42 protein-coding genes and 7 pseudogenes (2 of these 49 cut by a window edge) are annotated in these 57,671 nt (G+C 58.8%); 22 read left to right on the top strand and 27 right to left on the bottom strand.

Features of this window, described 5'->3' with window-relative positions; translation table 11 throughout:
* On the bottom strand, window positions 1-703 hold the 5' portion of the coding sequence (locus AC1DNW_RS15930; protein WP_113296542.1) for a fatty acid desaturase family protein. The gene continues 323 nt to the left of window position 1, outside the view; the window shows 703 of its 1,026 coding nt (coding positions 1-703); it begins with the start codon at window positions 701-703; its stop codon lies off the left edge, out of view.
* The gene (locus tag AC1DNW_RS15925) at window positions 700-900 is read right to left on the bottom strand and encodes a DUF4167 domain-containing protein (protein WP_477853504.1); all 201 of its coding nucleotides are present in this window, start codon (window positions 898-900) and stop codon (window positions 700-702) included. Before AC1DNW_RS15925 ends, AC1DNW_RS15930 begins: the two co-directional genes overlap by 4 nt.
* A 397-nt stretch (window positions 901-1,297) precedes the next feature.
* Between AC1DNW_RS15925 and AC1DNW_RS15920 the strand changes: the two genes are divergently transcribed.
* Together AC1DNW_RS15920 and AC1DNW_RS15915 are read left to right on the top strand one after the other, a co-directional pair.
* Window positions 1,298-2,218 (top strand): MYG1 family protein, encoded by a 921-nt coding sequence (locus tag AC1DNW_RS15920; protein WP_477853503.1) that lies wholly within the window; start codon window positions 1,298-1,300, stop codon window positions 2,216-2,218.
* A 74-nt stretch (window positions 2,219-2,292) separates the two neighbouring features.
* Window positions 2,293-2,892, top strand: a complete 600-nt coding sequence (locus AC1DNW_RS15915; protein WP_477853501.1) for a DUF309 domain-containing protein — start codon at window positions 2,293-2,295, stop codon at window positions 2,890-2,892.
* 114 nt (window positions 2,893-3,006) lie between these two features.
* On the opposite strand, the gene AC1DNW_RS15910 is transcribed toward AC1DNW_RS15915, so the two are convergent.
* From AC1DNW_RS15910 to AC1DNW_RS15885, 6 genes are all read right to left on the bottom strand, one after another.
* On the bottom strand, window positions 3,007-3,384 hold the full coding sequence (locus AC1DNW_RS15910) for a hypothetical protein (protein WP_113307563.1): 378 nt from the start codon (window positions 3,382-3,384) through the stop codon (window positions 3,007-3,009).
* Between the two features lie 280 nt (window positions 3,385-3,664).
* Window positions 3,665-4,522, bottom strand: coding sequence for a transporter substrate-binding domain-containing protein (locus AC1DNW_RS15905; RefSeq protein ID WP_477853500.1), 858 nt, complete (start codon window positions 4,520-4,522; stop codon window positions 3,665-3,667).
* A gap of 37 nt (window positions 4,523-4,559) precedes the next feature.
* Window positions 4,560-5,342 carry an ABC transporter ATP-binding protein gene (locus AC1DNW_RS15900; protein WP_477853498.1) on the bottom strand — a complete coding sequence of 261 codons (783 nt, stop codon included), beginning with the start codon at window positions 5,340-5,342 and terminating at the stop codon, window positions 4,560-4,562.
* Window positions 5,339-6,079: an ABC transporter permease gene (locus AC1DNW_RS15895; protein ID WP_477853497.1), complete on the bottom strand. Its 741-nt coding sequence runs from the start codon at window positions 6,077-6,079 to the stop codon at window positions 5,339-5,341. The genes AC1DNW_RS15900 and AC1DNW_RS15895 overlap by 4 nt, the downstream gene beginning before the upstream one ends.
* Window positions 6,079-6,798, bottom strand: a complete 720-nt coding sequence (locus AC1DNW_RS15890) for an ABC transporter permease (RefSeq protein ID WP_477853496.1) — start codon at window positions 6,796-6,798, stop codon at window positions 6,079-6,081. Before AC1DNW_RS15890 ends, AC1DNW_RS15895 begins: the two co-directional genes overlap by 1 nt.
* The gene (locus AC1DNW_RS15885) at window positions 6,795-8,219 is read right to left on the bottom strand and encodes a M20 family metallopeptidase (RefSeq protein WP_477853495.1); all 1,425 of its coding nucleotides are present in this window, start codon (window positions 8,217-8,219) and stop codon (window positions 6,795-6,797) included. Before AC1DNW_RS15885 ends, AC1DNW_RS15890 begins: the two co-directional genes overlap by 4 nt.
* A gap of 177 nt (window positions 8,220-8,396) precedes the next feature.
* Here AC1DNW_RS15885 and AC1DNW_RS15880 point away from each other — a divergent pair, with 177 nt between their 5' ends.
* Window positions 8,397-9,032, top strand: a complete 636-nt coding sequence (locus tag AC1DNW_RS15880) for a GntR family transcriptional regulator (protein WP_477853494.1) — start codon at window positions 8,397-8,399, stop codon at window positions 9,030-9,032.
* 202 nt (window positions 9,033-9,234) lie between these two features.
* Window positions 9,235-11,091 carry a putative bifunctional diguanylate cyclase/phosphodiesterase gene (locus tag AC1DNW_RS15875; RefSeq protein WP_477853493.1) on the top strand — a complete coding sequence of 619 codons (1,857 nt, stop codon included), beginning with the start codon at window positions 9,235-9,237 and terminating at the stop codon, window positions 11,089-11,091.
* 51 nt (window positions 11,092-11,142) lie between these two features.
* Here AC1DNW_RS15875 and fcl read toward each other — a convergent pair whose 3' ends face one another.
* From fcl to AC1DNW_RS15835, 8 genes are all read right to left on the bottom strand, one after another.
* The gene (gene fcl, locus AC1DNW_RS15870) at window positions 11,143-12,114 is read right to left on the bottom strand and encodes a GDP-L-fucose synthase (RefSeq protein WP_477853491.1); all 972 of its coding nucleotides are present in this window, start codon (window positions 12,112-12,114) and stop codon (window positions 11,143-11,145) included.
* Window positions 12,107-13,210 (bottom strand): GDP-mannose 4,6-dehydratase, encoded by a 1,104-nt coding sequence (gmd, locus tag AC1DNW_RS15865; RefSeq protein WP_113296531.1) that lies wholly within the window; start codon window positions 13,208-13,210, stop codon window positions 12,107-12,109. Before gmd ends, fcl begins: the two co-directional genes overlap by 8 nt.
* 172 nt (window positions 13,211-13,382) lie before the next feature.
* Window positions 13,383-15,593 (bottom strand): GumC family protein, encoded by a 2,211-nt coding sequence (locus AC1DNW_RS15860; RefSeq protein ID WP_477853489.1) that lies wholly within the window; start codon window positions 15,591-15,593, stop codon window positions 13,383-13,385.
* On the bottom strand, window positions 15,590-16,732 hold the full coding sequence (locus AC1DNW_RS15855) for a glycosyltransferase family 4 protein (protein ID WP_477853488.1): 1,143 nt from the start codon (window positions 16,730-16,732) through the stop codon (window positions 15,590-15,592). The genes AC1DNW_RS15860 and AC1DNW_RS15855 overlap by 4 nt, the downstream gene beginning before the upstream one ends.
* Window positions 16,726-17,826: a glycosyltransferase family 4 protein gene (locus AC1DNW_RS15850; RefSeq protein WP_477853487.1), complete on the bottom strand. Its 1,101-nt coding sequence runs from the start codon at window positions 17,824-17,826 to the stop codon at window positions 16,726-16,728. Before AC1DNW_RS15850 ends, AC1DNW_RS15855 begins: the two co-directional genes overlap by 7 nt.
* A gap of 1,353 nt (window positions 17,827-19,179) precedes the next feature.
* A complete protein-coding gene (locus AC1DNW_RS15845; RefSeq protein ID WP_477853485.1) occupies window positions 19,180-21,045 on the bottom strand; it encodes a glycosyltransferase family protein in 1,866 nt (621 codons plus the stop codon).
* A 92-nt stretch (window positions 21,046-21,137) separates the two neighbouring features.
* A complete protein-coding gene (locus AC1DNW_RS15840; protein WP_477853483.1) occupies window positions 21,138-22,682 on the bottom strand; it encodes an HAD family hydrolase in 1,545 nt (514 codons plus the stop codon).
* 211 nt (window positions 22,683-22,893) lie between these two features.
* A complete protein-coding gene (locus AC1DNW_RS15835; protein WP_477853482.1) occupies window positions 22,894-24,084 on the bottom strand; it encodes a glycosyltransferase family 4 protein in 1,191 nt (396 codons plus the stop codon).
* Window positions 24,085-24,824: 740 nt separating this feature from the next.
* Here AC1DNW_RS15835 and AC1DNW_RS15830 point away from each other — a divergent pair.
* Window positions 24,825-26,147 (top strand): O-antigen ligase family protein, encoded by a 1,323-nt coding sequence (locus AC1DNW_RS15830; protein ID WP_113296521.1) that lies wholly within the window; start codon window positions 24,825-24,827, stop codon window positions 26,145-26,147.
* On the top strand, window positions 26,144-28,273 hold the full coding sequence (locus tag AC1DNW_RS15825; RefSeq protein WP_477853480.1) for a right-handed parallel beta-helix repeat-containing protein: 2,130 nt from the start codon (window positions 26,144-26,146) through the stop codon (window positions 28,271-28,273). Before AC1DNW_RS15830 ends, AC1DNW_RS15825 begins: the two co-directional genes overlap by 4 nt.
* Here AC1DNW_RS15825 and AC1DNW_RS15820 read toward each other — a convergent pair.
* A complete protein-coding gene (locus AC1DNW_RS15820) occupies window positions 28,225-28,767 on the bottom strand; it encodes a hypothetical protein (protein ID WP_477853478.1) in 543 nt (180 codons plus the stop codon). The two genes, AC1DNW_RS15825 and AC1DNW_RS15820, sit on opposite strands and share 49 nt — an antisense overlap.
* Window positions 28,768-28,851: 84 nt before the next feature.
* Window positions 28,852-29,037, bottom strand: a pseudogene (locus tag AC1DNW_RS15815) (IS481 family transposase); the annotation flags it as partial.
* A gap of 8 nt (window positions 29,038-29,045) precedes the next feature.
* Between AC1DNW_RS15815 and AC1DNW_RS15810 the strand changes: the two are divergent.
* Window positions 29,046-29,264 (top strand): annotated as a pseudogene (locus tag AC1DNW_RS15810) (ATP-binding protein); the annotation flags it as partial.
* Between the two features lie 156 nt (window positions 29,265-29,420).
* Here the strand turns inward: AC1DNW_RS15810 and AC1DNW_RS15805 are convergent.
* From AC1DNW_RS15805 to AC1DNW_RS15790, 4 genes and pseudogenes are all read right to left on the bottom strand, one after another.
* Window positions 29,421-31,616 (bottom strand): calcium-binding protein, encoded by a 2,196-nt coding sequence (locus tag AC1DNW_RS15805; RefSeq protein ID WP_477853476.1) that lies wholly within the window; start codon window positions 31,614-31,616, stop codon window positions 29,421-29,423.
* Window positions 31,617-32,037: 421 nt separating this feature from the next.
* Window positions 32,038-32,264: pseudogene (locus tag AC1DNW_RS15800) on the bottom strand (transposase); the annotation flags it as partial.
* Between the two features lie 391 nt (window positions 32,265-32,655).
* Window positions 32,656-32,890: pseudogene (locus AC1DNW_RS15795) on the bottom strand (IS91 family transposase); the annotation flags it as partial.
* A gap of 17 nt (window positions 32,891-32,907) precedes the next feature.
* Window positions 32,908-33,783: pseudogene (locus tag AC1DNW_RS15790) on the bottom strand (IS630 family transposase); the annotation flags it as partial.
* Here AC1DNW_RS15790 and tnpC point away from each other — a divergent pair.
* From tnpC to AC1DNW_RS15765, 5 genes and pseudogenes are all read left to right on the top strand, one after another.
* A pseudogene (gene tnpC / locus AC1DNW_RS15785) lies at window positions 33,783-35,248 on the top strand (IS66 family transposase); the annotation flags it as partial. The pseudogenes AC1DNW_RS15790 and tnpC overlap by 1 nt on opposite strands.
* Window positions 35,249-35,751: 503 nt before the next feature.
* Window positions 35,752-36,609 carry a WecB/TagA/CpsF family glycosyltransferase gene (locus AC1DNW_RS15780; RefSeq protein WP_113296515.1) on the top strand — a complete coding sequence of 286 codons (858 nt, stop codon included), beginning with the start codon at window positions 35,752-35,754 and terminating at the stop codon, window positions 36,607-36,609.
* Between the two features lie 15 nt (window positions 36,610-36,624).
* Window positions 36,625-38,121: a sugar transferase gene (locus AC1DNW_RS15775; protein WP_113296514.1), complete on the top strand. Its 1,497-nt coding sequence runs from the start codon at window positions 36,625-36,627 to the stop codon at window positions 38,119-38,121.
* Between the two features lie 46 nt (window positions 38,122-38,167).
* Window positions 38,168-39,211 carry a UDP-glucuronic acid decarboxylase family protein gene (locus AC1DNW_RS15770; RefSeq protein WP_477853475.1) on the top strand — a complete coding sequence of 348 codons (1,044 nt, stop codon included), beginning with the start codon at window positions 38,168-38,170 and terminating at the stop codon, window positions 39,209-39,211.
* A 4-nt stretch (window positions 39,212-39,215) separates the two neighbouring features.
* Window positions 39,216-41,044 (top strand): annotated as a pseudogene (locus AC1DNW_RS15765) (glycosyltransferase family protein).
* Between the two features lie 297 nt (window positions 41,045-41,341).
* On the opposite strand, the gene AC1DNW_RS15760 reads toward AC1DNW_RS15765, so the two are convergent.
* Window positions 41,342-42,166: a response regulator transcription factor gene (locus AC1DNW_RS15760; protein ID WP_477853473.1), complete on the bottom strand. Its 825-nt coding sequence runs from the start codon at window positions 42,164-42,166 to the stop codon at window positions 41,342-41,344.
* 556 nt (window positions 42,167-42,722) lie between these two features.
* On the opposite strand from AC1DNW_RS15760, the gene AC1DNW_RS15755 reads away from it, so the two are divergent.
* Genes AC1DNW_RS15755 through AC1DNW_RS15730 form a run of 6 tightly spaced genes read left to right on the top strand, consistent with a single transcriptional unit; the run spans window position 42,723 to window position 48,248 of the window.
* Entirely contained in the window at window positions 42,723-43,229 is a 507-nt protein-coding gene (locus AC1DNW_RS15755; protein ID WP_477853471.1) for an acyltransferase, read from the top strand.
* Window positions 43,226-44,263 carry a Gfo/Idh/MocA family protein gene (locus AC1DNW_RS15750; protein ID WP_477853469.1) on the top strand — a complete coding sequence of 346 codons (1,038 nt, stop codon included), beginning with the start codon at window positions 43,226-43,228 and terminating at the stop codon, window positions 44,261-44,263. Before AC1DNW_RS15755 ends, AC1DNW_RS15750 begins: the two co-directional genes overlap by 4 nt.
* Window positions 44,260-45,363, top strand: coding sequence for a DegT/DnrJ/EryC1/StrS family aminotransferase (locus AC1DNW_RS15745; RefSeq protein ID WP_477853467.1), 1,104 nt, complete (start codon window positions 44,260-44,262; stop codon window positions 45,361-45,363). Before AC1DNW_RS15750 ends, AC1DNW_RS15745 begins: the two co-directional genes overlap by 4 nt.
* Window positions 45,353-46,066: an acyltransferase gene (locus AC1DNW_RS15740; protein ID WP_477853465.1), complete on the top strand. Its 714-nt coding sequence runs from the start codon at window positions 45,353-45,355 to the stop codon at window positions 46,064-46,066. The genes AC1DNW_RS15745 and AC1DNW_RS15740 overlap by 11 nt, the downstream gene beginning before the upstream one ends.
* Window positions 46,063-47,037 carry an NAD-dependent epimerase/dehydratase family protein gene (locus tag AC1DNW_RS15735; RefSeq protein WP_113296506.1) on the top strand — a complete coding sequence of 325 codons (975 nt, stop codon included), beginning with the start codon at window positions 46,063-46,065 and terminating at the stop codon, window positions 47,035-47,037. Before AC1DNW_RS15740 ends, AC1DNW_RS15735 begins: the two co-directional genes overlap by 4 nt.
* Window positions 47,034-48,248, top strand: coding sequence for a DegT/DnrJ/EryC1/StrS family aminotransferase (locus tag AC1DNW_RS15730; protein ID WP_477853463.1), 1,215 nt, complete (start codon window positions 47,034-47,036; stop codon window positions 48,246-48,248). The genes AC1DNW_RS15735 and AC1DNW_RS15730 overlap by 4 nt, the downstream gene beginning before the upstream one ends.
* 72 nt (window positions 48,249-48,320) lie before the next feature.
* Here the strand turns inward: AC1DNW_RS15730 and AC1DNW_RS15725 are convergent, their stop codons facing one another.
* The 4 genes from AC1DNW_RS15725 to AC1DNW_RS15710 all read right to left on the bottom strand — a co-directional run bounded on the left by AC1DNW_RS15725 (window position 48,321) and on the right by AC1DNW_RS15710 (window position 52,722).
* A complete protein-coding gene (locus AC1DNW_RS15725; protein WP_477853461.1) occupies window positions 48,321-49,829 on the bottom strand; it encodes an O-antigen translocase in 1,509 nt (502 codons plus the stop codon).
* 85 nt (window positions 49,830-49,914) lie between these two features.
* Window positions 49,915-51,225, bottom strand: coding sequence for a polysaccharide biosynthesis/export family protein (locus AC1DNW_RS15720; RefSeq protein ID WP_113510052.1), 1,311 nt, complete (start codon window positions 51,223-51,225; stop codon window positions 49,915-49,917).
* 275 nt (window positions 51,226-51,500) lie between these two features.
* Complete coding sequence (locus tag AC1DNW_RS15715) at window positions 51,501-52,037, bottom strand: OmpA family protein (protein WP_113307588.1); 537 nt, start codon at window positions 52,035-52,037, stop codon at window positions 51,501-51,503.
* Between the two features lie 13 nt (window positions 52,038-52,050).
* Complete coding sequence (locus tag AC1DNW_RS15710; RefSeq protein WP_477853459.1) at window positions 52,051-52,722, bottom strand: L,D-transpeptidase; 672 nt, start codon at window positions 52,720-52,722, stop codon at window positions 52,051-52,053.
* 197 nt (window positions 52,723-52,919) lie between these two features.
* On the opposite strand from AC1DNW_RS15710, the gene AC1DNW_RS15705 reads away from it, so the two are divergent.
* The 4 genes from AC1DNW_RS15705 to AC1DNW_RS15690 form a co-directional block, all read left to right on the top strand.
* Window positions 52,920-53,642, top strand: a complete 723-nt coding sequence (locus tag AC1DNW_RS15705) for an RNA polymerase sigma factor (protein WP_477836814.1) — start codon at window positions 52,920-52,922, stop codon at window positions 53,640-53,642.
* Between the two features lie 117 nt (window positions 53,643-53,759).
* Entirely contained in the window at window positions 53,760-54,776 is a 1,017-nt protein-coding gene (locus AC1DNW_RS15700; protein WP_477853457.1) for a FecR family protein, read from the top strand.
* A 236-nt stretch (window positions 54,777-55,012) separates the two neighbouring features.
* Window positions 55,013-57,550: a TonB-dependent receptor gene (locus AC1DNW_RS15695; protein ID WP_477853456.1), complete on the top strand. Its 2,538-nt coding sequence runs from the start codon at window positions 55,013-55,015 to the stop codon at window positions 57,548-57,550.
* A 75-nt stretch (window positions 57,551-57,625) separates the two neighbouring features.
* Window positions 57,626-57,671, top strand: partial view of a hypothetical protein gene (locus AC1DNW_RS15690; protein ID WP_477853454.1) — the 5' portion only. It continues 692 nt past the right edge of the window; 46 of the gene's 738 nt are visible here — the first part of the coding sequence; the start codon lies at window positions 57,626-57,628; its stop codon lies off the right edge, out of view.

Below are 57,671 nucleotides of genomic sequence, written 5' to 3'. Positions count from 1 at the left end.
AGAACAGCCAGACGCCAGCCGATCCGGCAAGCAGAACGGTTGGCAAATGGATCAGCAGAAAGGGAACGATCCCGACGGCCCAGATGAGGAGAATGGCGAGTGCAGCAATGCCGGCGTTTGTCGCCATCGTCGAAATCCAGGGCAGCGCCCCGGAGCGCATCATGCCGAACGGCAGCCTTTGCTTGAAGAGAAAAAGATAGGCAGGGCCAATGCCGAACATGACCAGAGGATGTCGATAGAGGCGATAGGCGAGTTTTCCTCGACCCGTCAAGGCGCGATATTCCTCGACCGTCAGCGTGGTGATATCACCGACCCCCCTCTCATCCAGATTGCCGGCTGAGGCATGGTGTTCCGCGTGTGCGCGGCGCCAATAGTCGTAAGGTGTGAGCGTGAGGATGCCGATCACGCGCCCTGTCCAGTCATCCCACTGACGCCGTCCGAAAAACGAGCCATGCCCGCAATCATGTTGCAGCATAAAGAGCCGTAAAAGGAATCCGGCTGCCGGGACGACAAGGATTATGCCGAGCCAATAGCCGAAATGGATCGCGACCCCCGCTGCTGCCCAAAAAAGGACAAACGGGATCAAGGTCACGGCCAGTTCATATAGGCTTCKGCCTGTATTGGGTTTTCGGTAATTCGAGAGAATCTTGAGCCAGGCTTTTTCGGCACCGGCGTCTTGGCCGGCCGTCATCGTTACGTTCATAGTCGGTCGGCGTCTTTCTGTTGGGCAGCGCTGCGGAAGAAATGTTCGGCATGCTGATAGTCATTTTCTGCGCCGATCCGGTCACCGGCCAAAGACTTCAGCTCGGCAAACTGAAGGTACTGCTTGTATCGATCCAGCAGGCGCTGCTTCGATGGTGTAGCACTTCTGTTGGGGTGGGCGAAATGGTGATTATTCATGAGAAATCCGAACCGMGAAGGTTCGCTCCTGATTGTCTGGAAATGATTGCTTGGGCGCTCGTCGGCGATGATCCRCCGTCGCAGCTCGCCACTCGTGCCTTGGCACGGGGTCTATGCCCAGAAGCAGCATTCAACTGCGGCTACCACAAATTGCTGAGGGGAGGGTCGCAAGTGTGCGTCGGCAATCGGACAACGGAGCTTGTCTCATCGAGGATACAATGTCCCCGGATTTTTATGGTGTTACCGCAGCATTGTGGCTGCATCACGTCCGAAATGCCTTTCAATATCCGGATCGACAGAATTGTGCGGCCGTTTCCCTCACCGACTGTTGAGCTGAGGGTCGACGCGGGCTATCAGGACGGCGACACATTCCCGGCTCCGAGAGGCGCATCTGACAATGACTCCCTTATACTTGGTTACCCATTCAGGCGGCTTCCACGCCGATGAGCTGCTTTCGAGCGTCATTCTGACCCGGCTGTTCCCACAGGCCAGGATCATTCGCAGCAGAAATGTCGAATGGACCACACCGGCCACCGATCGCATCATCTACGACGTCGGCGGGCAGTATGATCCCGCAGCAGGTATTTTCGACCACCATCAGCGTGGCGCGCCCATGCGTGAGGACGGACGGCCCTACAGTTCCTTCGGGCTCGTCTGGAAACACTATGGGGCTGATTATCTTGCAGCCCTTGGCGTGCCCGAAACGCATATTTCATCGGTGCATGCTTCCTTCGACTTCAAGTTCGTCTTGCCGGTCGATCTGACTGACAATGGTGCGCTTGATCCTTCCATCGCAGGCGAGCTGGCAGGCCTTACACTGCCGGCCCTGCTGGAAACCTTGAAACCGGTTTTCGATGCCAAGGATCCCGAGGCCGATGACCGGGCGTTCCACGCCGCCCTTTCGATTGCGCGAAGCTTCGTGGAGGCCGGTATCGCAACGCAGGCTGCGAAACTCCGCGCGGAAGCCCTTGTTCTCAAGGCGATCAACGAGACAGGCGAGGGGCATGTTCTCGAATTGCCAATGGGCATGCCTTTTCGCGCGGCGATCGTAAGAGCGAAGGCGGATCATCTGCTTTTCGTCGTTCACCCACGGGAAAACGACTGGTGCCTGACCGGCATCCGCCGCGCTGACGAGGGCTTCGAGCTGCGCGCCGATTTGCCTGCATCCTGGGCGGGATTGACTAGCCAGGAGCTCGAGCGTGTCTGCGGCGTCGAAGGAGCGACTTTCTGCCACAAGGGCCTCTTCATCGCTGCCGCAAAAACCCGGGAGGCAGCACTTGCGATGGCGCAAATCGCCGTAGACGAGGCGCTGTCCTAGGACAATCGGCGTACGTCGGCGACGTCGTTCCGCGCCTATGAGGACAGCCGATCCGATGGTGGCGACGAAGCGATTTGTCGGCCGGCTTGCGCGCAGCTTCGCTTGCGATCATGGTCACCGGCATGATGATTGAGGTTATGCAACGTCCTCGTCTGCTGCCGCAGAGAAGCTTTCCGCGCTACGCCTATTTGCCCGGTCGGATGCCCCATCCCGTACGGGATCCGGCAGGGCACAGTTACCAGGTTGAGCCTGCACCGATTCTTCCGACACTCGATTCCGATGAATTCGCGTGGGGCGCGGACCTTTTCAACCATGGCTATTACTGGGAAGCGCATGAGGCCTGGGAGGGGATTTGGCAGGTCGCGGAGAGAGGCAGTGCGCTACGCGCCTTGCTCAAGGGCTTGATCCTGCTCTCCGCTGCCGGTGTGAAGATCCGCGAAGGCAAACGCACACCGGCTATGCGTCATGCTGGCCGCGCCGCCGGGCTGCTTCGTCAACTATCGAAAGTCCCGCATGACGCCTTTTCGCAGGCACTCGGAATGTCGCCAGCGATGCTTGCTGACAGAGCAGAAGCATCAGCAAGCWTTCCGCCGGTTTTGCGGACGACCGGGCCGGGACAGCCTGAACCAGTCTACGATTTCATTCTTGGAAATTTGCGAAGCTTTGCGCCATAAAGGATTTATTGGCAGCTCTGTTTGAGACGACAATATGGGCAATCGCTATGTGCTTGGTTTTCCGATGATGATGGCCATGGACCCAACGCTCAGTGCCCATCGCCAGCGCTCTCATCAAACCTCCATGACGTCTTCAAACGCTTCCGGGAAATTCTGACGTGCTACCTTTTCGTCGATGACGAGCATCGCCTCATAGGACATCGCATCGAAGTCCTTGTCGACAGCCACCACTTCTCGTCCAAAGAGCAAGTTGAGCCGAGCCGCGTCGAGATTGCCGCGCTCGAAGGGCTCTGCCCCGAAATGATGCCAAAGCGCATGCAGGAAGGCTGCATCGACCCGGTGCTCTGCCGTCCCGGGTCGGGCGCGGCGGGGCAGGGCCTTGATCGGCGTCACGCCCCTGGGATTGGCACGGCGGATGGTGAACTGAATGCCGCTCCCTGGCATGCCCGACGGAAAGCCGCGGTGTTTCGTCATATCGGGAAGATTGGCCATAGTTGCCCCTCCTGCACAATGGAATCGTGTCTTGTTTCTTTTAAATGTCGGGCTGCCGTTGGCGACACCCGCGACCACACGAATAGCGATGTAGACGCCGCTTACGAGCGCTGCAAGGCTCTGTCCATTGAATATTCCGCGACGGAACGTTGAGCGCCATGGCTGCTCAGACGTCTCTGCCATCAAGGCGATCGGCGGTACGCTACGCGCAGGCGCCGATGACAGGCTGAATGGCAATACCCGACGAGTTTCGCTCGCCGGGCATCGATCTTAAGTTCATTCACTTTGGCGTAACGTCGAAGCCGAACCATTTTTCCGACAGCGTCTTGATCGTGCCATCCGCCTTCGCGGCCGCAATCGCGTCGTTGAACATCGCCTTCAATTCGGTATCGCTCTTGCGCAGGCCAACGGAACTGCCGCGACCGAGGAAACCGCCCTGGAAACGCGGACCGGCAGTCGTCATGTCATCATTGCCCGGCTTCTCAGAAGCCGTGGTCAGATAGGCCATCGATGCCATGACGATGTCGACACGACCGGCCTTGAGATCGAGATCATGCTCTTCCGTCGTCTTATATTCTCTGACCTCGACGATACCCTTCAGATATTTGTCGACGAAGGCGGCCGCGGTTGAGGCCGTCTGCACACCGATCGTCCTGCCCTGCAGCGCCGGCTTGATCTTCTCGATCTCGGCAGCAGCACCCGCTTCATCGCTGGCGAGCGAGAACACCTGGCCCTTTTCAGGCAGGTTCGCGAGATCGCCCATCTTCGAGGTTGCGAAGGCCTGGCCGGTGGAGCCGTAGGAATCGCTAAAGGCGATAACCTCTTCACGCTTGGCCGTCGCCGACATGCCGGAGATGATGGCGTCGAACTTGCCGGCGTTCAGCGCCGGGATCATGCCATCGAAGTTCTGGACGACGATCTTGCACTCGACCTTCATGTGGTCGCAGAGATATTTGGTCAACTCGATCTCGTAACCATCGAGCGAGCCATCCGGCTTGGTGAAGTTATAGGGCTTGAAGGCCCCTTCGGTGGCGATCGTTACCGTCGTCCACTTCTTGTCTTCGGCATGCGCGATGCCGGCCGTCGCGATGATGGCCGCGGCTGATGTCGCCATCAGAACCCGTGAAAAGAACGTCATGTTTTTGCTCCCCTTTTCTTTGTTTGGGCTGAGAAAACTATTTGCTGATGAACTGGCGGAAACGGTCCGACCGGGAATTGGCAAAGACCTCCTGCGGCTTGCCGTCCTCTTCGACGACGCCCTGATGCAGGAAGACGACCCGGCTGGAGACATCGCGGGCAAAGCCCATTTCATGGGTGACGACCAGCATGGTGCGGCCTTCTTCGGCAAGCGCGCGCATGACGCGCAGTACTTCGCCGACGAGCTCGGGATCGAGCGCCGAGGTCGGCTCGTCGAAGAGCATCACCTTCGGTCGCATGGCAAGCGCGCGTGCGATCGCTGCGCGCTGCTGTTGGCCACCGGAAAGATGCGAGGGATAGAAATTGCGCTTCTCGGCAATCCCCACCTTGGCAAGCAGGGCCTCGGCCTCCTCGATGCATTCTGCCTTCGGACGGCTGAGGACATGGACGGGCGCTTCGATGACGTTTTCGAGCACAGTCTTGTGGGACCAGAGATTGAAGCTCTGGAAGACCATTCCAAGCTGCGAACGGATGCGATCGACCTGTCTGCGTTCGGCCGGTCGGCTGCCGCCTTTGCCGTCGGCAACCATGCGGATCGTCTCACCCGCAACGGTCACCTCGCCGGAATTGGGCGTCTCCAGAAGGTTGATGCAGCGCAGGAAGGTGGACTTTCCCGAGCCGGAGGAACCGAGGATGGAGACCACATCGCCTTCATGCGCATCAAGCGAGATGCCTTTCAAAACCTCCACAGGACCGAAGCTCTTGTGCAGGTCCTTCACGCTGAGCGCGATCGGAGAAAGAGGGGCGTTCGCCGCAATCATCGAGCGTCTCCTTCGAGTGCGGATGCGGGGACTGCCGCGGGATGGTAGGGAAGGGGCTGGCGCAGATGCGGGCTCAGCCAGTATTCGACGAGATAGACGAGACGCGTCAGCAGGAAGTTGATCGCCAGATAGATGGCGCCCGCGACGATGAACACTTCGATTGCCCGATAGGTCTCGGAGATRATCCTGGCGGCAACGCCGGTCACTTCCATCAGGGTGATGATCGAGGCGAGCGACGTCGCCTTCACCATGGCGATCATCTCGTTCGAGTAAGCCGGCAATGCCTGCCGGATCGCGAGCGGCAGAACGATGCGACGGAACTGCATGAACCGTGGCATGCCGCAGGCACGCGCCGCTTCGATGTGGCCGAAGGGTACCGACTGAAGGCCGCCGCGGATGATCTCGCTCGCGTAAGCAGCGGTATTCATGGTCAGCGCGATCACGGCGCACCAATAGGGTTCGCGCAGGAGCGGCCAGAAGATGCTGTGCCTGACCTCGGGAAACTGGCCGAGCCCGTAATAGATCAGGAAGATCTGCACGAGTAGCGGAGTGCCGCGAAAGACGAAGACATAAGCCCGCGCAAACCATTCAAGCACCTTGATACCGGAAAGCCGGCAAAGTGCGATCGCGAGCGCCATGACTGCGCCGAGCGCGATCGAGGTCGCGGCAAGCTGAAGTGTCAGCGGGATGGCTGAAATGAGACTGACGAAGGTTTCGATGAGAAATTGCCAATCCATCAGCTTCTCCTTACGCCGCGAGAGAAGTGCTTTTCAGCTTGCCTCAAGAAAAGGCCGGAACCAGTTGATATAATAAGATAGATCGCTCCGGTGACGACATAGAAATCGAAGGGTAGACCGGTCGAGCCGGCGGCGACTTGTGTCTGGCGGAGCAGTTCGGCCACGCCGGTGATGGAAACGAGCGCGGATTCCTTCAGGACGACTTGCCAGACATTGCCAAGGCCTGGCAGTGCGTGGCGAAGCGTCAATGGCGCGACGATGCGGCGAAACCGCAATATACGGCCCATGCCGCAGGCAATTGCAGCCTCGATCTCACCGGCGTGGACCGCCTTGAACGCCCCTCGGAACACCTCGGTAAATTGTGCACCTGAGGTCACGCCGACGGCGAGCGATCCGGCAAGAAAACCCGGGAAGCCGAGGAAGCCTTCGGCCCCAAAAAGCCGGCCGAGTGCCGTGACGGCGGCGCTGCCTCCGAAATAGAAGAGGTAGATGACCAAGAGATCCGGTATGCCGCGAAGAACCGTCGTATAGGTATCGGCGGCGATCCTGACGCCGCGRCCGCCCGATATCTTCGCCCAGGCACCGAAAGTGCCGATCACCGCKCCGATCGCATAACCGGAAATCGCAACAAGAATCGTCATCCATGCACCGGCCATGAGCGCTTTGCCCCATCCGTCGGGGCCGAAACTAATCAGCTCGAGGATGCCGGGCTGGTTCATGATGCCTGCTTCTGCGGCAGCGGCGGCTGAACGTCATCAGGGATCGGATTGACGAATGACGTCCCATCGAGGCGACCCTTCAGGTCCGCCTTGGCCGCCTCGATGAGATCAGGATCGCGGATCAGGTCGATGGCGGTACTCGCCATGACTTTCGCCGCATGTTCCGTGCCTTTGTGGGCCGCCGGAAGCTTGCCCTGGGCGACGAGCTGCCAGGAATGGCCGGGCGTGCCGATCGCATAGGTCGCACCGCGCATCTGTACCGTCGGTACGACCCAGCTGACGCTGCCGACATCGGTGGAGCCGACGATCGTGCTGTCGCCGGCATAGAGYGGGAAGATTTCCTCGCAAAGCGGCTGGTCCTTCTTCGGCTTCAGGCCGAAACGCGCGTAGGAGGAGGCAATATCCTCGGTGCTCATGGTCGCCTGGAATTTCCGGGCGGTCGCGCGGTCGCCATCATCGAAAACGGGCGGACCGAGGCGCTCGAGGTTGGCAAACATCAAATCTTCGAGCGGAGCATTGCCGACGAGGTTGGCATCGCCGCTGATGACTTCGCTGCGGACTGACGTCTCGGTCATGAGGGCTGCGCCCTCGGCGACTTTCTTGACACGGGCGACGAGCGACAGGAGTTCGGGGAGATTTCGGGCACGAATGAGATAGCGCACCGTCGCACGGGCCTGCACCACATTCGGCGCGGAACCGCCGGTATCGGTGACGGCGTAATGGATGCGCGCCGTCGATGGCATATGCTCGCGCATATAGTTGACGCCGACATTCATGAGCTCAACGGCATCAAGAGCGCTGCGGCCGAGATGCGGCGTTGCCGAAGCATGAGAGGAGCGGCCGCTGAAATGGAAGTTGAGTTCGTTGCAGGCAAGCGACACAGGGTTATTGACGCCGGCAAAAGCCGCCGGATGCCAGCAAATGGCGATATCGACGTCATCGAATACGCCGGCACGAACCATGAAGCCCTTGGAAGACCCGCCTTCTTCTGCCGGGCAGCCGTAATAACGCACGCGGCCCTTGAGGCCGTTTGCGGCAAGGAAGTCCTTCACCGCGGCTGCCGCTAGCATCGAACCGGCGCCGAGCAGGTTGTGGCCGCAGCCATGGCCGTTGCCATTTGCCGTCACCTCACGCTTTTCAGCCAGCCCCGCTTCCTGGCTCAGCCCGGGCAGCGCGTCGAATTCACCGAGGATTGCGATAACAGGACCACCTTCGCCGGCTTCGCCCATGACGGCCGTCGGCAGTCCCGCAACGCCGCGCTCGACACGAAATCCTTCCGCTTCCAGCTGGCGGGCATGCTCTTCGGCGGAGCGATATTCTTCGTAATTCGTCTCCGGCATATCCCAGATCCGATCGCTGAGCGCAAAGAAGGCTGCGCTCTTGGCTTCAACGATGTCCCACACGGCTTCCGAGTTTTTCATGGCTTCCAAAACAGCTTTGTCTAGCATAGTATCCAAAATTGGCGCCAATTTAGGATACAAAAAATTTATGCGCAATCCGTGTGCACGAATAAATTTTCATCACGGCAAACAGTTCGGGCTGCCTTACGGAAATGCTTCAGCCCGTGGTATCGATGAGGAAAGTCAGGGGAAGTTAGAATGGCGGATGTCATGATGGATTCGGGGCAGGGAACATCTGCCGGGCGCGACGTGACGGATCTCGTGCTTCAGGACATCCTAGCCGGTGTCCTCCTGCCCGGAACATGGTTGAAGCAGATCGATCTTGAGCGACGTTACAACTGCACGCGGCCCGAAGTGCGCCGAGCTCTCGACCGCCTCGCCCAGAAGAGGCTCGTCGAACACGTGCCGAACCGCGGCTACCATGTCTACGAGCCGGATGGGCGGCGAGCGCGAGAAGTCAGCGAGATCCGTATCATCCTGGAAACGGCCATCGTCGGTACGATCATTCAGAACGCGTCGCTGGCAGATATCGCCAGTTTGCGCGGACTTGCGGAGCAGTTCGACTTCATGGTGCTGAATGGCACCATGCTGGAACTCTACGAGGCAAATCTCTCCTTTCATCGCCATTTGCTGATCCTCGGCGGCAATCTGGAACTGGTCGATCTCATCACGGAAATTCGCCAGCGGACCTCATCGGCGCCGGTTTCGCAGTGGCGGACACGCGCCCGTGTGGAGCAGTCGAGCCGGGAGCATCACCTGATGATCGATGCAATCGAAGCCGGCGATGCGGAGTATCTGAAGGGATTGGTGCGGCAGCACATTCTTCAGGGCTAAACGTATCGAGTCGGAGGTACATATATCAGCCGCTTCGCTTCGCCGTTGCTGTCTACCAGGTGACAATACGCCCCAACCTTGGGCTCGAATTGTAGGCGATATATTTCCAAACCTGTAACATGATACCTGCTAGTTTCGATCTTAACCGGTCGATCGAGCTTCGAGACCGTTCGAGCGCAGGGCGACATGACGGAGGCCAGGCATGCGAGGACAGCTTCAGCAGGAAATTCTGGATATGCTGGCACGGGGATCTTCCCTCGAAGAGGCCGGCGATCGCATTTGCGACCATGCTGAACGGCTTGCAGCCGGCGTCATTTGTTCAATCGTGACTGTTGACCGTGAAGGGCTCCTGCATCCCCTGGCAGGGCCGACAATCGCCAAGACCTATTCGGACGCGCTCGATGGGATACCGATCGGACCGGATGTTGGCTCGTGCGGTACGGCTGCCCATTTCCGCAGGCCGATCGCTGTTACTGATATCTTTGCTGATCCGCTCTGGATCCCCTATCGGCCGCTTGCCGACATCCTTGCGAAAGAACATGGCGTCAAGGCGTGTTGGTCCAGCCCCATCCTGCGCAGTGACGGACGCGTGCTCGGGGCATTTGGATTTTACTACAAGGACAATCGCGGCCCCACCCCCGAAGAACGAATGATCGTCGCCGAATGCCTCGACCTTTGCTCGCTCGTGCTTGAGCGCGAGGAGGTGAAGGCCGACAATCAGAGGCTCGCCTTTTTCGACAACCTCACCGGCTTCGGCAACCGCGCCAACTTTTTGAAAACGCTGGAGGCGGCCGTCGACAGTGCGTCTGCCCCTCTTTCGGTTCTGCTCGTCGATATCGATCAGCTCGGCCGGGTCAACGATGCCTTTGGGCATGCGACCGGCGACAGACTGATCCTGGAGGTCGGTCAAGTAGTTGCTCGGATCGCAGCGCCGGCCACTACCTTCAGGGTGGACGCCGATGAGTTCGCAGTCTTGATCGAAAATCGTCCCGCAACGGAATTGTCAGCAGTTTCGGCAGAAATTCTGCGCGCTCTGGAGAACCGGACACCGCAGCGCAACGAACATCTCCTGCCGGTCTCGGTCACCTGCGGGGGCGCGACCTTCGAACCGCCCGGGCCAGCCCACGTTCCGACCTTTCTGCAACATGCAAATCTTGCACTCCATCATGCCAAGCAGACGGCCAGAGGCGGTTTCGTGCTTTACAGCGACGATCTTGCCGGGGCGATCGCAAACCGGTTTCGGGCACTGCAGACCATGACAAGCGCCTTGGCCGAAGATCGGATAGAGGCGCATTACCAGCCGATCGTCAGTCTTCCGACGCAGGAAATCGTCGGCCTCGAGGCTCTGTGCCGCATTCGTACGGACAGTGGCCAGATCCTCTCACCCGGCGCGTTTGCCGAGGCGCTCCAGGATCCGTCGATGGGCCACCTCCTGACGGACCGGATGCTGGAGCAGGTCGCGCGCGACATCCGATACTGGCTCGATCTCGGGCTCTTGTTTCAATATGTCAGCGTCAACGTATCCATGGCGGATTTCAATCAGGGAAATCTCTGCGAGCGGATCAAAAGCGTTTTCGCCCGCCACCGCACGCCTCTCAAGCATGTCGTGCTCGAGGTCACCGAAACGGTCTATATGGACGAAAAAGACGGGAAGGTGGCAAGAGCAATCGAGGAGCTCCGAAGGGAAGGGCTGCTTGTGGCGCTCGACGATTTCGGCACGGGTTACGCCTCGCTCACACATCTGCTGAATTTCCCCGTCGATATCATCAAGATTGACAAGACCTTTATTGACCGGATGTCCGATGGACCCGGCGCAGTCATCGTCAAAGCCCTTATCGACATGTCGATCGGCCTCGGTACCCGCATCGTAGCCGAAGGTGTCGAAACGGAAGATCAGGCAGAACGTCTGCAGAGCCTCGGATGCCCCTATGTGCAGGGATATCTGTTCGGCCGGCCGGTTGACCGCGATAGGGCAACGGAAGCGCTGCGGCCCGAGACTTCCTCATCGGCAAGCAAGCCGAAACGAAAACTCAAGCGGCCGGTGACATTGATGCGCTGACGATCGGGCGCCTCAGATAACGCGGTTACTGTGACGACAGCTGGCCCGCGATCACTCAGCAGCCTCGTTGTGGCGTTCGAGATAATGCCCATTCAGGAAGGAGTGGTAGGCGTCCGCGATGCCCTCCTTCAGGCCGATCTTCGGTGACCAGCCGAGAGCGCGGAGCTTATCAGCGCTCATCAGCTTGCGTGGCGTACCGTCCGGCTTGGTGAGGTCTCGCGTGATCTCGCCTTCGAAGCCGACGACCTCTGCGACGAGCCCAGCCAATTCGAGGATGCTAATGTCTTCGCCTGAGCCCACATTCACGTGACCTTCGGCGGAATAGGTCTTCATGAGATGGATGCAGGCGTCGGCGCAATCCTCGACATGTAGGAATTCGCGCAGCGGCGTTCCGGTGCCCCAGATGCGTATTTCCTTCTCTCCCTTGTGCTTTGCCTCATGCGCCTTGCGTATCAGCGCTGGCATGACATGGCTTGAATCGAGGTCAAAATTGTCGCCTGGCCCATAGAGATTGGTGGGCATGGCCGAGATAAAGTCCTTTCCATGCTGTTTTCGGTAAGCAGCGCAAAGCTTCAGTCCGGCAATTTTGGCGATCGCATACCATTCATTCGTGGGTTCGAGCGATCCGGTGAGAAGCGCCTCTTCGACGATCGGCTGATCGGCGAACTTCKGATAGATGCAGGACGAACCCAGAAACATCAGCTTTTCAACGCGAACTTTATAAGCGGCGTGGATGATGTTCGCCTCGAGAATAAGGTTGTCGTAGAGGAAGTCGGCCGGATAGGTATCATTGGCGAGAATACCGCCGACCTTCGCAGCCGCCAGGAAGACGGCATCGGGACGGTTCTTTGCCATCCATGCCTCCACCTGATCCTGCCGTCTGAGATCGATCTCGGCGTGCGGGGCCGTCAAGATCTCGCAGCCCTCGGACGCGAGACGCCGGACGATCGCCGAGCCCACCATGCCTCGGTGGCCCGCGACATAGACCMTTTTTCCGGCAAGGCTGTAGATGAGCTCAGGCATGCACCAAGCCCTTATTCGCACCAACCGTCGGAACATTGCGGGCCATGACTTTCAGGTCCTCGCGAACCATCTCCGAAACCAGCTGATCAAGACTGACCTCGTGCTTCCAGCCGAGTTTCGTATGCGCCTTCGTCGGGTCGCCAAGCAGAAGGTCGACTTCAGTGGGTCGGAAATAGGCCGGATCGACCTCCACCACACACCGGCCGGATAGCTTGTCATATCCTTTTTCCTCGACGCCTTCGCCTTGCCAGTCGATCGGCATGCCCACTCTGGCAAAGGACTTCTCGACAAAGGAGCGAACGGTGTGCGTTTCGCCGGTCGCAAGAACATAGTCCTCCGGTTCATCCTGCTGCAGCATCAGCCACATGCCGCGGACATATTCTCGCGCATGTCCCCAATCGCGCTTTGCATCGAGATTGCCGAGATAGAGCCGGTCCTGCAGGCCGAGATGGATGGCCGCCGCCGCCCGGGTAATCTTGCGGGTCACGAAGGTTTCGCCGCGGATCGGGCTTTCATGGTTGAACAGGATGCCGTTTGAGGCATGCATGCCATAGGCCTCGCGATAGTTGACCACGATCCAGTAGGCGTACAGCTTGGCGGCAGCGTAGGGGGATCGAGGGTAGAAAGGCGTCGTCTCGTTCTGCGGGACCGCCTGAACCTTGCCGTAGAGCTCGGAGGTGGATGCCTGATAGAATCGTGTTTTCTTGGTGAGGCCMAGAAGGCGAATGGCTTCAAGCAGCCGCAGGGTGCCGGTTCCATCCGCGTTGGCGGTATATTCAGGCGTCTCGAAAGACACCTGGACGTGGCTTTGTGCAGCAAGATTGTAGATCTCGTCAGGCTGCGTTTCCTGAACCACCCGAATGAGGTTCGTTGCATCGGTCATATCCCCGTAGTGGAGGATGAAGCGAGGATTCTCGACATGGGGATCCTCATAGAGATGCTCGATACGATTGGTGTTGAAGGACGACGAGCGCCGCTTGATGCCGTGGACAATATACCCTTTCTCCAAGAGCAATTCGGCCAGATATGCGCCGTCCTGACCTGTTACGCCGGTTATCAGCGCAACTTTGCGGTTATGTCTTACTCCGGTATCCATGATCACCCTCCAACTCTGGTACTACAGTTGTTTCGAAAAGTTGATGTCGCCCCGCCAGGCGCGGTACGCTTGGCGAAGCAGTTTTTAGCTCGGCAGTTCGAATGCCCCCTCATTTCCAAAGCCCCGATACAGTGACTACCCGTGCCAAGTACCTTTCCATGAAAGTGAAATTTCATGTCTTGTAGTCATGGTATTTCATGAGCGCTCTTGAAAATAACTCCGAGTCACTGAAGTTGTATAGGGCGTGTTTTTTCGGCTTAACCTTATTTATTGCGACAACAATTTCGGAGATTCGTGCGCTTCTCAGATGCAGCGCGGTAATTTCGACGGCGCGACGGCTGGTCTTTGCCCATTTTACTATCATCAAGGTTCGCTCGACCAACGCAGTCATATGCATCGTGTCGGACGAGGCCAGTACAGGCGCACTGTCGAAGATCACGATCTGGCCATTTGCCCGTGCCATCTCGATAATGTCAGCCACATCATTCAAATGAGCGCGCCGGTTGGGACTGGGGCTACCGGCAGGAATGAAGTCGATACCGCTTGGATGGTGACAGATGATGTCCTGTAGTTGGGCTTGTCCGCTCAGGAATTCATTCAATCCTTGCTTTAAACCTGACTTGAAAAGCGCATCGAGATTTCCGCGTCGAAGGTCGCCATCGATAAGCAGCACCGAATTCCCGTTGGCCGCCAGTTCGATTGCCAGCGATCTGGCGACAAGCGACTTGCCTTCGCCGCTGTGCGCAGACGTCACCACAATGCTGTTGGGCAATTTTCCGCCGTTGGACTGTTTGAGCGAAATCATGACAGTGCGCATCGCTTCGTCAAACATCCCGCCTTGTCCATGGCCGAACAGTGCCGAAGGATTATTCCGGCTTTTCCTGGTCAAGCGCGGTATAAAACCGCCGGGTATTATGCGTGCCATTCCGGCCAACTGGTCGAAGCTGCGGACCGACCTGTCCACCATCTCAACCACGAAGGCGACCGTCACCGCGATCGAAATCGAAGCGACCATGGCGCCGATCAGGTAGAAAAGCCGTCCGCGACCCTGCGGCCCGAGCGGCTCTGCAGCCGGTGACAAAACCTCAAGTTCCGCTCCCGGCAGCATGGCCTGTCCAGCAAGACCACGGCGTTGCTTTTCGAGTTCGTCCAGCGTCGTTTGCTCTCTGTCAACGATGCGCTGCAGTCGCAACAACTCGGTTTGCGCCAGGGCCGAGTGGGAACGTTGCACCTGGGCGGCTGCGAACGCAGAGCGGACCGCACTATTTTCATGATCAAGCGCTGCCAGCTTGGCGCGCATGGACTGGAGATACCGATCGACCGCACGGCCGAGGTCGGTGTGGGACTTGGCAATCTTCTCGCGCAGGTCGACCACTGCTTCGGCATCGTTGCCATAGGTCTGAAGAAGGCGCTCCAGATCTAGCTTCTGTGCGCGCAGGTCGCGTTCCATCGCGCCGATGCTATCGGGAAGGGGTATGTTCTGGAGAGCAAGCGAAGAATCGTCGGCTGTTTCCAGCGTCGAAATCGTTGCTTCGACTTCAGCGCGGCTTTGTTCGATTTTTGTTTGCCGCTCACTCAACTCCATCAGCGACTTGATCTGCTCACCCTGAGTGTCATCGTCCGAAACGACACTGGCCGTTTCCTGATATTTGTCAGCAGCTTCTCGCGCTGTCTTCACGCGATCCTGTTGTTCGGCGATGCGCTGCAGAAGCCATTCTTCCGCAGCGTCCAGGCGGCTGCGGATGCTGTCCTTGCGCTCTTCAAGGTAGATGCTCATGAGCAGGTTCGGGACTGCGGCGGCCAGTTTGGGATCGCTCGCATCGAATCCGATCTGGATAACGTCACCCTGGCCGTCACTCCATACGCGCAGCGCCTTGTAATATGCGGGGATGATAGGCTCGATGCTGTCTCGTATCGGCAAGGACGGTTTTTCGCTGTCGACCAGGCCGCGCAACATTTCCCGGACCTTTGCGGCAACAGAGGCCTTACGCAGTGCCGCATTGAATTCTGGCCGCTCATCGAGCTGAAGATCGCGGATCACCCGTTCGGCGGCGCTTCTGGAAAGCAATCGCTCGATCTCCGATGTAAGGTCCAGAGGATCATTGCGACTGTTATCTTCGGCGCCGAGCGTTGTTGCTAATGGCCTGTGAATGATCAACCGGGACTCGGCGTGATAGTTCGKCTTAAATCCGGAAATCATCGTAATGGCAGGCACCATAAAGAGTGCTGTCAGCGCCGCGATCATGACGACCCTTCGGCGGATGAGGCGCATGCCTGATGTCAGATCAAAGTCGTCCGATTTGGTCTCTGTCTGAAACCTGGGGTCATAACGCATCGACGACAGCGGGACGTTACGATCTGGGGGAACAGTTGAAATTGTCATGGCGCGCCAACCATTGTTTGAGGTTGCGCAGAGACGGCTTCATATAGTTTTTCCATCGATCGCATGTATGCCTTCATACTGAAGTGATTGAGGTAGAGGGCGCGGCCCCTGGACGAGAGGTGGTTGCGAATGTCCGGATCGATCACGAGTTTCGCCAGCGCCGCGGCTAAGGCATCCTTGTCTCCGACAGGCACGAAAACACCGGTTTCGCCGTCGGAGATGACTTCTTCGTGGGCGCCGACACGTGTCGTGACAACCGCGAGCCCATGGGCAAGTCCCTCGATAACCGCCATTGCCAGGCCTTCGGCATGTGAAGGCAAGACAAGGATATCCGCACGTGCACACAAGGCCCGCGCCTTGTCGGCGTCGAGCCAGCCCGGCATCTCCACCCGATCCGAAAGTGCCAAAGCTGTGGCCTGGCGTCGGTAGTCTTCGACAGGTCCATCGCCCGCCAGCACGGCGCGCCACCCCAGTTCCTTCATGAGCGGATGGCTCAAGGCATGGAGAAGCTCGGTAACGCCTTTACGCTCGCTCAGCCGACCAAGAAATACGATCAATGGTGTCTCGCCGACCCGAACACCGTGTGCGCCCGGATCGGAGACGCAATTATGAGCGACGACTATGCGGCGTTCCTCGACGCCCAGAAGTGCCGACAGCGTTGTGCGATCACGCTGGCCGAGCGCCACAACGCAGTCCGCATGTTGAAACATTCGACGTATGAGCGATTGCTGGCGTGGCGAGCGTGTGGCGAAATCGCTTGCGTAATCATAGTCGTGCAGATGCAATATGTGACGACATCCAAGGAGGCGGGCGGCCTCAGTCAAGATCAGTTTTCGGGAAGTGCTGCCGMGACCCGCGACATGGATGTGATGAATTCGTCGCGGAGCAACGAGCCGATCCTTCACCATCATCAAGATGGCGCCGAGCAAGCGCGCAGGCGACGCCACGACTGACCACCGAGGCCCCCTGGTATCGGTGACCAGATGTTTTTCTCCTGCCTCCTTCGCCGTGCTGGATATATATCCGACCAGCCTGCCGATGCCGCCGCCGTTCTCGCAACCGCCCGGCACATAGTGACGGACGCTTGCCGCGTTCCGCATCGTTATCTGGTGGCCGGCCGCGAATACCTTCATCAGCATGATCCGACCACCTCGCGATAAACGGCCGCGGCCTGTGCCCCGACCTGTTCRGGTGAATTCGGTCCTGTGGCCCATTCGAGCGCATTGGMACCGAAATTGTTTCTGAGTTCGCGGTTCTCCGCCAATATCCGGATGGCTCTTGCGAGCTGCTCCGCATCCCCCGGCGGCACAACCACCCCCAATCCATTTGGCTGAACTGTCGCGCGCAATTCGCCGACATCCGTTACGATAACCGGTTTGCCAAAGGCCGCAGCAAGGTTGAGGACACCGCTTTGAGACGCTTCCGTATAGGGAAGGACAACGATATCGGCGTCCAGGAAAAGCTGCGCGACCTCCTCGTCTTCGATAAAGCGGTTGCGGATATCATAGCGACCGGCTTCCCCCATAAGTGGCTGGAAGATCCTGGGGTCGTCGCCACGGCCCGCCACCGTAATGCGCAGATTGGGGAGCGTATCCTTGAGCATGGCCTCGGCTCGGACCAGATGCTCCAGACCCTTGTAAGCAAAAATCCGCCCGAAGAGCAGGACCCGAATGGTTCCGTCTGCCTGGCCCCGCGTCATTTTCCTCCGACGGGCGAGCTCCGCGTAGCGATGAATGRCTGGATGCGACAGGACATGGACGCTATCTGGGGATTTTGAATATCTGTCGAGGACCATCCTTTTCAGCCCCTCGCCATGCACGACGACATGACGCGATTGCCTCACCATCAATTCAGGAGCCCAGGCGGGCAGCGTGCGGGTATCGGAATCGCCAGGATGCACTGTCACATCGTGTACGGTCGTTACGAGCGGAATCGGGCGCCAGAATGGAGCGGCAAAATTCAGCCAGAGCGTAGAATTGCTCAGAAGGTGAATAAGGTTCGGCTGTTCATGCCGGATGAGACGTGTGAGCTGGTGCAGGAACCAGGGATTGGAAAGCGAGCGGTGCCGCGGCCAATCCAGAAGGTGCAGATCGACAGCCGGATCGAACCAGGAAGCAAGGTGTTCGAAGCGCCGGCGCGGAACGCCCAGCACGACCTGCATGTGTTGTGCCAGGCCGCTGGCGTAGGAGATGGTGTAGTCTTCGAGTTCGGAAACCAGCATCAGGGCTTTCATCGTGCTGACTCCGACAAGCCAATATCCTGACCAGGTCGAGGGAGGTCGCCGGCTCTGCGCAATGCATCACGCGTCCGCCTCCATAGCGCTTCGACAGCAAGTTTGAGCCGGGTGCATGCCTCGGCTCCGCCCGGACTTGCCGAGGCTACACGGTACCAATGGTGGTGCGGCAGCAGGATGTTGCCCGCGAGCTCGACATTGCTGTCGCCACCGAGGTTGGGAGCCTCCGTAATAGCGATATCCGAAGTATCACCTCGCTCGATCAGGATCTTGTATAGGGCTGGTGAGGTCCTCGCCAACAATACCGCGACGAATGACGCTCCTGCCGTGTAGCGTGCGGAACCAGGACCATGACGCAGAACCATAGCAATCCCAACCCTTCTAATCGTCAACTGCGAACAGTCAGCGTGCACCAGAATCGTTGCCTCGCTTCACCGGAGACTGGGGCCTAGCAATGTCTTTCGCGTATGCACTCATCGCTAAACTACCGGCGAATGGACTCGCACAACATCTGCTCTTAAGGGCAGTCCCGTAGACCCTGTCATCAACCTTTGGAGGGGATGTGCCTCCCAAGGACTTAGGCGCGACAACATAATTAGATGGTGGGCATGCGCGCTAACGTAGCCCGCCTCGTTTGCGTTTGTTTGCGCTCCGGATGTGACCGGGCGATTGTTACTTGATACGCCAGGTAGCCATGAACGAAGACTTCGCCGTCCGAGGAGCGGCCATCCGGCTTGATTCGGGCGAAGCCTGTCGGATCAGCCTGTGCTTGAGCCTTCCTGCTTATGCTGAGTGTCCGGTCGAAAATGGGGGCAGTTCACGGCGATCCTGAAGGCCGATCGAAGGAGTATTCGAGGCTCTGAGCCCGGCGGCTTGTCGGGACAGGTTTCGCATCTCACCACGGCGTCTTCCTGAGGGGAGTCCGCGATCTAAAGAGTCACGGCTTTTCGAAAGTGGTATAGTGGATGATTTTAGGTCGGCGACGCGCCTCGTGTGTGGCAGTCGTGCGGCGCTGCCCGCCTGCCGCATCTGTACATTCTGGCCTGCAGGTTCCAGCGGCAGTCCAGCGTCTTTATTTCATCGAAGAAAACGGCGTTGATGGCGTCCTGATCGTGCAGCGCGAGGTCGTAGCCCCGCTGCCGAACAAGGACACGTAGCCTAATACCGGTCGATGAACAGCCCACCCAGCACCCGTCCGTCGATGTAGTGATCCGGAAGGAAAGACGCTCGAATCCGGCGAAACCTTCCGCGAGGCGCTGGAAATTTTCCGGATTGGCGCAGAACACGATCCTAATGACGCTCTGTGCGCCCTTCCTCATGCCATGCCTTGCCCTTGTGATTTCGCATCTGCGCTCACTCCCGCCGCTCGGCCTCGGCGCCTCGGAATAGCTCGCGTCGTTCCCGCCGCGCCTTGAAGAACCGGCGCGTGTCGGCGGTAAGGTCCCAGAGCCGGGTCTTGCGGATGGCGCGGCGCAACTGCCGGGACACATTTCGCAGATAGTCGAGTTCTCCCGTTGGGGGGATGTTCGGTCTTAGGGCGGTCAGGCCCGCCCGTGTCACTGTGTATTCTGTCGCATGGGCCAGGAGTTGCCTTAACGTCGCCCGTCCGGCGCGGCGCGAGGCCGCCGGTGCCCGTCCACCGCCCTCCGGGACGCTTCGCTCGGAGGGCGGCGGGAGCCGGGACAGTTCTGTCAGCAGCGCCTGCCATCCCTGTGATTCTGCCGCGACGAACCTGTCGTGGATGCTCGGTCGTCTCGTGAGCGCGTCGCCGGTTCCAGACCAGGCATCGGGTGCAAAGAGGAGGCTGCGAATGTAATCAAGCGCGGGATGGGACAGTCGCGGATACCAATCGGCTAGGCGTCGAGCTTCCCAGTCCCGTCCAAGACGGGAAAGCGCAAAGAGATAGACGGCCCATTCGGCAGGGTCGGGATCCTGTGCGCCGTAGACGACGGCCGTCGTTTCGATCAGGTGTCCAAGCCGGATGGCGGCCTCGGCAGGATCGCCACTCGCCAGATCGCACAGCGCTAGACCAAACAGGCCCTCCGGCAGATCGCTGACATAGATGAGGCAGTCGGAAAACCCCTTGCGCGCGGCTCCAAGCTCGCCGCGCCGAAGGCTCTTGTATCCATTCGCGAGCAGGGTGCGGTCGGCGCCTCCTCCGCTCCGCGCCGGAAAGCGCGGTCCGGTCCGTTCGACCCCCACAAGGTCGCCGAACGGGCCGTCCTGCTCGATCCGGCGGCCTGGCGATGGTGCCTTCTGTAATTGAAACCACTGATAGATCTGTGGGCGATGCGCGATCGTGTGGCGGGAATGGACCAGGTCGTGCCCGGCGTCTGTTATGCGCCGGAGCCGGTCTCGATCCTGCATGAGGTTGTCAAGGACGTCCAATACGTCGTCCGCGTCGGCAAAGACACAATTCTCCATATGCGCGAAGCCGGCCGCCTCGGCCATCGGTGTGCGTTCGGCGATCAGGCAGGATCCGGCGCCCGGGATCTCGAAATGCTTGCGCACGATCTCCCGTGCCATTGTCCCGCAAGATGGGGCGAAGAGGCTAGCGTTGAGCGTGCGGGCGTAGCGTTCGCCGGTGAGGGCCCGCGCGGCACTGGCGTCGAAGTAGCCGTGCGGCGGACAGATGAGGCAGGGATAGGATCCTGAAAGGAGCGGGAAGACACGGCGCCGCCAAGGATAGAGCTCGGCCCGCGAGCCCGTCAGCATGATCGGGATGGACTTTTCCGCGCCATAATCGCGGAACACGGCTGGGTCGATGAAGTTCGGCCAGACATAAAGACCATCCAGACTGTCGGGCAGGTAATCCTGGATCGTCGTGCAGATGGAGAAGCAAACGCCGATTCCCAAGCGATCTATGTCCGACAAGATGCCCGAGCGCGTCGGCGCCCATGAATCGGCGTTGAGGAGGCCGGCTTTCGGAACTTGCGAATGGGCCGACACGTTCCGGATCTCAATGCGATGCGATTGGTTCGACTGATAACCGAGCTCGAACAGCGTGAGGTCCGGTTGGTACCGGTCGCAGATCCGGCCATAGTCGCAATCCTCGTTGACGACCACGACTTCGAAATGCTGCTCCATGCAGCGTACATGATCCTGCGCGTGCTGCGTCATGTATTTCGCATATCGGGAATTGGGACTGTGGTTCCATTGGAAGAAGACCAGCTTCGGCTTGGTTGCAGGCGAGGCAGAAAATGGGGTCGACACGAACATTCTCCATTCTTGCGGCCGTCACCCGAACGGCCCGCAGATCCGACCCTGCGACCATCGCATGGCGGCCTTTTCAGCGCGGATCGGCAGTTCAATCATTGCGCGCCCCCAAATCGGACGAGCGTTTCCCGCGTCACGTGCGCCTCCGCCTGCGGCTCGGGCCGCCCGGACCGATCGGGGCCGGACCCGGTCGAGGATTGCGAGCCTCGTCGCGAGTCACGATCGATCCACGATGCCCTTGCGACGACTGCGCGAAGCTCCGGTGCGGCTCGCAACACGGCGAAGCCCAAGAGTGTGAGTGTCGGCCATTGCAGGAGGATTTCGACGCCCTGCTGAGCTGCGGCTAGGAGTGAGAGCAGGACAAGGAAGATCAGGTACATGAGATTATGCGGCAGATCCCATGAGCCGCCACGGAGCCGGCGCACAAAGTAGGGCACAAAATTTTCGATGACGTGGGCACCGATTGCGGCCGGCGCGATCGGCACAATCGGCACGAGCGTTGCAAAAGCTGCGCAGCGGGCGAACTGCAGACCGGCGTAGGGCCAGACGCGCGTAGCCTTGTCCAGGCGGTTGAAAAAACGAAAGCAGAGCCACGTCGCAACAAGCACTGCGGTCCAGATGGCGCAGTCGATGAAGCTTGGCGGTTGTGGCCAACGCAGCAATGTGATTCCGCCGATGCCGGCCGCCGCCGCCCAGAACCAATGAGCTGCTTGCGGGACCGCCACCTCCACGTTCTCGAACTCGGCCGTCAACTGCGGACTCTCTTCGAATCGAGCTGCGATCTGGTCGTTATCTGCATAGCCTTGCTCATATACTGCCCAGAACGAAATCAACAAACCAAGCAAGCCGAGCAGGTGCAGTGGCAGCACCGCCGCAAGCCAGATCGACGACAGAACCCACAGTACAAAATCCTTTTGCAGGATGATCCGGCGGATATATTGCGCGTTCGGCCGCTTGATCAGCGTCAGGTACCGTMCGGGAATATAGAGACCGGCGAAGGCGGGCCGGTAGCGCGCGTGTGGCCAAATCGTGCGGAGCGGATACGCGCATGCCTTGAGGACCGCCAGATCATTCAACGAATCGGTGAGACAAAGGCTGCGTTGCAGCGTCTCGGCGCCMAATGCCCCGCCGACAAGCGCTAGCTTTCCATCTCGGCGATCCGTTGCAGTCCAGACGCGCGCCGCGACCACGCGCACGGAAGGAAGACCGAGTGCGGCGATGAGTGGAGTAACGATCGGCCGGAATCCCAAGGTTGCAATGATAGGCAAGTTCGGCCGCGCATTGACCGCGCGCAGCAATGGCACATTCCCGAACTCGCGAGCCAACGCCGTAACGCGTTTTTGCCAAAGGTGTATCACCCAAGGGAAGAGCACAAGAACGAGCCGGACGCGCCAGACATCTCGCGTCTCCGCTCCGGTCCAACGCCATGGGCGCAATAGGTCGAGCAGCTTCAGGAGCATGTACGCCGCCAAGGCCGGTCGTGCACAGTCGATGAAATCTTCCGTGGAATTTCTCAGATAAAGTGTCTCGTCAAGGTCAATCAGAAGCGGCCCATCGAAGTGTTGTACCGCCTCGATGGCCTTATCGGGTGTCGCGTCATATTCGCCAGCACCCGGATCTAATGAGAATGACAACTCCATTACTTCTCCTCCCGTATGGGTATCACGGGCACTCGGATCTGCGATAACTGATCAAGGTCACAGCCACCTGAAGTAACAACACGAACGCCRTCGTTCAGTCCGCCTAAACGAAGTAGGCCGGGGCAGTCTTGGCTGACTGGAAGCGCGATCGCCTCTCGGACGCTGCGCAGCGCGCGCTCTTTGACGGGTGCGGCGCCTTCCGGGCGGCCGGTCATGTCAGCACATCCCTGAACCGTTCGTAGAGCGTCTCAAGTTTCGTCCGGGCGATCTCGGGATTGTAGCGCGTGCGCGCCGCGGCGAGGGCGCCGGCGCTCAGTATCTGGTAATCACGCCTTTCCTCCCACGCTTCCGTCAGCCTGTCTGCGAGAGCGTCCGCCAGCTTGAGGGTCGCCCCGTGATAGGCATCAAGGTAGCCGCTCTCGGCGTTGCGGTAGAGCCAGCGCCACTTGCCGACCTCGTCCTCGTTCTCGAAGGGCAGAAGCCAACCGGTCTCGCCGGGGATCACCACTTCCGGCATCACGCAGGTATCGGTGGCAATGACGGGCGTGCCGCCCGCCAGCGCTTCGACCGTAACGAAGCCGAAGGTGTCGTGGAAGGTCGGAAAGACAAGCCAGTCGGCGGCGTCCATCAGGCGGTGCACTTCGGCTGGGGGCTGGCGTCGGTGATGGACCACGCCCTCTTGCGACAGCCGCGCGAGTTCGGCTTGGACATAAGCGGCGTCAGGCGGCCCCACATAGTCATCCGCCGACCATCCAAGGCTCGAGACAATTGTCGTCTCGACCGGCACGCCTCGCCCACGCAGAATCTCGTGCGCGCGGAGGACGACCGGCCCGCCCTTTCGCATGAAGTCGTACCCGACGAAGAGGAGGCGCAGCCGGTCCGAATGGTGCTTCGGCCGGTCCCGGCGGATCGGCGTCGCCGGCGGGACCACCGAGATCTTCGCGAGCAGGTCCGGCAAGCCGCTCCAGCCGTGGTGCTGCTGGCGGACCTGACGCACGGCATAGTCTGAGAGCGCAACGATCCCAACGCAGCGCGGCTCCACGAGCCGATCCCGGAGCCAGCGCTCAAGCCAGGCGATCCGCCGATCTTCGGGCGTGCGAGGCAGGAAATCCTCGAAGGTCACGATGTACGGGCGCCGCGTAAGCAGCGGTACGGTGTTCCAGGTGTGGATGGCGTCGAAGCCCGGTTCGGGGACGAAGCTCATGCTGTCCACCCAGCGCCATCGGCCGAGCCGCGCGAGCGGGGTTAATGCGCGTTGCACGAACCTCGCATTCCTCTGGCCGAGCGTGATGGCGAGGGGCACGTGGTAGCTGTGCCCCGTCCGTATCCGGATGGGTGCGTGCGGTCGGTCTACCGGAGACGGCGCGCCGACCGCTACCGCGGCCTCCCGCTCAAGCGTCATAAGCGTTCTCCATCTTTCTTCGGCGGCGGCGTGTGGGTGGGCGTGCTGTCTCAGCCTTGCGCAGCGTCCACGAGGGGATGTCTCGCGGGAGCTGTCCGGTCCGACTCCCCCGCCTTACGACCACGACCTCAAAATGCTGCTCCAGGCAGTGCACATGATCCCGCATGTGCTGCATCAAGTACTTCGCGTATCGGGAATAAGGACTGTGGTCCCATTGGAGGAAGACCAGCTTCGGCTTGGTCGCAGACGAGGAGGCAGCAGATCGGGCCATCACAAACATTCCTCTGTACAAACATTCCTCCGTCCCTGCGGCTGTTACCCGAACGGCCCGCCGATCTGACCCCGCCACCGTCAAATGGCGGCCTGGTTACCGCGGATCGAGATTCGGTGATTGCGGCCCCACCGGAAAGAACTGCGGCCTAGCGCGATGTCCTTCGCGGTATTGCATTCATCGCCAACCTACCGGCGATTGGATACGCGCAACACCTGCTCTTATGGGCAATCACGTGCATCCTGCCATCAACCCTCGGGAAGAGAAGTGCCTCCCAAGGGCTTAGCACCCCAAGGTCATTGGATAGTGTGTATGCGCGTTAGAGGTAGCCTCGCCTTCGTTTGTGTTTGTTGCACTGCGGATGTGACGGGACGATTGTTCCTTGGCGCAACCAAGAACGATCACATATGTCTTTCCAGATTGCTACGATCAACGATCTCTTGCCTATCCCGTTCAGTGGGGACCGACAATGAGAGCATATGGGCCTGGAACCGCGATTGGGCCGGTCATCGCTTGGCGGACCATCGAATGCTGGGGCGCCGGATTTTCCCTTTTTCTCCAAACGGGTGCTGTCTTTCCACTCATGTTGGTAGATGCCGGTGGCGCGCTCAGCGATCCGGCCAAAGCCATATTGCGCCTCCTTGTCTTACCCGTTTACGCGTTTACCGGATTGATCCTGATGCGGAATTTTCCGCAATTTCTCACAGCACTCAGGCGAAATCTGTTGTTACCCATCCTACTTGTTCTGCCATTTTTGTCTGTCTTGTGGTCAGTGAGCCCGTCAATAAGCTTGAGGCGCGCCATCGGCCTCCTGTTTTCGGTGCTCCTGGCCTATGTGTTGGCGATACGCTTCACACCGAGGCAGCTGCTTCTGCTCGTATTTGCGAGCTTGGGAACATGTGTCGTCCTCAGCGTGGCCATTCTTGGAGCGTCACCGAATCTCGCCCGCATGCCCTCGGACGGCGCTTTGCGGGGCATCTTCTTCAACAAGAACAGTCTCGGTTGGTATGCCGCCATCATGATACTGGTGGCGACGGCCGTGCTGATTGACGGTACCTTGGGCTGGCGGCGAACCGCTATCATTTTGTTGAGCGCGGGTGTCTTCTGTCTTGCGGGCTCCGGATCGATGACCGCGATAATTGCGACGGCATCGGCATTCTGCTCGCTCGGGTTCTACTCCATCTTGCAGAGAACCCGCGGCATCGGCCGCATCGTCATCATCCTGTTTTTCGTTCAAGTGTCAGTCGGCCTTCTCATTTCGCTTCACGAATTCCTGGTTCCGTTCCTCGAAGGGCTCGGCAAGGATGCCACTTTGACGGGCCGAGTGCCGTTGTGGGAGCTGGTCGATCGTCAGATAGCCGATCATCTGGCGCTCGGCTTCGGCTACCAGGCGTTTTGGACAGAAGCGAACCCCGAAGCGTGGGTTATCTGGTCAAAAATCCAATGGTTGGCCCCTCACGCCCATAATGGATATCGCGATACCATGCTGAGCTTCGGAATAATTGGAATGACCCTGTTCGCCCTGATACTTCTCCGTGCAGTACGCCAGGGCGCGATCCTTCAATGCCGTGATCCGCAGTATGGCTGGCTCTGGCTAAACGTCTTCACGATCATGATTTTGGTGATGAATCTGACCGAGAGCATATTTCTGGTCCAGAATGACGCCATTTTCGTTCTGTTTGCCACAGCCATGATCATGTTTTCGCTATACGCGCCCGTCGTTTCAGCCAGCTCCTGTCCACCGCGGCAGGCGCCCGCACGCAGCATGATGACGGAGCTGCAACTCTCATGAGCCTGCGCTTTGCACTGATCTTGAGCATTTTGCCTGCTACGCTCTTTCCGCAGCCAGGCAACCCGACATCGGTGAGGTCGGACGCAAATGCGCCCGACCAGATGCAGAGGACGCTCAGGGACGCGACCTGCGCGGAAGCTTCGGCGGCGACCTTATCGGCCAAGCTGAATGGGACTTCCTTGAGCGACGTAGTGACCGGCACATCCGCGGCAAAGGCAATGTTCTATGTTTCTCCGGATGGCGAGGACACCTGGAGTGGCCGCCTTCCCAGACCAAATCCTAAACGTACCGACGGTCCTTTCGCCAGCATTGAAAGAGCTCGCGATGCTGCGCGCAAGAAGGGTGGCCAAAGCACAATTGCAATGGGCAACGGAGACTATTATCTCGCTCAACCGATAGTCTTTGACTCTCGCGATGCTGGCCTGGTCATCACGGCGAGATGCAACCAGACGCCGGTTTTGCACGGGGGCCTGCTTGTGCGTCGCTGGACATCGCAGGCCGATGGCCGCTGGACGGCACCGCTGAGGTTACCGCCAGATCAGGCGGTGGGCGATCTTTTCGTCAATGGGGTCCTCCAAACCCAGGCCCGCTTTCCCAACGCGCCCATCGACGGAGATCCTCGCAAGGGATGGTTGTTTGCGGCCAAGTGCGAGTCGGATGATGAAGGCTGGGAAGGCAATACACGCTTTTGCTTCCGGGCTGGCGATCTTCCCGCCTTGGGAGATGCCGCGGGACTTGTCGCCCACATTGTTGGTGGCTTTCACCCTGGGAGCCAATGGGGGAGCGATACGCTCCCAGTGGTCTCAATCGACACTGCAAACCGAATTATTCATACCAAAGGCACTGGCTATTTCTTCACGGCAGAGGGCAGCCGCTATTTCCTGAGCGGGGCGGCCGCATTCCTCGATGCCCCCGGGGAATGGTGGTATGATCCTGTTACAGGCCAACTCGACTACATACCTGCCGACCGGCCGTTCCCCGACTCTATCGTTGTCGCGGGCGTTCTCCCAACATTCTTTAAGCTGGAGGGAGCCAATGGCATGATTGTCTCGGGACTTCAATTTCGTGATGGAAATCCGCAAGGCAGCGGCAAATTCTTTACGGAAACCAGAGGGTTTGGCGCCATCAGGCTGGAGCACGCGGATGGCGTCAGGCTGCTTGGCAATGTCATCGAAAATGTCGGCGTCGGTATCCATGTATCTGAAAGCAAGGATGTTTTGATTGCCGGCAATGCGATCGCAGATGTCGCCGGTAACGGAATCTACATCGGCACGAGTTACGGCAGCTTCGGCAAATCGGACGGTGCCAGGATCCTGTCGAACCATATCCGCGACGTCGGAAGGGTTTACTTTGAGACCGCAGGCATATGGTTCCAGGCGGCCGACGATGTGAAGATCGCCGACAACCTGATCGAAGATGCTGCACAGTTCGGCATCACCGGCGGCTCGCTCTGGGGGCCGGAAGATGCAGTCCATCACGCGGTGATCGAGCACAACGTGATCCGCAACGCCAATCAGCAGACGGCGGATGGCGGTGCTATCAAGATGATGGGCGAGCAGACCGACCCCTTAGACAGCAGCATCCGATTCAATCTCGTGACCGGGACAGGTCATCTTATGAACAGGGCCGACGGGACGTTCTGGCCTCCCGGATATGAAAATACCAATGAATGGCCGAGCCCCATCAGTTGGGCGATCTACACCGATGGTAAGGCTAGCGGCGTGCGCATCGAAGGAAACACGCTTTCGGGCAATGTATCGGCGATCGGCATCAACGGCGGCTGGAGCAACGTCGTGACAGGAAACGTCGTCGCACACGGATCAGGCGCGGCTTTTCGCGTCGATGACAGTACCGGGCGGGATTGGCATCCATCATGGGCGCACCCAAATCGCATCGAGGACAATATCGTGTCGGTCGATAATAGCAGCGGACTTGCAGCATATGTCTACGCTCCCGGCCATAAGCGCGGATATGTGCAATTCGCGCGCAACCGCTATTACGGCAATCTGAACGATAAGAGCTTCCGAATAAGCCCGAAGATCATGTCTTCAGGGGAATATGGCAGCCTGAGGGATCTTCAGAGGGCTGGAACCGACACAGGCAGTGTCGTCGCGCCCTCCGAGTAAGAAAAGCGGCCGCGACGCGCGGTGTTGCTGTCGGCGATGACGTGAAACCGGCTGCATATGTTGCAAAGGTCCCGCTTGATCTCGAATTTCCATCCCCGATCGGGAAAACCTCGCCGCCAAGGCGTGCTCTGCCCTCCGCCAACCGGACCAAATACGAACCGCGGACCGAGGCCGCCGAGAACGGAAGGCCAGCGCAGACCGGTCCATGTCAGGTGGTGAATGACATCGTACCGATTTTCAGCGTGCAACCAGGCCGCCGTTTTACGGGCGGTCATCTGCCATTTGTAGTAATGCTGACGGCTTCCATGGGCGTTTTCGTATCCAGGTCCAGGCCGGCCAGGAACATCGTGCCAGACAGAGCTCAGACCGCTCGGCACCTGTCGCTTGTCGCAATAGCGCTCGATCGCCGCACGATGACGACTGCCGCAGGTAAGAACGGTGATATCATAACCCTGGCTGGCCAGTTCCAGAACGAAATTCCAACCCTTGCCCAATCAGGATCCCGCGTCTGGCTCGCAGGTATAGGCTGACACGAGTATGCGCATCAAATCAGAATCCAGTGGTCTGGGGCAAGGAATTGTCGAATGTGGTTCCTTCGTGCCTGTCGGCAGGTCGACCAACGATGTCCGCTTCTTCCATTTAGCGACAGTCTTCTGATTGATCCCGTAGCGCTTCGAAAGTGCTCTCAGGCTCTCTTCACTATTTTGTATTGCTCGACGGATTGCCACTGTCGTCGTGGCGCTCCCGTGTAAAATCTGGCCCAAACACCTAGACCGGTGCGGAATTATTGTTCGAACCGATCTCGCAACACTACGAACGAGGTGCCACCTTGATCACCAGCAACCTTCCGTTCGACGAATGGACGGAGACCTTGGGATCCGAGGGCCTGACCGGCGCTCTGCCGGACCGCATCACCCACCACTTCAACATCCTCGAGATGAATGGCGACAGCTATCGCCTCCAGCAAAGCCGCGCCCGAAAGGCCGGCTGAAGTCAGTCGAAAAATCCCAGCGCGCGGATGAGGCCCCCGCTCGAGCTACGCCCTCCCGGTGGGCTCATCCGCGCGCCGAAGTAGCCGATTGTTGCGCGCTGCGTGATCGTTAGCGCGATTGTTGTGGCGATCGGACGACCGCCACAACGGGTATCGTTACAGGAGAAAATCGCCTGTCTCAAGGTGGACGAGACCCTTCATCTGAATCTCGAAGTCAGAAACGCCGTCGCCGTTCAGGTCGCCCTGGATAACGGTAGTATCGTTCGCGGATCCAGCCTTGTCTTCATAATGCCAGGCGAGCGCGCCAGCCTTGTGGTCGAAAGAGGCATCCTCCTGCGCCAGGAAATGGAAGGTTCCATTGCCCTGCGCAGAGCCATTCCCGTCCATCGCCGAGAGGTCGATCTTATCGGCGCCGTGCTGGAAGTCGGTGATGACGTCCCGGTTCGAGCCGAGCCCGGCTTCCGCCGGTGCCTTGAAGATAAACATATCCGAGCCGGCGCCACCGGTCATAATGTCCTTGCCGGCGCCGCCGTTCAGCTTGTCCGCGCCAGCCGCGCCATCGAGAACGTTGCTGCCGCTATCGCCGGTCAGCACATCGTTGTAGCTGGAGCCAGCCAGGTTTTCGATGCTGACGAGCTTGTCACCGGTGGCATACCCGCCCGATGCGGCCCCAGTCGCCAAGTTGACGTTAACAGCGGCGGAGCCCCAATAGCTTGCCGTGTCGTTGCCGTCGCCACCATTGATGGTGTCCGCGCCGGCGGCGCCGTTCAGCTTGTCCGCGCCAGCCGCGCCATCGAGAACGTTGGCGCCGCTATTGCCGACCAGCACGTCGTTATAGCTGGAGCCAGTCAAGTTTTCGATGCTGACGAGCTTGTCACCGGCGGCATGCCCGCCCGATGCGGTCCCGGCCGTCAAGTTGACGTTGACAGCAGTGGAGCCCGCGTAGGTGGCCGTGTCGTTGCCAGTGCCGCCGTCGAGCAGGTCCGCGCCGGCACCGCCCTTCAACACGTCATTACCGGCCATACCCTTGTAGGTTTCGTTGCCGCCGTCGGACTGGCCGTTATGTGGCATGGTGTCGTTGCCGTTGGTGCCGGTATATACCTTCGTCCCCGTGGTTGGCGTCCCCGGTTGCGTCGGCGTGGTTGGCGTTCCCGGTGTCGTGTGGGAGCCCGATTCGTAGGCACCGACATCGACAGTTCCAACGACGCGAGCGTGGCCGTCCAGATCAACCGTATCGAGGCCGTACTTGTCGGTTCCGTGGTCGATCGCCACCGAGCCGGCGCCGAGGTGGAAGTCGCCGTTCGCCGCCGCCAGGAATTTCGGATCGACGCCGAGCTGGTTGCCGTTCGCCGCGCTCGGCATCGGGTTGCCGCCGTCGGTCTTGACCGAGGCCTGGCCGGCCGTGCCGTTATAGGTGACGTTGTTGGCCCAGACCACGTTCTTGTTGCTGTAGCCGCCGGTCGAGGTGTTATCGATCGCGGTGTTGTTCTTGTTCAGCGATGGGTCCGCTACGGCGATGTTGTTGACCCAGGTATTGTTGCTCGACTGCGAGTTGCTGAGTTCGCCGCGCCAGGTGCCGGTGTTCTGCGGGTCCTGATTGTTGTGGTATGCGGTGTTGTTCGCCACCRTGACGGAGTCGCTCCAGGTCACCTGGATGCCTTTGCCGCCGTTCTCGTAGACGAGGTTGCCCTCGACCAGGGTCTTGAATGTATAGTTCGGATGACCGCTCGCCTGCGTGCTCTGGAAATCGTCGATGATGATGCCGTTACCATCGGTGTGCGCACCCGACTTCGTGACGTTGTCGTGCGAGATGTTGTTGCGCACGATCGTCCGGTAGCCCTCCGTCGAGGTATCGCCGGTAATGTTCCGGTTTTGGTAGATCGAGATACCCGAAAACCAGCCCGACGATGCGTTATTGTAGGTCTCGTTCCCCTCGATTTTGAGGAAGTCCGACTGGTTGAACTGAATGCCCGACTCCCCGGCGTCGTGGACCTTGTTGTTGAGAATTGAGACATGGTGGACGCCGCCCCCTTCGATGCCGTCGCCGGGGCCGCCCTTGATGTCGAAGCCATCGATTGTCACGTAGTTGGCGTTGACAGTGATTGCGTTCCACGAGCCTGCGGGCGGCCGGATCAGCGCCCCGCCCGGCACTTCCGAGCGCAGCGTGATGTCGCCTGCAGCCGAGCCGTCCTTGTTGATGTTGATGGCCTCGTTGTAGGTCCCTGCCTTCACCACGACTTCGTCGCCGGGTTTAAGGTTCGACGACATCGCCTCGCTGATCGTGCGGAATGGAGAGCCGGCACTGCCGTTACCGCCACTACTACCGGTCGTCGMTACGTAATATGTCGTCATGATCTTGCTCCTCAACCTTAGCGTTGTGTTTGCCGATTAATATTTTTGGTTAATCAGCCGTTACGGCGGGGGGTTATAGGACGGCATCCTGGAGGTTGCAACAGCAACTCAACAGTAAGCCCTTGAGAATTATAGCCATATTGCTGCCACATTATCTGAATCGATCCGAAGTTACGTTTTGAAATACTTGTTGAATTTCGCGTTTCCAAAACTGTGGCAGTATAAATGTCTCGCATGCCGCGAATTATTCTTTATGCAACTATAGCGAAATGCTTCCATTGAAAACATTAGGGAAACCTGATGGGCGTGGCTGGAATCCTCCCGCCAGAGGCAGAATCGACATTTTTTTCTAAATTTAACTAATTTGGGCAGCGTTGCCTTGCCGATTGGCACTGATCGAGATGGCAATGGGAGGGCATGAGTCGGGCACGCCCATCTCGATCCAGCGGTAATAGCGCCGCTTCACCGAGCGATAGTCGCCAAGCCGCTCGGGCAGATCTCGCCAGCGACCACCGGAACGCTCCATCCACAAGAGTGCCTCCAAAAATGTTCGACTATCCGTGCGGGGACCGCGCTTGCCTTTGGTCCCACCCGGCACAAAGCCCCTGATGCGCTTCCATTGATCATCTCGAAGTGCGTGCAATCCATCACCGACCTCCAGAAGTCAGTGTTGAATCTGATTTGCTCCAGCCTCTGGAGGGTTCTGTGAGGTCCGGGCGCGTTGCGTGCGGCATTCACTGATCCTCATTGAAGCCGGATTGAGCGAAGGCGCGGGTTGTTTGGCGCTATGGGGATTCAACCGAAGCGKCGGATGGCACTTGGGAAGATCGAACCTTGCCGGAACGCGTGGACAGGTCTGGAAGGAGATTGTTGGCGGTCATTGCGGTGTCGTTGACGGGCCTGTCGGCTGGTTTGCATTGGTCGAACCCCTGGTACTGTTGCGCTCTGCGTCGCTCAGGCACAATTGGCCAAAGCACCAGCCTCGCGGCTGTTCGGCATACCGACGCTGATCGTTGAACTGATGGCGCGCGTGGAATAATCATGAGCTGTCTTCCCATGCTGGTCGGCAGGCCGGCCGAATCGGGGTCCACGCGCCGATGATCGTCATGGCTCCGCCGCAACAGGGGCAGCGATGCGTCAGAGGGGGTGGCTTTGCGTCCGGTTCTTCGACCGGCTGCTCCGGCGGCGGGAGGTCGATCAGGCTTCGGCAGAGGTCCAGCTTCAGTTGGCCGATGGCCATTGGAAAGCAAGCCGAAGTGACGAATGCGGTGAAAGCTCCGGGACCGTACACCTAGTCACCCGAATCTGAAGTTCGGCTCATTGTCTTCTGGCAGAAGCGCTTGACCGACGCGAGGATCTGGTCGGCGGATTTGACCCACTTGTATGGTGTGGGATTTTCGTTGTGGGTTTCGATGAATGCGTCGATGTCGGCTTCCAGTTCTGCGGTGGAACGGTGTATGCCGCGCTGCAACTGCTTTCGCGTCAGCTCTGCGAACCACCGCTCGACCTGATTGATCCAGGATGCCGACGTTGGCGTGAAGTGAACATGCCAGTGTGGGCGGCGCGCCAGCCAGGCCTTGATCCTCGGTGTCTTGTGGGTCGCATAGTTGTCCATCACCAGATGCACGTCCGGCCCATTGGGCATTTCGGCGTCAATCCGCTTCAGGAAGTCGAGGAATTCAGTGGCCCGGTGACGCTTATAGCACTGACCGATCACCGCACCCGTGGCAACATCGAGCGCGGCGAAAAAAGAGGTCGTGCCGTTGCGGACATAGGTATGGGTACGCCGTTCGGCGACGCCCGGTGCCATGGGCAGCACCGGCTGCTCGCGATCCAATGCCTGGATTTGCGATTTCTCATCCACGCAAAGCACAACCGCCCGGTCCGGTGGTGACATGTAAAGGCCGACGATGTCCTGCACCTTGTCGATGAAGAGTGGATCGGAAGATAGCTTGAATGTCTCGGCACGATGTGGCTGCAGGCCAAACGCGGTCCAGATCCGGCGGATGGTGGTATGCGAAAGCCCGCTGTCGGCTGCCATCGAACGGATGGACCAGTGCGTTGCATCCTTGGGCGTGGTGTTCAACGTACGCTCGACGACCTCCGCAACCTGGGTATCGGAGACAGTCCGTGGCCGACCGGCCCGGTATTCGTCCGTCAGCCCTTCAGAGATCCGAGCGCACGGCACGTCTGATCGACAGATGGAATTACAGCTCGAAGAACTCGTGATGGCCGCGACGGAGGATGAAGTGGCGGCCCAGGCTGCTGCTGCCAGAACGTTGAGCCTGCGTTCGTTCACACGCAAACGGCCGGTGCACAAACCCTGGCCGGAGGATGCCGAGCGCGAGCGCGTGGTGATCGATCCCCCGACCGTCTGCGCTTGCTGCGGCGGGTCGCGCCTGTCCAAACTGGGCGAGGATGTCAACGAGACACTGGAGGAGATACCGCGCCGCTTCAAGGTGATCGAGACGTTTCGGGAGAAATTTACCTGCCGCGATTGCGAGGCGATCAGCCAGGCGCCAGCACCGTTCCATGCCACGCCGCGCGGCTTCATCGGTCCGCATCTGCTGGCGACGATCGTCTTCGACAAATTTGGGATGCACAGTCCGCTGAACCGCCAGAGCACAAGGTTCAAATGTGAGGGCATAGACCTGTCGACCTCGGCGCTGGCCGATCAGGTCGGATTTGGAAGGGCGGCCCTCATGCCGGTCTACGACCTAATCGAGAAGCATGTTTTCGGGGCCGAGCGATTGCATGGTGACGACACKACCATCCCAATCCAGGCCAAGGGCAAATGCGTAACCGGGCGAATATGGACCTACATCCGGGATGACCAGCCGTTCGGGGKAACGGCTGCGCCGGCGGCGATCGATTATGCGTCGAGCGACCGGCGTGGCGAACATCCGCAGAAGCACTTGGCCGAGTATGGTGGTATTCTGCAGACGGATTGCTACAACGGGTTCGAGCCGGACATTATTGCCAAAACGAAGAAGACACCGATCACCTTTGCCTTTTGCAACGCCCATTCGCGTCGCAAATTCTTTGCATTAGCCGATGTCCAGAAACATGCTCGAGATCACAAGCGGAAAGGCAAGCCGATCTCGCCGGTCGCATTTGAAGCCGTTAAGCGCTATGACAAGTTGTTCGAAATCGAGCGCCAGATCAACGGATTGAGCGCCGAAGAACGACAGGCTGTGCGGCAGGAAAAGAGCAAGCCGCTGTTCGATGAGATGCGCGAGTAGTTGACGAAGGAACGCGCCACGCTCAGCAGATCGTCCGAGGTCATCGAGCCGATCGATTACATGCTCAAGCGCTGGGAGGGCTTTGCTCTCTTCCTCGAAGACGGAAGGGTCTGTCTTACGAACAATGCAGCGGAAAGAGCGTTGCGCGGTGTGGCGTTAGGAAGGAAAAACTGGACCTTCGCCGGTTCCCAGCGTGGGGCCGATCGTGCCGCCGTCATGCTGACCGTCATCACCACATGCCGCCTCAACGATGTCGACCCAAAGGCGTGGCTTGCCGATGTCTTCGCCCGCATCGCCGATCTGCCCGTCTCCCGCTTGCACGAACTGCTCCCATGGGAGTGGAAAAGGCTGCGCCAGGCCGAAAAAGCCTMTGCTCAGATCAACGCCTGAATCTTATCCGCAGCATTCATCAGCAATGACCCGCGCACGCGACCCAGTCCCGCGGTTCCCGGCGTATGCATACGGACATCCCTGATGACGATGTAGCCATCAGAGCTCAAATCGTTCTGCAGCTGACTGGTACTGCTGGCGCCATTGACGGCCCTCCGGCCGGCACCCGCAATTCACCTATTGAATTCCCCCCTATTGAATTCACCATTGTCTCTCCCCCGGCTTTATCGCGCTCAAACCTCCCCAGCTCTGATTGCGCTAAAGCGACTGTCTTCCGCTGCTCCATGAAGGTCAAACCGCTCTTTTCGGGGGTAACGCTTATCAAAAAGAGCAATGAGGCATACCCCCGGGATACTGCCTTACTTCGAATATCGTAAGTCATTTCCGTGTGTGAAATAGAAATGTTAGGTCTTTCTACGTCCAATAGCTGGAGATGCAAGTATGGAGGCAACGGTCTTGCCAGCATATTCTGGTAACAGTTTCAGTTGGCAAAAGCGTAGGTCATGAGAAATTCACCAGCAGACAGAAACCAAACGTCAGTCCTTGATCCAACGGGTTCTCTGAAGTGGACGAATGTACTTGGTGTTCGAATTTCGGCAGTCAATCTCAAAAGCGCGACCGGACTTATTGAAAAGGCGATTGAAGACGGCAGGAAAGAATATGTGTGCGTTCGCGACGCGCACGGCGTCGTGCGGTGTCAAAAAGATCCCGAGCTTCGGTCCATACATAACCGCGCATTCCTGGTAACTCCCGACGGCATGCCGTTGGTATGGGCGCTGAAACATGCTGGCCATGTGGAAAGTGACAGGGTCTACGGACCGGATCTGATGTTATCTGTTTTCGAGACCGGCAGATCCAAAGGCTTGCGTCACTTCCTCTACGGTGCGACGGCCAAGACGCTGGAGCAGCTGCAGGCTCGACTTATCGCAAAATGCCCGGAAGCACGGATAGTCGGCTCCTATGCGCCGCCTTTTCGCGAACTTTCGCCGCAAGAGGAAACGGATGTTGCTGAGCGGATCAATCGGTCAGGCGCGGATATCATCTGGGTCGGACTGAGCAGTCCCAAGCAGGAATTCTGGATGGCGCGCATGCGCGACCGTCTGGACGCTTCGGTTCTCATCGGAGTCGGAGCTGCATTCGACTTTCACGCCGGCCTCAAACGGCAAGCTCCGAGGGTCATTCAAAGAAGCGGCTTCGAGTGGGCGTTCCGTCTTTTATGCGAGCCACGACGGCTGTGGCGACGCTATGCGCTCGTCGTGCCGACTTTCATCTCACTGACTGCCTTTCAGAGGTTGGGGCTTCGGGAGTTTCCGATCGAAGACGCGGTTTCCGGATCAGGTGCGTCGAGACAAAGGCTGTAAAGGAGTAAAACCACTATGTCGTCGTTTGCACCGTCAGCAATGCCATCAGCTCCGCCGAAGGCAATCGGCACAAGCGACACAGCCTCGCGGACAGTTTCGGCAAGCTCTGTTCCACCCATTGCGAACGCCAAGTCTGTCGATCCTTCAAGGCAGACAGGGCTCAATATGTCGGCCGCACTCCGGCGCCCGCTCCCTCGGCTTGCAACATCGTCACTCCTAATTGGCGGCGACATCGCGAGCTATGTGATTGCCTATTTTGCTCTTCTGCCCTTTCTTCCCACTGGTTCAGAAGGAACGGTACTGGAGCGCGCTTTCGCCCTCGCAGCATTGGCGGCGATCCTTCTTTATGCGTCGGCTCGGCTCTATCCCGGATATCGGCTTCACGACCACGAACTTCTGCGTCGTCGCACGACAGCTTCCGTCAAGGTGGCCGTCATCGCGGCGTTCGGAGCAGTCCTGCTGCCGGAAGGGGAACGACTGCTGCTTGCTATCGTTGGCTTCCTTGGCCTCGGGCTGATTGTCCAGCCTGTCACGCACTGGCTCGCACGAGGCCTGTGCCGGAGGCTTGGAATCTGGGGAGAGCGCGCGGTGATCATCGGGGGCAGCAATCATATCCCCGCGCTGATGGCATATTTCAAGGATCATTGGCAGTATGGCATCAAGCCGGAGCCCTATTCTTCTGATGCACCAGACGTATCGCCGGACGGCGGGCCATCCATCGCCCTGATTGCCGGCGACACAGGTTCGCTGATCGCCGATCTGGCCGCAATTCGCCGACAATTCGCCGAAGTCATCCTTCTGTCCGATACGCCGAGCCTCAAGGTAAGTGGATTGCGGCCTGCAGATGTCGGCGGGGAGATCGGCGTTCGCCTCACCAATGGTGAGAAGTCGTTAAGCTCGGATCTGGTCCGGCGGATCGTCGATCTCGCGATCGCCATACCTGCAACGATCGTGGTTGCACCCTTTATTGCGATTGCTGCGGCCGCAATCTATGCCATCGATCCGGGTCCCGTCTTTTTCAGACATGCCAGGGAAGGTCTGTCCGGCAAGCCGGTGCACGTCCTGAAACTCAGGACGATGTACCAGGATGCGGAAGAGCGCCTCGAAGCATTGTTCCGAGAGAACCCCGCCATGCGGGCCGAATGGTTGGCCCATTTCAAGCTCAAGGAAGATCCTCGCGTCCTGCCTGTCATCGGGCATCTTCTGCGCTCGTCGAGTTTTGACGAGCTCCCGCAGCTGGTGAATATCATTGCAGGCGAGATGGCCTTCGTAGGGCCGCGTCCTTTCCCCGAATACCACCTCCTGGCGATGGACGGTGAGTTTCGTGACAAGCGCCGCTCGGTAACACCGGGCCTGACAGGCCTCTGGCAGATATCCGAACGAAGCAGTGCAGATATCGAACTGCAGCAGCAACTCGACGAGTTCTACATCGACAACCGGTCCCTGTGGTTCGACTGGCACATCCTTCTCAGCACAATCCCTGCGGTCTTCAAGCGCAGGGGAGCCTACTGACCTCATCCTCGTCCTGCGAGGCAAACATCAACAACGGAGCACATCAATGCACGGACAGAAGCGAATTATGGTTACGGGTGGCACCGGATTTCTGGGATCATTCCTGTGCGAAAGACTCTTGCGAGAGGGCAATGACGTCCTCGCCGTGGACAATTATTACACAGGTTCGCGCGACAACGTTCTGCATCTTCTCGACGACCCCCGTTTCGAGATCCTTCGCCACGACATTACCTTCCCGCTTTATGTGGAAGTTGACGAGATCTACAACCTCGCCTGCCCGGCATCTCCAGTCCACTACCAAGTCGATCCCGTTCAGACGGTCAAGACCAACGTGCACGGCGCCATCAATATGCTTGGCCTCGCCAAGCGCACCAAGGCGAAGATTTTCCAGGCCTCCACGAGCGAAGTTTATGGTGATCCGGCAGTCCATCCGCAGACGGAGGACTATCGCGGCAGCGTCAATCCCATCGGCCCGCGAGCATGTTATGACGAAGGCAAGCGCTGCGCCGAAACGCTGTTCTTCGACTACCATCGTCAATACGGCGTGGAAATCCGGGTGGCGCGGATCTTCAATACTTACGGGCCGCGCATGCAGACCAATGACGGCCGCGTCGTTTCCAATTTCATCGTTCAGGCGCTTCGAAACGAGCCGATCACCATCTTCGGCAACGGCACGCAGACGCGCTCGTTCTGCTACGTGGACGATCTGATCGAAGGCTTTATCCGCCTGATGGGCGCGCCGGCTGGCGTTACAGGCCCGATCAATCTTGGCAACCCGGGAGAATTCCAGGTCCGGGAACTGGCTGAGATGGTGATCGAAATGACTGGATCGAAGTCAGGCATCGTCTTCAATCCTCTCCCAATCGACGACCCGACGCAGCGCAAGCCGGACATCAGCCGCGCAAGGCAGGAACTGGGTTGGCAGCCGACGGTGAACCTGCGGGAAGGGCTCGAAAGAACGATCGCTTATTTCGAGTGGAAGCTTTCCCTTGGATCCAGGAGCATGCCTGACGTCAGGTCCCCGCAAACGGCTTACACGCACCTGCCTGTTMCGGCCGTTGGCCTTCCTGTTCAGGAAGCCGTTCGTTAGGGATATGAATAGCAACGCCAATCATCGCAAACCAAGGCTCGTTTTCTTTCAATGGGACCACCAACCCAATGCGAACGCGTCCGGTTACCTGCTGCTGCATATGCAGCAGCAGGTCAAATGCCTCGGCACACACTTTGATGTCGTCGTCGTAAACCGCGACTGCGACTATGCGGAGGTATGCGAAAGATGCCAGCGGATCTGACGCTGTTTGAAAGCGGCTACCGGTCACAGGGTTCACGGCGGATAAGAATCATCAACACCGATGCCCATATCGGCGTTCCGAAGCTTGGTCTTCATAACGCCGATCCATGGTGCGACCGGCGCAGTGGTTTCCTTTCCGATATGGAGCAATGGGGCATCGAGACATATTTCTCGATTGCGACCCTGGCTCCGGAATATATGCCGGAGCTGAAGGACAACCTGTTCGTCTGGCCAAACTTCGTCGATCCCGAAGTCTATCAAGACTATCACCAGCACAAGATCATACCGGTCACGCTCACGGGCCAGGTCAATGGCCTTTACCCCTGGCGGCAGAAGGTCTTTCCGATCATCCGCGATCGATATCCCTGCCTGGCTTCGCCTCAGCATACCTATGAGAGCAAACTTGCCTCCCAGTTGCTGGCAGGAGAGGCCTATGCGCGCGCCCTCAACGCGAGCCTCGTCGTGCCCACATGCGGAACCATGGCCGGCGAGGTCGTGCGCAAACACTTCGAGATTCCAGGGGCGAACACCTGTCTCGTGACGGAACGGACGGCAGCACTGCAGGCGGCTGGCTTTAACGACATGGAGAATTGCATCTTCACCGACCAGTACGACGTGGTTGAACGATTGGAATACCTCTTTGCTCATCCAGCTGAAATACAGCGCATCTCGACGGCCGGCTATAATCTGGTCCACTCGCGCCACACTCTGAATCACAGACCACAAATATATCAGTGGTTCATATTGAACAGCGGCCTGCGATCCGGGGAAAAAATCATTCAGCCCGGGCCTTTCGGCGACCTTATAAAAGTTGAGCGCATCTCCCAGCGGGGAAGCATCCATGTAGCCGGGCGGGCAAGCGACCGCGTTTTACTGAAGCAAGGCGATTTGCTTCTTGAGCAGGGTAAACTCGAGGAGGCCAAGGACTGCTACGCGCGCTGCTTGGATTACGTTTCCTACCTGCCCGAAGCCAAATTCGGTCTCGCCATCTGCGCCTTGCATGAGGGCGATGCCGATCGCGCTTACAAGCTTCTGGTGAGCTTAATCAAGGTAACGATGATCGACTACGGGGCGGCCGCCCCGGATCCGGTCGAATGGGCGTATTTCCTTCTCGCGTTGGTCTGCAAAGGCCAACTCRTCCAAGCGCGGCGATTGCAGGACTTTTATCCATCCCTATCCCATAACGAACTCAGGCGTGCGCGCCTCGTCCTCGATCGAGACCGTCGAGAAGACAATCGGCCGGCCTTAGAACTGTCGGCCACAGATCGAAAGAGCATTCACCGGCTTCCCAGACGAAGCGATCACGAATGGCTTGCATGCTTCGCCGAGATTCTCGATCGTTGTCAGCAGCCAGATCTTGCGAACGTTTTTCGTCACGGTCCCTTCGAAGAAAGCGAGACCGGCGATCGTACAGCGTCTAGACATCACGGACTTGATATTGGCTGGCGCCAGCGGTTGTACTCAGGCGTCGATCAGATGATGATCGCATTGCGCTTGAATCACTTGAGGCCAAACGTGCCACCACTGCCGGAGTTTCGATATTTTTGGCATCTTGCAAAGGGTCTGATCTCCCGTTCGCAGCGGATCCCGTTGCGCAGGATCCGAACGGCGCTTTCCAGGCATCCTTCGTGATCGCTGGCAATTGCTTAAACGACATGTTTTCATTGAGTTATTCTGGAAGACGAGCTCAGCAGCCCGCCAACCCCAAGGACTACAGGCGGCTGCCCAGTCTAGGCCGAGCCAGGGAAATTGGCGAGGAAGAATCAGCGGTGGGCTATTGCGTGTAGGGCAAAGCCGGAAGTGGAGATGCACATGGCGACCTTCGCAGGCTGAGCGATCACATCCAAGCTTTGGCGCCCTGGTGCCAGATCGTGCCTCGGCGGCGCATTTTGCTTTGCGCCGCCGAGCATGGCTCAGGTCAAGACCGCGTTAGTGATGTGACGCAACAGTTGATCGTCCGATAGCATCTGCTCGGTCTCTGCTTTTTTCGGGGGCGGTAATACTTTCCTTGAAGAGATCGTTTATCTTGAACACGACCTCTGTTCTGTTGGTTGCTTTTACCTTTTTCATGATGTTGCGAACATGAACCTTGACGGTGCTTTCCCGCAGATTGAGCTCATAGGCGATGATCTTGTTCGCCTTTCCGCGCCGGAGAGCCTCTACAACTTCGGCCTGACGATCCGTGAATATGCCGGCCAACGGGCGAGCGATCGAGTTGCTGGACTCCAGCAAATGACGCATGGCGAATAGGGTGCTCGCAGGCACAAAAACGCCTCCCGCCACTGACAGCGCGATCAGTTCCATACAGACGCTGACGCTGACCGAGGCGGKTATGTAGCCCTTGGCTCCAAATTCGAGCGCCCGCACGATTTGGGTGAAATCGTCGCTATCAGCCAGTACGATGACTGGTATCGTCCCGAATTCCGACGAAAGGCTACTGATTTGCTCCGAGACGGCCGGATCGTCGATTTTTTTGCCGCCAATGTTCAAGAGGATTGCCGAAAGCGGCGGATACTCGTCGCGTTTTTGCTTCCACTCTTCAACCGTTCCAAATGCCAGGATAAGTAAATCCGTCTTGTGGGCCGCCATGCATTGCGCCAGGCATTGCCGATCAAGTTCACGGTTATCCAGGATCATGAGAGAGTGCTTTGGCCCCGACAGCAAGGTCGATGCCGCTGAACTATTCTCTACCTTAAGTGGAAGAGCTACATTTTCCTGTCTAAGATCTAAATTTGGTATTAGCGCTGAATTCACTGCCTCATCCTCCCCAGCCGAGTTTCCCTACGCCTCAACAAAATCGAACACTCAAGCCCTTCAGATATGAGGGTTTGGAAGCACTAAAGTAGGAATTCAATACCACAGTTCTCGTGATGTTAAACTAGCTAATATAGGCTAAATGCCCACATTAGTTCCATCGGAAGGTGTAAAGAGGACGTAATTCTTGATCTAAACTTATACGATACTAAGCCGTTCGCCGAATGGTTGATTACGTTGCACCCCGGCTACGGATCGAGCCGCTAAACGCATGAAAATAATGTCGGCCGCCGGCGTATGACTGAGTCAAATCCGGATTTGCTCCACCACCAAAATTGATCGCGGGCTATGAACTTCGGCGTACGTCGTCCTAAGTAGATACGTCTTTAGGTGAATAAGCTTCGACGTTTTGTTTCTTTACTCAGATAACAAAAACAATTCTCTTTGAATGGGAAGAAATAGTTGTCCCGTCGCGATGAAACCTTGGGCGCAATCATATGATTGTTCGGTTTCATCTGGAAATCGGGGTTTGTTGAAGAGTAGGGGTGCATGCGTAATGATTGCATCGAACGTCAAGCTGGATGATAGCTGCGTCATCCATCATCGAGATCTTGTGAATCTCTACGGCTGCACGATCGGCGCCGGCACGCGCATCGGCACCTTCGTTGAAATCCAGAAAAACGTCCTCGTCGGGAAAGACTGMAAGATCTCCAGCCATTCCTTCCTTTGTGAAGGCGTGACGCTGGAAGAAGGCGTTTTTATCGGCCACGGGGTCATGTTCACCAATGATACCTATCCGCGCGCCGTCAATTCCGATGGCAGTCTGCAGACCGAAGCCGACTGGGTTGTCATCCCCACTCTGGTCAAGCGCCACGCGTCGATCGGCAGCAACGCCACCATTCTGCCTGGCGTGACCATCGGAGAGGCCGCGCAGGTTGGCGCCGGTGCGGTCGTAACCAAGGACGTGCCTGACGGCGCTATCGTTGCCGGCGTACCGGCCAGGATCACCGGTCGCGTTCATGACCGGTCAGTCAACATGCAAACGTTGGGAGGAATGCGATGATCGGTATTGCTGTTGTTGGATATGGCTATTGGGGGCCAAACCTGGTTCGCAACATTTCGGAAGCGGCCGGCGCGCAGCTCATTTCGGTCTGTGATCTCAATGTGGAGCGGTTGGCGGCAGTTAAAAGCCGCTACCCCGCAATAACGATCACCGATAATTTCGAGGAAGTCCTGCGCGATCCGAAAGTGGACGCAATCGCCATTGCAACGCCGGTCTCAACCCATTTCAAGCTCGCAATGCAGGCTATGATGGCCGGAAAACATGTCTTCGTCGAAAAACCGATGGCATCGACGACGGAGGAGGCCTCGCGCATGGTCGACGAGGCCGCGCGCCGAGGCCTCGTGCTGGCCGTGGATCATACCTTCGTCCACACCGGCGCCGTCCGCAAGATGCGCGAACTGGTCGAAAGCGGCCTGGGCGACATGTATTACTACGACTCGGTTCGGGTCAACCTGGGCCTCTTCCAGCACGATGTGAGCGTCATCTGGGACCTCGCGGTGCATGATCTCTCCATCCTGGACCATGTTGTGCAGGAAAGGCCGGTGGCCGTTTCAGCGACGGGCATGAGCCATGTGCTCGGCGAACCGGAGAATATCGCCTATCTGACGCTTTTCTTCGAAAGCAAGCTTATAGCCCACATCCACGTCAATTGGCTGGCGCCGGTCAAGGTGCGCCGCACACTGATCGGCGGCAGCAACAAGATGGTCGTCTACGACGATCTGGAGCCCAGCGAAAAGATCAAGGTTTACGACAAGGGCATCACGCTGAACCCCAATTCTCAGGCYTACGGCGAGAAGGTGCATCAGATGATGGTCGGCTACCGCAGCGGCGACATGTGGGCGCCCAAGCTCGATATGACCGAAGCATTGAAACGCGAACTGGATCAGTTCGTAGAGTGCATCGAGCAGAATTCGCGCCCCATTACGGACGGCCAGGCCGGGTTGCGTGTCGTTCGCACCCTTGAAGCAGCGAGCCGGTCGCTCGCCCAGCGCGGTCGTATCATCGAGCTCGAAGAGGCKAGGCGCATTGCATGATCCCCTTTCTGGACCTCAAAGCACAATATCAATCGCTCAAGAACGAAATCGACGCCGCCGTGCTCGGCGTCCTGGCCTCGGGGCAATACATTCTGGGCGAGGAAGTCGCCCGCTTCGAGCAGGAATTCGCGGATTATTGCAACGTCAGACATGCGATAGCCGTCAACACCGGGACGAGTGCCCTGCATCTGTCGCTTCTCGCTGCAGGCGTCGGCTCCGGCGATGAAGTCATCACCGTGCCATTTACCTTCGTGGCGACCGCATCTGCGATCTGCTACGCAGGCGCACGACCCGTCTTCGTCGATGTCGAGCCCGTGACGCTCACGATGGATCCGGCTCAGCTCGAGGCAAAGATCACGCCCCGAACCAAGGCCATTATTCCCGTCCATCTCTACGGTCAGATGGCCGATATGGACGCGATCAAGGCGGTTGCTGACCACTACCGCATACCGATCATCGAGGACGCTTGCCAGGCGCACGGTGCCCAATACAAAGGCGCGCGCGCTGGCAGCATCGGCACGTCAGGCTGCTTCAGCTTCTATCCGGGAAAAAACCTCGGCGCCTGCGGCGAGGGAGGTATCGTAGTCACGAACAGCGACGATCAGGCCAAGGCGATGCGCATGCTGCGCGACTGGGGTCAGGAACAACGCTATCACCATCTGCTGAAGGGCTTCAACTACCGTATGGATGCCATTCAGGGTGCGATCCTGCGCATAAAGCTTCGGCATCTCGAAGCCTGGACAGAAGCACGGCGTGCCCATGGCCGCCGCTACTCGTCGCTGCTTGGCGGTTCGGCAAATTTGAGGACACCTGTCGAAATCACCGACCGGCGCCACGTCTACCACGTCTATGCCATTAGAAGTCGCGATCGCGATGCGCTTCAGCGCGTACTGAGCGCGGAGAGCATTCAGTCTGGGCTGCACTATCCGATCCCAGTTCATCTGCAAAAGGCGCATGCCGACCTTGGTTACCAGGCTGGCGACTTCCCAATCTCGGAAGCCGCCGCACGGGAGGTCCTCTCGCTGCCGATCTATCCCGAGATGCCGGCGTGGCACGTCGATCAGGTCGCCGCCGCGCTGGAGTACGCTTATGYCAGCTAATCGCGAGGCCCGGGTCGTGCAGGCGGTCCACGGCCGTCATGGAAGGCCGGTAGATCCTGCCTACCAAGCCGGGTTGGCCGAAGAGCTCAGGCAATCATACGGGCGCGCTGGCCTGATCGAACTCTACGGTCGTTTCGCGACGGGTGATGGTGTCGTCGACACCATGATGCGGAAAGCCATCTGGCAAGCGATAGCGCGCAGTTGCGGCACGGGATTGCAGGTCGCAGGCGGTGCCGGTTTCAAACACCCGGAAACGTTCGAAATCGGCAATGGGGTGTTCATCGGTGCCCAGGCCTATATCCAGGGGCGCTACGATGGCACTTGCGTGATCGGCGACAATGTCTGGATCGGCCCGATGGCCTATTTCGACGCGCGCGATCTGGTGATCGAGGATTCTGTCGGGTGGGGGCCTGGCGCCAAGGTGCTTGGCTCGACCCACACGGCACTGCCGGTGGATGTGCCGATCATTCGCACGGATCTTGAAATCAAGCCTGTCCGCATCTGTGCAGAGGCCGATATCGGAACGAATGCGACCATTCTTCCCGGCGTGACCATCGGGAAGGGGGCTATCGTTGGAGCGGGGGCAGTTGTCGTTTCCGACGTCGAACCGTTTTCAGTTGCTGCGGGTGTACCTGCAAAATTCATACGTTGGCGTTCGGAGAATGATCCGATGACGAACATGTCGCGTGAGGGAAGATCATGAGAAACAAACGGGTACTCATTACCGGCGGTGCCGGTCTGATCGGTTCGCATATTGCCGATCTCGTCGCATCGGAAAAACCGCGTGAGATCATTATCCTCGACAATTTCGTGCGCGGACGCCGGGACAATCTCAGCACGGCAATAGCCAGTGGATCCGTTAACATCATCGAGGGAGATATCCGCGACAGAGCACTGCTTGCGAAAACCTTCGAGGGCGTCGACATCGTCTTTCATCAGGCGGCCATCCGCATTACGCAATGCGCGGAAGATCCGCGGCTCGCCTTCGATGTTCTGGCCGAGGGCACGTTCAATGTTCTCGAAGCCGCCGTCAAGGCAGGTGTGTCGAAGGTCGTTGCTGCTTCCTCGGCCTCTGTGCTGGGATTGGCCGAGAGCTTTCCGACCACCGAAGCGCATCATCCCTACAATAACAGGACGATCTACGGCGCGGCCAAGACGTTCAACGAAGGATTGCTTCGCAGCTTCGCGGAGATGTATGGCCTGCGCTATGTGGCATTGCGCTATTTCAACGTCTATGGGCCGCGAATGGATGTCTACGGCGCCTATACCGAAGTGCTGATCCGCTGGATGGAGCGTCTGGCGGCCGGAATGCCACCTCTCATCTACGGAGACGGCAGCCAGACGATGGATTTCGTCGATGCACGCGACATCGCGCGGGCAAACCTGCTGGCTGCGAAGAGCGATGTCACGGACGAAGTTTTCAATGTCGCGAGCGGCGAGGAAATAAGCCTTTTGCAGCTCGCGCAGATGCTGAGCAGCATCATGGGTGTCTCGCTCGAACCGCAGCACAAAGAGGCCCGCACGGTCAACGGTGTGACCCGTCGTCTTGCCGATATCAGCAAAGCCGAGAAGCTCCTGGGCTTCAAGGCGGAAATATCGATGGAGCAGGGGCTTCGCGACCTTGTTGCATGGTGGCAGTCGAAGACCGCTGCAGCAGGAGGCCAAGCCGCATGAGCCCGTCACCATCTACAATTCCAGTCGCCAAGCCCGTTCTTGGCGAAGAGGAGGCCGAGGCTGCGCGCCGCGTTATTCTGTCAGGATGGGTGACGCAAGGGCCGGAAGTCGCCGCTTTCGAGACCGAATTCGCGGCCTTTGTCGGCGCCGCGCATGCCTGCGCCGTTTCCAACTGCACGACCGCGCTTCATCTCGCCTTAATGGCGGTCGGTGTCAGTGCTGGCGATGAAGTCATCACGGTCAGCCATTCGTTCATCGCCACCGCGAACGCCGTGCGATACTGCGGTGGAGTGCCGGTTTTCGTCGATATCGAGGCGGATGGTTACAATATCGACGCCAGCCTGATCGAAGCGGCAATCACGCCCCGCACCAAGGCAATCCTCTGCGTGCATCAGCTTGGCATGCCTTGCGATCTTCGCTCGATCGTGGAGATCGGCAAGCGCCATCAGCTCCCGGTTATCGAAGATGCAGCCTGCGCGACGGGAAGCGAAATTCTGTGGGACGGGCGTTGGGAAAAGATCGGCAAACCGCATGGCGACATTGCCTGCTTCTCCTTCCATCCTCGCAAGGTCGTCACGACAGGGGATGGTGGCATGTTGACCACCGCCAATCCCGAATATGATCGAAAATTCCGGCTGTGGCGACAGCATGGCATGAGCGTCACTGATGCCGTTCGTCATGGCTCGAAACAGGTGATCTTCGAAGACTATGACGAACTGGGCTACAACTACCGTATGACCGACCTTCAGGCCGCCGTCGGACGGGAACAGTTACGGCGGCTGCCGGGGCTGATTGCGCAGCGCAGACGGCTTGCCGAGCAGTACTGCGAGGGCCTATCCACGATTCCTGGGCTTTCGCCGGTCGAGCCGCATTGGGCGCGCAGCAACTGGCAGAGCTTTTGCGTGCGACTGCCTGATGCTGTCGACCAGCGGACAGTTATGCAGGCACTGCTCGATCATGGAATCTCGACCCGGCGCGGTGTAATGAACATTCATCTGGAGGGAGCCTATTCCGACCAGAGCTCCCATCGCGCTGCCACAAGCCTGATGCGAAGCGTATCAGCGCAGCAGCAAACGATCATCCTGCCGCTCTATGTCCAGATGACGGAGTCAGACATCGCAAGKGTTGTTGAGGCACTTCGCGGATCTCTTGCTGAAGCCATCAATGGACGCCCTATCTTACAGCACGATCGCGACGTCGCTCTTGCCTGATGCAGTATCTGCATGCTGCAGAGCTTAGATTATGCAAGGCCCAGCGCGCATCGTCTGATGCGCGCTTATTTGTTACGCGGATTTCGTGATCCATCCTCTGACGATTGCGGGCAGTGACTCCGGCGGAAGCAGTTCCACCAACATGCGCAGCGAGTAGAGCCCTGTGAGCGCCACGGCGAGAGAGCCGATCACCATCGCCGGCCATCGAGGCAAGATCAAAAAGGCAGAGAATACCAATCCCGAGGCGGGCAGAAAGAGCAGCGCGTGCCGGCGGTTGGCGGCCGACCAGCGGAAGCCGGTAAACCGCCGCACAATCACGTAAATCAGGATACTATGCCAGACGTAGAGGCCGAAAAACGCCATGCCGGCCCCTGGCGTGCCGAACTTTGACACGAAGAGCCACGCCAGCCCCACATGCACCAGCGTCGCCGCGACCTCTGTCCAGAAGAAGATCGTCTGCGCACCCTTAGCCAGAACGATGAAACCCATCGGCCAGGCGACAATCCTGAGCAGCATTCCCAGGCAGATCCAGCGCAGAAGCTCCACCGCCCCATGAAACTCCGCGGAATAGAACAAGCTCATCACGAGCGGTGCCAGGGTCAGGGTGGCGAGCAGACCGGGCCCTGCCAGCAGCAGGCTGATTTCCGCCTGCTCATTGACCAGCCGGTTGCACTCGGCATTGTTTTCTGCGGTTGCAGTCAGGCGCGGATAGAAGTCCGTGCCCATCGCCTGCAGGATGAAGCCCGCATAGAGACCTCCAAGCGCCCAGGCCGCCTGATACAACCCAGACGCAGCAACGCCCCCCTCATTCAGCACGATGATCCTGATAGCATAGGCGGCGCCGAAGGTCAGAAGCCCGCTTGCCATGAACGCAAAGCCGAGCCTGAGCAAAGCCGTTGCTTCCCGACCGAACTGGCGCGCTGACATTGGCGCAGGATGCGTGCTGATCTGCCTGCTGTACCACCAAGTGGGAAGGATTGAAGCAGCTGCAATCACGACGAGAGACGGTGCGATCGCCGGTGCGCCGAACAGATAGATCAGCGGGATGCTGATTACCGTGCCGAAGAGCCCCGAGAGCACGTTGATAAGGGCAAGATTTCTAATGTTCCGCATGCCCTGGATCAACGCAGTTTGCCCGGCGGAGACCATGCGAAAAAATACGGCCAGGGAGAGCAGCGCTATCGCGCCGGCATGCCGGTAGTCGCCAAAGGTGAAATTCGAGACCGGAAACGCCAGCGCGGCAAGCAAGAGCGCACCAAGCAGCCCGAGCACCATCGATATGCGCCTGAGGACTGTCGCCGATCGTGCGATCCTCTCTGCATCGCCGGTACCGGCAGCCTCTGCGACCTGGCGTACGCCACTGCCGCTCACTCCCAGACCAGCGGTCGCTTGTGCCATATCGATGATCGACCCGTAGAGGCCGATAAGTCCCAGACCTTCCGGCCCGAGCAGGACAGCCAGGGCCTTATTGCGGACGATGCTGAGCGCGACGTTCACCAGCGAGGAGCCGCCCATCAGTATCGTCGATTTGAGGATCTGGGTATAAGTATGGCCACTTGGCGGGGTCATGCGCAAAGTCATCAGATCCCCCTAGCCGTTTGCCTTATGGGCCGGGAGCACGAGGCTACCTCGCAGCAAGCTTGATCGCACACATGCTTTTCGCCGGTCACTGGCTGGCCCGGTCTGCGAGCGTCTGGCTCTTGGGAGATTGGTCGGGGTCGATCTCAGATGAACTATCCAAAATACGAGGCTGAACGACTCTCACCACATCGCCCGGCGCCAATGCTGTCGTTTCCGAAGCCTGGAACTGATTGATTTGTCCTTCGTTCCGACGGCTCACGCTAAAGGTAAGCGGGAGTTCCTCGCCGGAGCTCTTGACGCCGTCATTGCTCGCAAGGTCTTCGAGGAGCAGCTTCTGCGTCATCTCGCGCTTCATCTTGAACTGATCGAGACTTGCCCGTTCAGACTGCGCTTCGGTCGCCACTTCGCTCCGGCGCGTGTCGGAAAGTCCCTCGAGATTTCGCGTTGTCTCGCTGATCGCCTGCCGGCCCCGCATGATGGCGGTGACCAGGTCGAGCTTGTCGGAACGGTAGGTCGTCAGCAACCGCTCCAGGTCCATCTGCCTTGAAGAGAGCGTGAGGCCTTTCTCGACCAGGGACTTAACGCTGGTCAGTTGGTCCTCGACAGATTTGATATTATCGTCTGCGCCCGTCAGCTTCTCTTCCAGCGTCGAAATTTCCGTGGTCAAAAGATCACGTAATTCCGTGAACGCCTTTGACTGCCTCTGAAGCGCACTTGCACGAGCCTGAAAGATAATCCTTTCTTCGTTGTATATCCCGGCGGTAAATTGCTGGTCGGCGCCGGTCGTCTGATCGAAGGTAATCTCCTTCGCGCCATCCATTTCGGCCTGGAGTCGCGATAATTTCGCGGTGGCGCGCAGGATGGAGTGATCGATCTCGCGCAATTCGCCTGCGAGCTTGATAGACTCCGTTTGCTGCGAACCTTTGGCGCGGAGCGGGCCGCCGCTCAGCGCGAGCGATTGCAGGACGGTCAGTCCGGGGCGAAATTTGTACTCCCCGGGCGTGGTTACGTCTCCCACGACGTAGATTGGCGGGTATTCGAGAATTTCGATGGTTACTGCGGGTGCCTGAACCAATCCGATTTTTGCCTGCAGGCGCTTGGCAATCTCGTTTGTGAGACTGGCGTTATCGAGATTGCCAACGGGAAGAGGTCCAAGGAAGGGCAAAAAGACCTGGCCGTCATCCGAGACGGTGTATTCGCCGCCAAGCGCATCCCATCGTTCATATTGGCCTTTGGATGGCATCCACTGGACAATCGATAGGCGGATTTTGGTCTGCGGGGTAAAGGGCGTGTCATCGGCGAGCGCCGGCAACGCGGGTCCGGCAAGAAATACGAGCGCACTGATGGCAAACGTCGCACGAAAGAAGATGCGAGGAACGCGGTACGATAGCTTCATCTACATGTCCAGCCTGCAAAGCATCCTTAAACGGATACAGGTTCAATGCTTTAGGCGTTGCGCGGACACCGGACGCAAGGTCCAGCACCGCAACGCCAGTGTGCAATCAGACGGAGCCTTGAGGAAGATGGAGGGTCGGATGCTTCGCTTCATCACTATTGATGAAGTGGAGTAGAGTACTTCCGCCCAAGTCGAGCAGGAACATAAGTTTCCGCCTCGCGAACGATCACAGGAGGGCGAGGGCGGATTTCAGAGATCGACGTAGTAAATTGCAATCAGGTCGCATCGCGCTCCGTGCGCAGATTGGCGACGACGCGCCTATTCTGCACCTTGCAGGAACGTTGCGTGCAGTCGCGGACTTCGCGGTCCGCACCGTAACCCTTGGCCCACATGCGTCCGGTGTCGACTCCCTTCGAGACGAGATAGGCCATAACGGCATCGGCGCGCTGCTGCGACAGGGTCTTCAGTTTCGACTCCGAACCGGAATCGTCGGCAAATCCCTGCAGCTTGACCAGCCAGGTCGGGTTCCTGTTCAGCCAGGCAGCCTGGTTGTCCAGCGTTGTCATGGCGACGGTGTCGAGCTTAGCGGAATCTTGCGTGAAGTAGATCCGTCGGCCGACACTGAGGATGAAATCCTCTTCACTGCCAGCCTTGACGTTCTCGAAACCGGGCGCGGGATCGTTGGTCTGGCCGGTCAGCGGTGCTGCCGCAGGTTCCTCTACGGAAGCGATATCGGTGGTGGTGCAGGCCGTGAGTGCCAGAAGCATGGCCGTGGCGGCAAGGTGCCTTGCATATGCGGTCAAAACAGACATCAGGGTGATTTCCTCATTCGACCGGGGTGGCCTGGCTGACCTCGGCGGCGGGCGCCTGATCGGCAATATGCGGCAGAACCTGCACCGCGGTGCCGATCGGGCAACGCTGGTAAAGATCGATGGCGTCTTCGCTGAACATGCGGATGCAGCCGCTGGAGGCATCCTTGCCGATGCTCCAGGGCTCCAGCGTGCCATGGAAGCGATAGCCGGTATCGACGCCGTCACGATGCAGGTACATGGCCCGGGGGCCGAGCGGATTCTTCGGTGAGCCCCCGGCCACGAATTCGGGCAGTTCAGGATGGCGCTTGCGCATCTCCGGTGGCGGTGTCCAGCGCGGCCAGAGAGATTTGCTGTCGATCGTGGCGCGGCCGAACCATTTGAAACCCTCGCGGCCGACGCCGACGCCGTAGCGGATGGCCGTCTTGTTCTCCATGATCAGATAGAGAAAATGGTGCCTGGTATCGACGACAACGGTGCCGATCGGCTCGCTACTGAAATATTTGACAACCTGCCGGTGCCATTGCTTGTCGATCTTGGCGAAGTTGGTTGCTCTGAATGTCACACCATTATCGACGGCGGTGCCGGCAAAATAGGAAGCCGCCTGGGCAAAAGCCGGCTTCTGTACCGCGCCGGTGCCAAGTAACGCCAATCCACCAAGCAGAATATTCCTGCGGGTTAACACCATCGGCCAAATCCCCCTCAAAGCCAAGCAGCGCGGCGCCAGTAAATCAGATTTTTCATTTGCCACAACACAAAACTCTGTTCATCCCCTAGAGTTCGATGTCGAGTTGTTGATGCGGTGGCTGCGTTGCTCTGATCGTTACTCCGCGAGACCGGCGCTATACCCAATTGCCTGAGATAAACAGGAGACGGCCGCGAACTGTGCCGCCTTTGCGAAGCTGGATCCTGGTTCCACGCATCGGGTCGCTGGTCGAAGCGGCGCTCGACTTAAAAACTCCTGCAAATTCAATCCTGGAAAAAACATGCTGGAAATTGTCAAGTTTTTTTGGTTTACCTCTCATGTTGCGAAATATGCGGAATTTGCAATCCGGCGTTTGGCTGGCCGCCGATTGTTCGTCTCCGCGTTTCTTTATGGATATTGCTATGGGCATCAGGGAGGACGACCGGCGGTACGCGGTCTATGCGGCACATCGCTCCGACCTCATTCGATACGCTACGCCCATCGTCGGTTCGCGAGAAGAAGCTGAAGACCTCGTCCAGGAGGTCTTCATAAAATTCGTGCCGGAAGATGCGGCCACACCTCAGAAATTGAAAGCCTATCTCTTCCGCATGGTGCGGAACCTCGCGCTCGACGTGCGCAGGCGCCAGAAGCGAGACTTGCGCGCTCGCCCGGAAGATACGCCGTGGTGGGGACTTCCCCTGGACACGGGAACGCCTGAGGAAAACGCGCTCTTCTGCGATCAGGTCAGGCAGGTTGACGCAATCCTTTCGGCAATGCCGGACCAAGCACGCATCGCTGTCGAAATGCATCGCTTCGGCGGATACCGCATGGAGGACATCGCCAGCCACCTCGACATTTCGGTGGCCGGCGTCCACAGGCTGATCAAGGCGGCAATTGTCGAATTCGCCAAAAAAATGGGATGATCCGCTAAAAATCTCGAATCCGAGTGAAAAAAACGGGCGAGATAAACGTCAATGTTCGTGAAGCGGTAAAACAGCGGGGATGCGACGTGGTTTGGCTACAGGAAAGACTGGGAACTGATGGCCGTCGAACCAGATAAAAGGCCTGAAGTCTCGGACGAGGCGCTGGAGGCGGCCGCTGATTGGCTCCTTCTCCTGCACGAAGGGCCAGAAGACAGTGAGATCAAAGCGCGCTTCGATCACTGGCTGACCAGCGGTCGCGAACACCGCCTAGCCTGGGAGCGCACGCAGAAGACATGGGCCGCAATGGGGCAGGTTGTCCCGACCATGCAATCGCAGTGGGAATATGCGTCGAGATCGGCGGCCAGACCCGTCATACGACAGCCGGCAGCGGCTCGGCATCGCGCACCGTGGCGGCGGGTTGCCGTGGCAGCGGCGGCTATGGCCGCACTCTGTCTTGGGCTTGTCGTTGCGCCCGGCTTAATGCTTCGCTTGAGCGCTGACTATTCAACGTCAACGGCGGAGACCCGCACGATCACCCTTCAGGACGGCAGCACGGTAACGATGGCTGCCGCGACCTCGATTGCTTTGAACGACGGCGACGGACGGCGAGGCATCAAGCTTCTTGCCGGCGAGGCGTATTTCGAGGTGGCGCCGGACAAGGACAGGCCCTTTACGGTGGAAGCAAATGGCGTCCGCGTCGAGGTGCTCGGCACGGCCTTCGACGTGGAGCTCGCCGACGGGCTGACCAGCATTGCCCTTGCGCACGGTTCCGTTCAAGCCTCCATCGCGGGTTCGTCTGCGACCCCGCCCGAACGGCTGGTGCCCGGAGATCTGCTGACCGTCGATCCGAACAGCGCCGTCATGATGAAGGACACGATCCCGGTCGACGAGATCGCCAACTGGCGCAATGGTGAACTCTACGTCGTGGACGCAACGCTTGCCTCGGTGATCGAGCAGATCCAGCGCTATCACCCCGCCTGGATATCGGTTCCCGACACTACGCTTGCCCGCCAACGCRTCACGGGCTTCTACAATCTCAGACAACCCGATCAGGCGCTGCGCGCGCTGGTCGAACCTTATGGCGGCAAGGTCCGCTCAATCTCCTCGCTCGCGCGCATCGTCAGCCGAMTCTAGAAAAAATTTGACTGTAATTATCAAGATTTAGCTCACTCCAGCCGAAAACCCTGAAAAAACTCTGAGAGCCAATCGTCATTTCGTTGAAAGCGCCGGGCACGACATCGGCGCAAACGACTGGAGAGACGAGAGTGAGCATGCGAGTGAGGGTAGGGGTTCTAAGGCTCAACGGCGCGTGCCAAGCGGGTGGGTACGCGTGGCGAGCACGGTTGTTGGCGACAACCGCTTTTGCAATTTTGTCTGTAGTAACCAATGCTCACGCGCAGTCGGCGCCGGCCGACAAGGCGCAAGCGCAAGCGGCCACGACACTCCCCTTCGATATCCCGTCCCAGCCCCTGGCGAACGCGATCCGTGCATTCGGGCGTCAGTCCGGCATGCAGATCACGCTGTCGTCGACGCCGACAGGATCAGTGAATACCAGCGCCGTGGCCGGTCGATTGACACCTGCCGACGCGCTTGATCGAATGCTGTCGGGGACGGGAGTATCGGCTCATATTTCCGGAGATGGCGGCGCAGCGACGATTGGCAGCGCCGATATCGTGAATGCCATTCCGCAGGAGGATGGTGTTACCCAACTTGCTCCGATCGTCATCAAGGGCGGCCGACGTCCAAGTTCCGGTGCGGGTTATCGCGGCACGCCCGACTGGGTCTACKAGGAGCCGGCAAGCGTCAGCGTCATCTCTAGGGAGGCCATTCAAAGCTCTCCCGCCCGTAACGCACGCGACTTGCTCGACAACGCCGCCGGCGTCTATGCCAACCGCTCCGAGGGGCAGAACCCCGGCGTCACGGTCAATATTYGCGGCCTCCAGGATCAGAACCGCGTCGTCACCATGATCGATGGGGCGAGGCAGAATTTTCAGCGCAACGGCCATGGATCGACGCAGCGAACCTATGTCGAAACTGCCTTTATCCGTGAAATCGACGTGGAAAAGAGCGGCACATCGGGCGTTGGCGGAGCCGGCGCACTCGGCGGCTCGGTCAACTTTCGAACCATTGAGGCCGATGACCTCATAGAAGACGGCCGCCAGTGGGGCGGCGAGTCGAACGCGACCGTTGGCACCAACGAGTTCCAATTTGATGGCGCGAGCATGGCGGCGGTCAGACTGTCGGACAGCTTTTCGGTGCTCGGTGGCATCAGCCACAAGAAGATTGGCGCCTATGACATCGGCGAGAATGGCGACATCAAGCTTTATGACAGCTCCGTGCATGACGGAGCGGCGATCTTCACAGGGCAGGACTCCTACTCTTACCTGCTGAAGGCCGAGGCGGAGCTCACMGACGATCTCGACATGTCGATGACCTGGCTTCGCAACGATTCCGACTTCAGCCAGGGCTCCTACAACAATGATGGCGACCTTGATGAAGATACGCAGCAGGTCCTGAACGATACCGTCACCAGCAGCCTTCATTGGGATCCCGACAGCGAACTCATCGATCTCAATGCGCGCCTCTGGTACAATCACACGCGAAACCGCGAGAAGCGTTTCGGTTCCGCCATCAACGACGACGGTTTCCCGGTCAATTACGCTCTCGGCACGCTGGGCTTCAGTATCGACAACACCAGCCGCTTCGAGACCTCAGCCGGTTCGCTTTCGTTGAACTACGGTGTCGAGGCCTTCTTCGACCGCGGCAAGACGGAGACGCTTGAGGACTACTTCCTCAATGGCGTCGACATGACGGCCACCTATACCGGCACGACCCCGTCCGGCGATCGCGATGTCTACAGCGCCTTTACCAATGCCACGTTCGAACATGACGACTGGCTGATGGCGCAGGCCGGCCTGCGCTACGACTATTACAATCTTTCGGGCGACGCATCGCTCTACGGTCTCGAAGTCAAGACCATCGACAACCGAAGATGCCGGTTGTATTTCCCTGATGGCGTGACCTGCCGGATCTGGACGGGGACCATCGATCGCGTGACGGTCTATCCGGAAAACGTCATCGATGTGGACAATTCGGACGGCGCGCTGCTGCCCTCCGCCATGCTCGCCGTCAAACCTGTCGACTGGCTGCAGCCCTTCGCCAAATATTCGCGCAGCTTCCGTCCTCCGACGATCATGGAAACCTTCCTGACGGGCGGTCACCCCGGCGTCAATCTCGTGGAAAACGCTCCCAATCCCGATCTCGTGGCCGAAGAAGGCAACACTTTCGAGCTTGGCGTGAATGCCACGACCGACKGGCTCTTGTCTGCTGATGACAGCCTGCGCCTGAAGGCCGTCGGCTTTTATCGCGAGATCGAAAACTATATCGCGCTCGGGACAGTTCATCGCGCCGAGACCGGACGCGACTATGCCTCCTATGTCAACGTTGACGGCACGACGCGCATGAAGGGCATCGAGCTGGAGGCGAGCTATGATGCAGGTAAATGGTATGCCGGTCTTTCCTACACCTATCTGAAGACGGATTTCGGCACGACCTACAGCTATGACGGCACGAGCTACGAGATCGAGCCCTCGATCATTTTCGTGCCGCCGCGCAACAAGTTTACCATCGATGCGGGCATGCGGCTGTTCGATGACAAGCTGACGATCGGCGGTCGCGCCACCCATGTCGGCGGCACTTCACCCAATATCGGCGTGCTGGCGAGCAATTACGTCACCGAAGACTATTCGCTCTACGACATATACGGGTCCTACGCCTTCAACGACACCGTCAAGCTTCGCTTTGCCGTCAACAACGTCACCGATGTCGCTTACGTCCCGGCGCTCGGTACCATCAGCCTGCCCGGACCGGGACGCACGGCGACGGCATCTCTCAACTTCAAGTTCTAAGCATTTCCCGGCCGGCCGGCCGCGGATCCGAGGTTCGTCGATCGACGGACAACCAACCATCAATGGAGAAAGACAATGAGTGTAGGAATTCAGGTCCCCGCCGGTGCGCCCGATTGGGTCA

This window comes from Rhizobium sp. 05L429 (assembly GCF_056397645.1).
This window is presented reverse-complemented; position numbering and strand designations above follow the sequence as displayed.

Bases quoted from the DNA above. Each gene is read 5' to 3' on its own strand.
- AC1DNW_RS15875 (WP_477853493.1), top strand. From the start codon at position 9,235: ATGCGAGGACAGCTTCAGCAGGAAATTCTGGATATGCTGGCACGGGGA.
- AC1DNW_RS15880 (WP_477853494.1), top strand. From the start codon at position 8,397: ATGGCGGATGTCATGATGGATTCGGGGCAGGGAACATCTGCCGGGCGC.
- AC1DNW_RS15825 (WP_477853480.1), top strand. From the start codon at position 26,144: ATGAGCCTGCGCTTTGCACTGATCTTGAGCATTTTGCCTGCTACGCTC.
- AC1DNW_RS15910 (WP_113307563.1), bottom strand. From the start codon at position 3,384: ATGGCCAATCTTCCCGATATGACGAAACACCGCGGCTTTCCGTCGGGC.
- AC1DNW_RS15775 (WP_113296514.1), top strand. From the start codon at position 36,625: ATGTCGTCGTTTGCACCGTCAGCAATGCCATCAGCTCCGCCGAAGGCA.
- AC1DNW_RS15725 (WP_477853461.1), bottom strand. From the start codon at position 49,829: ATGACTTTGCGCATGACCCCGCCAAGTGGCCATACTTATACCCAGATC.
- AC1DNW_RS15905 (WP_477853500.1), bottom strand. From the start codon at position 4,522: ATGACGTTCTTTTCACGGGTTCTGATGGCGACATCAGCCGCGGCCATC.
- AC1DNW_RS15925 (WP_477853504.1), bottom strand. From the start codon at position 900: ATGAATAATCACCATTTCGCCCACCCCAACAGAAGTGCTACACCATCG.
- AC1DNW_RS15710 (WP_477853459.1), bottom strand. From the start codon at position 52,722: ATGGTGTTAACCCGCAGGAATATTCTGCTTGGTGGATTGGCGTTACTT.
- AC1DNW_RS15735 (WP_113296506.1), top strand. From the start codon at position 46,063: ATGAGAAACAAACGGGTACTCATTACCGGCGGTGCCGGTCTGATCGGT.
- AC1DNW_RS15900 (WP_477853498.1), bottom strand. From the start codon at position 5,342: ATGATTGCGGCGAACGCCCCTCTTTCTCCGATCGCGCTCAGCGTGAAG.
- AC1DNW_RS15830 (WP_113296521.1), top strand. From the start codon at position 24,825: ATGAGAGCATATGGGCCTGGAACCGCGATTGGGCCGGTCATCGCTTGG.
- AC1DNW_RS15715 (WP_113307588.1), bottom strand. From the start codon at position 52,037: ATGTCTGTTTTGACCGCATATGCAAGGCACCTTGCCGCCACGGCCATG.
- AC1DNW_RS15920 (WP_477853503.1), top strand. From the start codon at position 1,298: ATGACTCCCTTATACTTGGTTACCCATTCAGGCGGCTTCCACGCCGAT.
- AC1DNW_RS15835 (WP_477853482.1), bottom strand. From the start codon at position 24,084: ATGACGCTTGAGCGGGAGGCCGCGGTAGCGGTCGGCGCGCCGTCTCCG.
- AC1DNW_RS15720 (WP_113510052.1), bottom strand. From the start codon at position 51,225: ATGAAGCTATCGTACCGCGTTCCTCGCATCTTCTTTCGTGCGACGTTT.
- AC1DNW_RS15780 (WP_113296515.1), top strand. From the start codon at position 35,752: ATGAGAAATTCACCAGCAGACAGAAACCAAACGTCAGTCCTTGATCCA.
- AC1DNW_RS15845 (WP_477853485.1), bottom strand. From the start codon at position 21,045: ATGTTCGTGTCGACCCCATTTTCTGCCTCGCCTGCAACCAAGCCGAAG.